Annotated in this window: 38 protein-coding genes; 28 read left to right on the top strand and 10 right to left on the bottom strand. The window is 55.0% G+C overall.

Annotated features, from left to right (window positions below; translation table 11 throughout):
* Nucleotides 1-373 precede the first annotated feature (373 nt).
* The 7 genes from HYD27_RS28840 (at nucleotide 374) to HYD27_RS28810 (ending at nucleotide 5,824) form a co-directional block, all read left to right on the top strand.
* Nucleotides 374-568 carry an EAL domain-containing protein gene (locus HYD27_RS28840; protein ID WP_219221072.1) on the top strand — a complete coding sequence of 65 codons (195 nt, stop codon included), beginning with the start codon at nucleotides 374-376 and terminating at the stop codon, nucleotides 566-568.
* A 211-nt stretch (nucleotides 569-779) separates the two neighbouring features.
* Nucleotides 780-1,454, top strand: coding sequence for a response regulator transcription factor (locus tag HYD27_RS28835; protein WP_219221070.1), 675 nt, complete (start codon nucleotides 780-782; stop codon nucleotides 1,452-1,454).
* On the top strand, nucleotides 1,451-2,884 hold the full coding sequence (locus tag HYD27_RS28830; protein ID WP_219221069.1) for a sensor histidine kinase: 1,434 nt from the start codon (nucleotides 1,451-1,453) through the stop codon (nucleotides 2,882-2,884). Before HYD27_RS28835 ends, HYD27_RS28830 begins: the two co-directional genes overlap by 4 nt.
* Nucleotides 2,885-2,943: 59 nt before the next feature.
* A complete protein-coding gene (locus HYD27_RS28825; protein WP_219221067.1) occupies nucleotides 2,944-3,858 on the top strand; it encodes an ABC transporter ATP-binding protein in 915 nt (304 codons plus the stop codon).
* Nucleotides 3,855-4,571, top strand: coding sequence for an ABC transporter permease (locus HYD27_RS28820; RefSeq protein ID WP_219221066.1), 717 nt, complete (start codon nucleotides 3,855-3,857; stop codon nucleotides 4,569-4,571). The genes HYD27_RS28825 and HYD27_RS28820 overlap by 4 nt, the downstream gene beginning before the upstream one ends.
* Before the next feature lie 2 nt (nucleotides 4,572-4,573).
* Complete coding sequence (locus HYD27_RS28815; protein ID WP_219221064.1) at nucleotides 4,574-5,314, top strand: ABC transporter permease; 741 nt, start codon at nucleotides 4,574-4,576, stop codon at nucleotides 5,312-5,314.
* Between the two features lie 144 nt (nucleotides 5,315-5,458).
* Entirely contained in the window at nucleotides 5,459-5,824 is a 366-nt protein-coding gene (locus HYD27_RS28810) for an ArsR/SmtB family transcription factor (protein WP_219221062.1), read from the top strand.
* A 571-nt stretch (nucleotides 5,825-6,395) separates the two neighbouring features.
* Here HYD27_RS28810 and HYD27_RS28805 read toward each other — a convergent pair.
* Nucleotides 6,396-7,385 (bottom strand): cation diffusion facilitator family transporter, encoded by a 990-nt coding sequence (locus tag HYD27_RS28805; protein WP_219221061.1) that lies wholly within the window; start codon nucleotides 7,383-7,385, stop codon nucleotides 6,396-6,398.
* A 376-nt stretch (nucleotides 7,386-7,761) separates the two neighbouring features.
* Here HYD27_RS28805 and HYD27_RS28800 point away from each other — a divergent pair, with 376 nt between their 5' ends.
* Both HYD27_RS28800 and HYD27_RS28795 read left to right on the top strand, forming a co-directional pair.
* Entirely contained in the window at nucleotides 7,762-10,212 is a 2,451-nt protein-coding gene (locus HYD27_RS28800) for a heavy metal translocating P-type ATPase (protein ID WP_219221060.1), read from the top strand.
* Between the two features lie 188 nt (nucleotides 10,213-10,400).
* Nucleotides 10,401-12,428: a methyl-accepting chemotaxis protein gene (locus HYD27_RS28795; RefSeq protein ID WP_219221059.1), complete on the top strand. Its 2,028-nt coding sequence runs from the start codon at nucleotides 10,401-10,403 to the stop codon at nucleotides 12,426-12,428.
* A gap of 98 nt (nucleotides 12,429-12,526) precedes the next feature.
* On the opposite strand, the gene HYD27_RS28790 is transcribed toward HYD27_RS28795, so the two are convergent.
* Entirely contained in the window at nucleotides 12,527-13,489 is a 963-nt protein-coding gene (locus HYD27_RS28790; protein WP_219221058.1) for an L-lactate dehydrogenase, read from the bottom strand.
* Nucleotides 13,490-13,742: 253 nt separating this feature from the next.
* On the opposite strand from HYD27_RS28790, the gene HYD27_RS28785 reads away from it, so the two are divergent.
* On the top strand, nucleotides 13,743-14,762 hold the full coding sequence (locus tag HYD27_RS28785) for an NADP-dependent oxidoreductase (RefSeq protein ID WP_219221057.1): 1,020 nt from the start codon (nucleotides 13,743-13,745) through the stop codon (nucleotides 14,760-14,762).
* Nucleotides 14,763-14,846: 84 nt separating this feature from the next.
* Here the strand turns inward: HYD27_RS28785 and HYD27_RS28780 are convergent, their stop codons facing one another.
* The gene (locus HYD27_RS28780) at nucleotides 14,847-15,353 is read right to left on the bottom strand and encodes a CcdC family protein (RefSeq protein ID WP_219221056.1); all 507 of its coding nucleotides are present in this window, start codon (nucleotides 15,351-15,353) and stop codon (nucleotides 14,847-14,849) included.
* A gap of 210 nt (nucleotides 15,354-15,563) precedes the next feature.
* Entirely contained in the window at nucleotides 15,564-15,824 is a 261-nt protein-coding gene (locus tag HYD27_RS28775) for a GlsB/YeaQ/YmgE family stress response membrane protein (RefSeq protein WP_074110004.1), read from the bottom strand.
* A gap of 269 nt (nucleotides 15,825-16,093) precedes the next feature.
* Here HYD27_RS28775 and HYD27_RS28770 point away from each other — a divergent pair, with 269 nt between their 5' ends.
* Nucleotides 16,094-17,143: a lactonase family protein gene (locus HYD27_RS28770; protein WP_219221055.1), complete on the top strand. Its 1,050-nt coding sequence runs from the start codon at nucleotides 16,094-16,096 to the stop codon at nucleotides 17,141-17,143.
* Between the two features lie 90 nt (nucleotides 17,144-17,233).
* On the opposite strand, the gene HYD27_RS28765 is transcribed toward HYD27_RS28770, so the two are convergent.
* A complete protein-coding gene (locus tag HYD27_RS28765; RefSeq protein WP_219221054.1) occupies nucleotides 17,234-19,555 on the bottom strand; it encodes an alpha/beta hydrolase in 2,322 nt (773 codons plus the stop codon).
* A gap of 448 nt (nucleotides 19,556-20,003) precedes the next feature.
* Between HYD27_RS28765 and HYD27_RS28760 the strand changes: the two genes are divergently transcribed.
* The 4 genes from HYD27_RS28760 (at nucleotide 20,004) to HYD27_RS28745 (ending at nucleotide 23,398) form a co-directional block, all read left to right on the top strand.
* A complete protein-coding gene (locus HYD27_RS28760) occupies nucleotides 20,004-21,116 on the top strand; it encodes a sulfate ABC transporter substrate-binding protein (protein WP_220101803.1) in 1,113 nt (370 codons plus the stop codon).
* A 106-nt stretch (nucleotides 21,117-21,222) separates the two neighbouring features.
* Nucleotides 21,223-22,074 carry a sulfate ABC transporter permease subunit CysT gene (gene cysT / locus HYD27_RS28755; RefSeq protein ID WP_228745410.1) on the top strand — a complete coding sequence of 284 codons (852 nt, stop codon included), beginning with the start codon at nucleotides 21,223-21,225 and terminating at the stop codon, nucleotides 22,072-22,074.
* Between the two features lie 139 nt (nucleotides 22,075-22,213).
* Nucleotides 22,214-23,077, top strand: coding sequence for a sulfate ABC transporter permease subunit CysW (cysW, locus tag HYD27_RS28750; protein ID WP_219221053.1), 864 nt, complete (start codon nucleotides 22,214-22,216; stop codon nucleotides 23,075-23,077).
* 99 nt (nucleotides 23,078-23,176) lie between these two features.
* Nucleotides 23,177-23,398: a YezD family protein gene (locus HYD27_RS28745; protein ID WP_219221051.1), complete on the top strand. Its 222-nt coding sequence runs from the start codon at nucleotides 23,177-23,179 to the stop codon at nucleotides 23,396-23,398.
* Between the two features lie 327 nt (nucleotides 23,399-23,725).
* Here the strand turns inward: HYD27_RS28745 and HYD27_RS28740 are convergent, their stop codons facing one another.
* The gene (locus tag HYD27_RS28740; RefSeq protein ID WP_219221050.1) at nucleotides 23,726-24,034 is read right to left on the bottom strand and encodes a hypothetical protein; all 309 of its coding nucleotides are present in this window, start codon (nucleotides 24,032-24,034) and stop codon (nucleotides 23,726-23,728) included.
* A 239-nt stretch (nucleotides 24,035-24,273) separates the two neighbouring features.
* Between HYD27_RS28740 and HYD27_RS28735 the strand changes: the two genes are divergently transcribed.
* From HYD27_RS28735 to HYD27_RS28715, 5 genes are all read left to right on the top strand, one after another.
* The gene (locus tag HYD27_RS28735) at nucleotides 24,274-24,687 is read left to right on the top strand and encodes a GNAT family N-acetyltransferase (RefSeq protein ID WP_375373956.1); all 414 of its coding nucleotides are present in this window, start codon (nucleotides 24,274-24,276) and stop codon (nucleotides 24,685-24,687) included.
* A 49-nt stretch (nucleotides 24,688-24,736) separates the two neighbouring features.
* On the top strand, nucleotides 24,737-25,369 hold the full coding sequence (locus HYD27_RS28730; RefSeq protein ID WP_219221048.1) for an NAD(P)-dependent oxidoreductase: 633 nt from the start codon (nucleotides 24,737-24,739) through the stop codon (nucleotides 25,367-25,369).
* Nucleotides 25,370-26,664: 1,295 nt separating this feature from the next.
* Nucleotides 26,665-27,114 carry a hypothetical protein gene (locus HYD27_RS28725; protein WP_219221047.1) on the top strand — a complete coding sequence of 150 codons (450 nt, stop codon included), beginning with the start codon at nucleotides 26,665-26,667 and terminating at the stop codon, nucleotides 27,112-27,114.
* A 65-nt stretch (nucleotides 27,115-27,179) separates the two neighbouring features.
* Nucleotides 27,180-28,937 (top strand): NAD(P)H-hydrate dehydratase, encoded by a 1,758-nt coding sequence (locus HYD27_RS28720; protein ID WP_219221045.1) that lies wholly within the window; start codon nucleotides 27,180-27,182, stop codon nucleotides 28,935-28,937.
* Nucleotides 28,938-29,060: 123 nt separating this feature from the next.
* Nucleotides 29,061-29,228 carry a hypothetical protein gene (locus HYD27_RS28715; protein WP_219221043.1) on the top strand — a complete coding sequence of 56 codons (168 nt, stop codon included), beginning with the start codon at nucleotides 29,061-29,063 and terminating at the stop codon, nucleotides 29,226-29,228.
* Nucleotides 29,229-29,245: 17 nt separating this feature from the next.
* On the opposite strand, the gene HYD27_RS28710 is transcribed toward HYD27_RS28715, so the two are convergent.
* Both HYD27_RS28710 and HYD27_RS28705 read right to left on the bottom strand, forming a co-directional pair.
* Nucleotides 29,246-29,701: a hypothetical protein gene (locus tag HYD27_RS28710; protein WP_219221042.1), complete on the bottom strand. Its 456-nt coding sequence runs from the start codon at nucleotides 29,699-29,701 to the stop codon at nucleotides 29,246-29,248.
* Between the two features lie 65 nt (nucleotides 29,702-29,766).
* On the bottom strand, nucleotides 29,767-30,666 hold the full coding sequence (locus HYD27_RS28705) for an SDR family oxidoreductase (protein ID WP_219221038.1): 900 nt from the start codon (nucleotides 30,664-30,666) through the stop codon (nucleotides 29,767-29,769).
* A 191-nt stretch (nucleotides 30,667-30,857) separates the two neighbouring features.
* On the opposite strand from HYD27_RS28705, the gene HYD27_RS28700 reads away from it, so the two are divergent.
* The 4 genes from HYD27_RS28700 (at nucleotide 30,858) to sdaAA (ending at nucleotide 33,568) form a co-directional block, all read left to right on the top strand.
* Complete coding sequence (locus HYD27_RS28700) at nucleotides 30,858-31,442, top strand: DUF4269 domain-containing protein (RefSeq protein ID WP_219221036.1); 585 nt, start codon at nucleotides 30,858-30,860, stop codon at nucleotides 31,440-31,442.
* 25 nt (nucleotides 31,443-31,467) lie between these two features.
* Nucleotides 31,468-31,887, top strand: coding sequence for a GNAT family N-acetyltransferase (locus HYD27_RS28695; protein ID WP_219221035.1), 420 nt, complete (start codon nucleotides 31,468-31,470; stop codon nucleotides 31,885-31,887).
* Nucleotides 31,888-31,982: 95 nt separating this feature from the next.
* A complete protein-coding gene (gene sdaAB, locus HYD27_RS28690; protein ID WP_219221033.1) occupies nucleotides 31,983-32,693 on the top strand; it encodes an L-serine ammonia-lyase, iron-sulfur-dependent subunit beta in 711 nt (236 codons plus the stop codon).
* Nucleotides 32,690-33,568, top strand: coding sequence for an L-serine ammonia-lyase, iron-sulfur-dependent, subunit alpha (gene sdaAA / locus HYD27_RS28685; protein ID WP_219221031.1), 879 nt, complete (start codon nucleotides 32,690-32,692; stop codon nucleotides 33,566-33,568). The genes sdaAB and sdaAA overlap by 4 nt, the downstream gene beginning before the upstream one ends.
* A gap of 34 nt (nucleotides 33,569-33,602) precedes the next feature.
* On the opposite strand, the gene HYD27_RS28680 is transcribed toward sdaAA, so the two are convergent.
* The gene (locus HYD27_RS28680) at nucleotides 33,603-33,917 is read right to left on the bottom strand and encodes a hypothetical protein (RefSeq protein WP_219221030.1); all 315 of its coding nucleotides are present in this window, start codon (nucleotides 33,915-33,917) and stop codon (nucleotides 33,603-33,605) included.
* A 155-nt stretch (nucleotides 33,918-34,072) separates the two neighbouring features.
* On the opposite strand from HYD27_RS28680, the gene HYD27_RS28675 reads away from it, so the two are divergent.
* Nucleotides 34,073-34,264 carry a YwbE family protein gene (locus HYD27_RS28675; RefSeq protein WP_219221028.1) on the top strand — a complete coding sequence of 64 codons (192 nt, stop codon included), beginning with the start codon at nucleotides 34,073-34,075 and terminating at the stop codon, nucleotides 34,262-34,264.
* Between the two features lie 87 nt (nucleotides 34,265-34,351).
* Here HYD27_RS28675 and HYD27_RS28670 read toward each other — a convergent pair whose 3' ends face one another.
* Nucleotides 34,352-35,167 (bottom strand): HNH endonuclease, encoded by an 816-nt coding sequence (locus HYD27_RS28670; protein WP_219221027.1) that lies wholly within the window; start codon nucleotides 35,165-35,167, stop codon nucleotides 34,352-34,354.
* 205 nt (nucleotides 35,168-35,372) lie between these two features.
* Here HYD27_RS28670 and HYD27_RS28665 point away from each other — a divergent pair, with 205 nt between their 5' ends.
* The 3 genes from HYD27_RS28665 to HYD27_RS28655 all read left to right on the top strand — a co-directional run bounded on the left by HYD27_RS28665 (nucleotide 35,373) and on the right by HYD27_RS28655 (nucleotide 41,235).
* Nucleotides 35,373-36,389 (top strand): LacI family DNA-binding transcriptional regulator, encoded by a 1,017-nt coding sequence (locus tag HYD27_RS28665; RefSeq protein ID WP_219221025.1) that lies wholly within the window; start codon nucleotides 35,373-35,375, stop codon nucleotides 36,387-36,389.
* Between the two features lie 87 nt (nucleotides 36,390-36,476).
* On the top strand, nucleotides 36,477-37,814 hold the full coding sequence (locus tag HYD27_RS28660; protein ID WP_219221023.1) for a glycoside hydrolase family 30 protein: 1,338 nt from the start codon (nucleotides 36,477-36,479) through the stop codon (nucleotides 37,812-37,814).
* A 193-nt stretch (nucleotides 37,815-38,007) separates the two neighbouring features.
* Nucleotides 38,008-41,235 (top strand): cellobiose phosphorylase, encoded by a 3,228-nt coding sequence (locus tag HYD27_RS28655; RefSeq protein WP_219221020.1) that lies wholly within the window; start codon nucleotides 38,008-38,010, stop codon nucleotides 41,233-41,235.
* The last annotated feature ends 1,209 nt before the right edge of the window (nucleotides 41,236-42,444 follow it).

The raw sequence follows: 42,444 nt of genomic DNA, 5'->3' as shown, positions 1-42,444 counted from the left end.
GTTTTGTTGTATACTGGTCATTGAGTAGGGCTCCTTTTCTTGGTGACTTTGCAATCCCAAGGATACCCTACTTTTTTGTCGTTTACTAGACTCCCCGATCCTTACACATACTATTTTACGCCATCCCCATATGCCTGATTTCATCCGAATTAGGTGTACTTTTTCCCACTAGGGATGATCCAAGATCCGAATACGGTGGATTAGTTATCCTTTTTCCCACTAAAATGGCTGCCTTTTGGATGATGAATGGTTCATGCAAACAGCTGCGTTGCCCGGTCAAGGACGGCGCAGCTGTTTCTTCTTACTGGCCCCTGGGAAATCATGCTATAATTGCTGCACAGGTTTTTTGACAACATGAGCTGGAGGGGATTGCATGAGCTGCGTTGACAGTTCTTCAATTGAACCGGTGGAAGACGAATTGAAATTCAGGCCATGCACATCTCTCCTTGATTATGTGAAGATCGACCGCGGGCTGATCAGCATCTGTGATGGAGATATTTCGAAGCAGCTTACGATCAGGGCTATCATGAACCGGGCTTCTGAATTCGGAGCCAAGGTGCTGGCCTAGGGCACCTGAGCGGCGGGAGGAGTTCCTCTTTTGCCGTGATATCGGCATCCTTTGGTCAAGGGTATCTGTTCAGAAAACCGGCAGAAAGCCTCCGGCCATTTTGGACATATTGCATAATAACCAGTTTAAGCATCCCCGAAGCGCAGCCGGTTTTTTCTGCCGCCTCGGGGTTTTCTTGTTCACTGATTGAAAGAGAAAGGATTTGAGCTGCATGGGTGTTACGCTGCTGTATATTGAAGATGAACGGGAGATCGGAGGCGCTGTCTCTGCCGATCTGCGCGAGAGGGAATATGCCGTTCGCTGGCTGGAGAGCGGGGAAGGGGCGGTAGAGGCGGCGGCAGGCTGCCAGCTGGCGATTCTCGATGTTATGCTGCCGGGACTGGACGGCTTCACCGTCGGCCGGCGTTTGAAGCGTGCATACCCGAGTCTGCCGATTCTGATGCTGTCCGCCCGCACTGCGATCGATGACAAGCTTCACGGCCTGGAATTCGCCGATGACTATCTGACGAAGCCCTTTCATCCGGACGAATTGGCCGCGAGGATCGAGGTGCTGCTAAGACGGACAGGCACTGCGAAGTCCATCCCCCTGAGGCTGAAGCATCTCATGGTATACGAAGGAGACAACCGGATTATTGAGGCGGACAGCGGAAATGAAATTTTGCTTACCGGCAAACAGTTTCAGATCTTTTCGTATTTGCTGCGCCATCTGGGACAGATTCTGACGAAGGAACAGATTTATGAGGCGGTCTGGGGAGAGAGCTATATGGAAGGCGACAAGACACTGATGGTGCATATCCGTTATCTGCGTGAGAAGCTGGAGCTTGATCCGGCTGCTCCGGAGATTATTGAGACGGTCCGGGGGATCGGCTACCGGGTGCGGGCATGAGAAAGACAGGCCGTCTGCGCGAGCTGCGCACCTCCCTGCTCTCCCGTTATCTGTTGATTATTATTGTAGCTATGCTGTTTATTCCAATTGTTATTCCGCTGACCATAGCGATGTATAACCTCTTTAATGGACTGAGCCGGGAAGAGCCGGAGGAAAGTGCAGCATATAAAAGCATTTCCGGACTGGAGACCACTTGGCATAAGGAAGCGGAAGGACTGCTGGGCAAACCGCCCGAGGCTATCAATGAGCGGCTGCGGGAACTGCGTGCCGCCTATAATTTTTCTTCCATATTCTGGGTTGATGGAGAGGGACGGACACGGCTGTCGCTGGAGCCGGCCGATCCGGAGCTTTGGCAGCAGAACGAAAAATATGCAATTCCCGCGCAGTGGACAGCCGCCGATGCGATTTTGTTCATGAAGAAAAGCTCAGCTCTTGATCCGCTGGCTATCGTTGCTTTTGTGGGCGACCGGCCAGATGCGGGTGAAGGGTTCATGGTGATGCAGATTCCCTCCGCCGTCAGGAAGCAGGATTCTTTCGAAGGGCTGAATTCATGGTATATGGCGGTTATGCTTGTGTTGTTTATTGGTTTCATTATGGTTTCATGGCTTTTCTTTATTCGAATCCGCAAAAGGCTGCTGCGGCTGCAGACGGCTATGATCTTCACTGAAGAAGCAGGTGTGCCGCCATTGATTGCTCCAGGCAAGCCCGATGAGATCGGCCGTCTGGAAACGGCCTTTAATACGATGGTGGCCGAGCTTGCTGCCAGCCGCCTGCGTGAGGCGGAGGAAGAAGGGCTGCGCAAGCGCCTTGTTTCCGGTTTGTCGCATGATCTGCGCACTCCTCTGACTGTAATCCGCAGCCATCTCCATATCCTCGGCAAGGAGGAGCTGTCCGGGCGCGGGCGGGAATCCCTGAGGCTGATGGATGAACGGATCGAAAGCCTCGGCGTGCTGATCGAAAATCTGCTCTCCTACAACCTGCTCAGCAGCGGACGGATGACACTGAAGCCGGAGCGCAGAGATGTCCTGCGGCTGCTGCGGGAGAGCGCTGCGGCATGGTACCCGCTGTGGGAGAAGGAGGGCTTCCGGATAGACATTGATCTGGAGGGGGAACCGCTGTATTGGAATGTGGATGAAAGCTGGTTTCGCCGCATTCTGGATAATCTGTTCCAGAATATCGTGCGCCATGCACGCAGCGGATTATACGTGGGCGTGGCAGTGGAGATGAGGGACGGTGAGCGTGTTATCCTTATCCGCGATCAGGGCAAGGGTCTGGGCAGCAGCTCCCGGGCAAAGGGTGCAGGTATGGGCTTGTCCATCGTCGATCTGCTGGTGAAGCGGATGGGGCTGGAATGGAAGGTGGACAGTACAAGTGAAGGAACCAGAATTGTGATTCGGAGCCTGCCGTCCGGGAATTTAAACAAAATTTAAACTTGCTGCCGCCGTGCGTTTAACCTTGGAGCGTTATGCTGGTTACCGAGGTGAAGAACATGACGCAAACAGTGATTGAGACCAGGGATTTATTGAAGGAATACCGCGGCCGGGCTGCGGTGGAGCATTTGAATCTGAATATAGCCAAAGGGGAAATCTACGGCTTCCTTGGACCCAACGGCGCGGGTAAAACCACGACTATCCGCATGCTGCTGGGTCTGATTAAGCCGACTTCGGGAAGCATAAAGGTGTTTGGACAGGAGCTTAAACGGAACAAGCTGCAAATTTTGCGCAAGGTCGGCTCGCTTGTAGAATCGCCGTCTTATTATGGACATTTGAGTGCCTGGGATAACCTGGAGGCTATCCGCCGTATTCTCGGCGTGCCGAAGACACGAATCACCGAAGTGCTGGATACTGTTTCCCTGACAGGGGAAGCCAAACGTCCGGTGAAGGGCTTCTCTCTGGGCATGAAGCAGCGGCTCGGCATCGCCGCCGCGCTGCTGGGCAGCCCTGAGCTGCTGATTCTGGACGAGCCTACCAACGGCCTTGATCCGTCAGGCATCCAGGAAATCCGCTCGCTGATCAAACGGCTTCCCCGGGAAGAGGGGATTACGGTCCTTGTATCCAGCCATCTGCTCAGTGAAATTGAGCAGATGGCTGGAACGGTGGGCATCATCCGCGCCGGCAGGATGGTCTATCAGGACACGATTGCCCATCTGCAGCAGCAGGCTGCCGGGGATCTGCGCCTTGCCGTGTCTGAGCCGGAGGAAGCGCTGATCCTGGCCGGCCGGAGGGGCTGCCCAGGCACGCTGCTGGAGGGGCGCATCACCCTGCCCAGGATGAGTGATGCCAGGGTTGCGCTGCTGATCAAGGAGCTGGTCGAGAACGGCCACGCGGTCTACCGGGTAGAAGAGCGCAGACAATCGCTGGAGGATTTTTTCCTGCAGGTAGTGGAAGGAGGCCAGTCTGTATGATGTGGCGGTCGTTCTCGGCGGATTGGCTGAAAATCCGCGGCAAGGGGCTATGGTTCCTGGTCTTTCTGGGGCCGGTTGGCCTGCTTGCGATGCAGGGGCTGAACTTCGGCATCCGCTACGATTATCTGACCAGGCAGTATCAAGCGGATTTATGGGGCGGACTCCTGAATAACCTGGCCGGCTTCGTGCCGGTGGCGATGTATCTGGGAGGCACACTGATCTGTTCGCTGCTGGCGAATGTGGAGCATCAGATGAGCTCATGGAAGCAGCTGCTGGCCCTGCCGGTCTCCCGGACCTCTGTATTCATGGCCAAGCTGCTGCTGTGTCTGCTGCTTCTCGCGGTCTCCTGCCTGATTCTGTCGGCAGGTACGGCAGGCTTGGGACTGCTGCTGGGCTTCGGCTCCCAGCCGGTGCCTTATTCCGTTGTGCTGCGGATTGGCTTCGCTTCCTACGCTGCGGCGCTGCCCGTGATCGCTCTGCAGCTGTGGCTTTCCCTGTCGAGCCGCAACCAGACGCTGCCCGTCTCGCTTGGTATTGCCTTATCGCTGTTGAGCCTCTTCTCAATGTACCTGTCCGAATGGATTCCCTTAACCTGGCCTGCTCTCGCCTGGAGCGCTTCGCGGCCCTGGCTGTTCAGCGGGGCAGGGCTGCTGCTGGGTCTGCTGGTGCTGCTGCCGGGAGCTGTGCATTTTGAACGGAAGGATGTGAACTGAAGATGAGGAGCTTCTGGAGAGTTCTATCCGCAGAAAGACTTAAGATGTCCAAATCCCATATTTGGCTGCTTGTTATAGGCAGTCCCGCGGTAGCTGTGCTCCTGGGGGCGCTTGCCAATATGCAGGAAGACGGGCAGCCGGTCACCTGGGAGGTGCTGCTCAGCGTGATGTCGCTGATTCATGCCATGCTGTTCCTTCCGGTGCTTTCGGGTGTTTTTGCGGCGCTGATCTGCCGGGCCGAGCATGCCGACGGCGGCTGGAAGCTGCTGCTGGCCTTGCCGGTAACGCGCACCTCGGTTTATCTTGCCAAGTACACCATGGTTATGGTGCTGCTGGCAGCTGTACAACTGCTTTTTTTTGCTGTGCTGCTGGGAGTGGGCTTATTGCGCGGCGTGGATGCGCCTGTCCCTTGGGCGCTGCTTCTTTCCAGCATCTTCGGCGGCTGGCTGGCCTGCTTGCCGCTGGCGGCGCTGCAGCTGGCTGTATCCCAGAGCTGGAACAGCTTTGGGGCGCCGCTCGCACTGAATGTGAGCTTGACGATTCCCAATATCCTGATCGCCAACTCTGTCACCTACGGTCCATATTATCCTTGGGTGCAGCCGATGCTGGCAATGTCGCCCTTTGGCGGGGACCGCTTTGGCGCCTTTAATCTGCCAATACAGAGCTTGATGATCGTTGTCTTTGGCAGTCTGGCTTTATTTTTGGCGGCCGGCCTGCTCTCCTTTTGGCGCAAGGCAGTTTGAAGCTGCCTGCGCCGCTGCGCCTGCAAGTCTTCCCGCCGCTAGCTACTCCATGGACATCAGGTGAAGTTTTGCTATAATTAATCGTAGAAGCTTCGATTAACAATCGGTAAAGCCGGATGAAAACAGATGGAGGAGGGCGAGAGCATGGAGCCAGCGGCACTGGAAGAATGCGATAATACATGCAACGGTTCGGAGCTGGAACCGGAATCTATAGCGTTGATCCTGCCTGACCGCGGGACAACGGATAAAATGGCGGAGATGTTCAAGGCGCTGGGCGACCCGACAAGGGTACGAATGATTTATGCTCTGTCGCAGAGGGAGCTGTGCGTGCATGATTTGTCAACCCTGCTGGATATGGGCCAGTCGGCGGTATCCCACCAGCTCCGCTATCTGCGCAATTTGCGGATCGTGAAACGCCGCAAGGAAGGCAAAACCGTGTATTATTCGCTGAACGATGCGCATGTGGAGCAGATTTTTCTGCAAACGCATGAGCATATCCGGCACGAATAGAGAGGGCAGGATGCTGCTCCGCCAGCCGGATTGGCTGTGGAGCAGCTGAATTAAACGTCAGCAATAAAAGGGCCGTCTCCTAAGAAGAATCTTCCGGGAGACGGCCCTTCGAATTTACAGGCCAACCAATAATTTTATGGTTGGCCTTTTTTTCTATATGGAGGGATACCTTGCTTAATAGGCAAAGGCAGCTTGATTGGAGCAAGCCCTTATGATCATCGCCAGCAAGCTGGTGTTTAAAATAGTGGTAAAAAGTAAAACTAAATTCCGCCTTTTTGAGCCATAATAGGTATATAATGGGATTTTATGCACTTAATTTTGCCGGAAAGGGTGAAATGAGGTGTCGTCGGCTGAATTAGTGGTACAAAATCCACTTAGCAGTGGGCTCTAGTAAGCTACAGCAGAATTAGTGCTACAAAATCCACTTAGCAGTTGGCTTATAGTGAGCTACAGCAAGAATTGGCGGTACATCATTCTACCTGGCAGCTGCGGACGGGGCGGGCCTATTGACAGGGCTGCGGTTGTTTTCCGTATACAATGTGAGTTATGTGTGGAGAAGGGCAGCCCGCCGCTACACCCGCAGTTCCCCATGCTTCAGGGAAGAATCCTCGATCTGCAGCGTGGCATGCTGAATTGCGAATTTGTCCTCCACAAGATTAATGGCCTGCTGGAGAATACTATGGGAGTCTTTGTGATCTCCGATTAACAGATGGCCGCTGAGCGCATCAAGTCCGGAGGTGATGGTCCACACATGCAGGTCATGGACAGCCTCAACCCCGTCGATGCTCATTAGGGCCTCTTTGATGTCATTGGTGTTGATTGCCAGCGGCGTTCCCTCCATCAGAATATGAAAGGCCTGCCTCAGCACCCCCCAGGCTCCTCTGAGGATAAGCAAAGCCACCAGCACACTGATGATCGGGTCAGCGGCATACCAGGAAAACAGGTTCATGACCAGCCCGGCAAGCAATGCGCCGACGGAGCCGAGGGCATCGCCCATTATATGAAGATAGGCGCTGCGAATATTGATGTTCTCTTTGGTGTCGCTTTTCCGCATGAGCGACCAGGCGCTGAGCAGATTGGCGAGCAGCCCCACAGCTGCGATGATCATCATTGTGCCGCTGGCAACTGCCGGCGGTTCGAAGAACCGCTGCCAGGCCTCCCGGATGATGAATCCGGCAATGACAAACAGCGTAACGCCGTTAAATAATGCGGCCATAATTTCAAATCGGTGGAAGCCGTAGGAATTCTTCGCGGAAGGCGGCTTGACGGCAAAGATCATCGCCACGAGACTTAAGGCCAGGGAGGCGGTGTCGCTCAGCATATGTCCGGAGTCGGAGAGCAGTGCCAGGCTGCCTGTTGCAAGTCCTCCAAAAAATTCTAGGAACATAACGCCTCCGGTAATGATCAAGGCGGTCAGCAGCCCTCTTTTGTTATGGGTCATGTGTGAATGGGAGTGGCCGGAATGGCTGTGTCCATGCCCGTCCTTATGCACATGTCCATGTTCCTGGTCATGCGCTGCCTGATGTTCGTGGGTATGCCCCTGATGATTGTGGTTATTCATATAAATGTCCCCTCTGTGTAAACATATGAATGGTTGCTCATATGTTAATATTATCCGGGATGAAAGCAAATTACAAGCAGGAATAATCGCCCCTTAAGTGTCATTAGGGGCGGGGGTGCACCCTTAAAACTTAATCTTTCCAAACAATAACTGTTTTTAGGACCCATGCTATAAACTATCCTCCACTTTCACGCTGAAGCGTATAACCTCTTCTTGATCTAAGTGAAACAGAAACTGAGTCAACCGACTTGTGAAAAAAAGCGGAAAACTATGCATTCTGTACATTGACACTTCAAGATTGAGGGGCATATAATATGTGTAAATAAACATATGAACAAATACTCATATATAGGTTTGACCAAGGGAGATGAGTCATTTGAATGCGGTTCAAGGAAATGTGAAGCGGCAGTGGTTACTCGAAGGGCTGGACTGTGCGAATTGCGCCATGAAAATTGAGAACAAGGTCAAGAAAATTGAAGGAGTGTCGTCCTGCTCGGTGAATTTCGCCATGAAGCTGATGACGCTGGAGACAGCGGCGGCTGAGGCCGAAGCCGTATCTGCTGAAGCCCGGCGGACGGTGAACATACTTGAGCCTCACGTGAAGATCAGAGAAGTGAAGGCTGCAGGCGTACGCAGAAGACCGCTGCCTGCAAGCGGGCAGGAGCAAGCAGGCAGTCATGGGCCTCTTGGTCGTGCCGTATCTCATTCACACAGTCACGGCGAGGCCCATGTTCGCGCCGAGTCTCATTCCGGCAGCCGTAAGGCTCATGACCACGGTGAAGCCCATGCGCACAGCGGCCACAGCCATGCACCGGGCGTCCATGCCGCATCTCAAGCCGGCAGTCCTGAGTCTCACAGTCACGGCGAAGCCCATGCGCACGGCCACAGCCATGCAGCGCACGGCCACAGCCATGCAGCGCACGGCCATGCGGAGTCTCATGCCGACAGCCATGCAGCCCATGAGCATGGCGGAGGCGACACGCGCCGCATCCTGCTGCGTCTGGGTGCCGGAGCTGTACTTGCAGCGGCCGGAATGTTCCTGCCGGTCCGCGGGGTCACGGAGCTGCTGATTTTCCTGGCCGCCTATCTGGTTGTCGGCGGCGAAGTCGTCTGGTCAGCTGTCCGGAATATCGTCCGGGGCCAGGTTTTCGACGAGAATTTCCTGATGGCGCTGGCAACGATTGGGGCATTCGCCATTGGAGAATACCCGGAAGGCGTAGCCGTTATGCTGTTCTATCAGGTTGGCGAGCTGTTCCAGGGCATGGCTGTCAACCGTTCGCGCCGCTCGATTACGGCGCTGATGGATATCCGCCCGGAGTTCGCTTATTTGAAGGAAGGCGAGAACCTGAGACGCGTCTCTCCGGAAGAGGTAGAGATCGGCGAGCATATCGTGGTCAAGCCGGGCGAGAAGGTGCCGCTCGACGGAACCATCCTTCAAGGCAGCGCGATGATGGACACCTCGGCACTTACCGGGGAATCTGTGCCGCGCTCTGCGGAACCGGGCAGCAAGGTGTTGAGCGGTTTTATTAACCGCAATGGTGTGGTTACGATTGAGGTTACCCGGACTTTTGGCGAATCGGCGGTTTCGAAAATTCTGGAGCTGGTGCAGAATGCCTCCAATAACAAAGCAAAAACAGAAAATTTCATTACCAAATTTGCCCGGGCCTACACACCGGTTGTAGTCATTACCGCACTGCTGCTGGCGGTTCTTCCGCCGCTGCTGCTTAGTGGAGCCAGCTTCTCGGATTGGATTTACCGGGCACTGGTGTTTCTCGTCATCTCTTGTCCCTGTGCACTTGTCGTCTCGATTCCGCTCGGCTTCTTCGGCGGCATTGGCGCAGCTTCCAAAAGCGGCATTCTTGTCAAGGGAAGCAACTTCCTGGAGGCACTGGGCGATGTAAAGGTTGTTGTGTTTGATAAGACGGGAACACTCACCAAAGGCCAGTTCAAAGTAACGGGCATTTATCCTGCGGAGGGCATTGGGGAAAAGGAGCTGCTGCGGACAGCGGCGTATGCCGAGAGCCACTCCAGCCATCCGATTGCCGAATCCGTCCGGGCTGCTTACGGTGAAGAGATTTCCGCTGACTCCATAGCGGACTATAACGAAATTTCCGGCCACGGCATTGCCGTTACGGTAGAAGGCAAAGCAGTACTGGCCGGGAATGCGCGGCTAATGGAGCGTGAAGGCATTGTCAGCCGGACGCCGGAGCACAGCGGAACCGTAGTCCATATCGCCGTGGATAAGCAGTATGCAGGTTATCTGTTGATTGCCGATGAAGTGAAGGAGGATTCGCTTGAGGCGGTTCAGGCACTCGGACGGCTCGGAATCCACAGAACAGTCATGCTGACCGGCGATGCATCATCGGTTGCGGAAGCGGTTGGGCGGCAGCTGGGCATTGAGGAAATCCACGCCGGGCTGCTGCCCCAGCACAAGGTCGAGGCCATTGAGAAGCTGGAGCGGGAGAAATCCAAGCGGGAGAAGATTATTTTTGTCGGGGACGGGATTAACGATACTCCGGTGCTGGCCAGAGCGGATGTCGGCATCGCCATGGGCGGACTGGGCTCAGATGCAGCCATTGAAGCGGCAGATATCGTCATTATGACTGACGAGCCGTCAAAAATTGCCACAGCCATAAGGATCGCGGGGCGCACACGGACCATCGTCTGGCAGAATATTATTTTTGCCCTTGCAGTGAAGGCTATTTTCCTGCTGCTTGGCGCATTTGGCATCGCTACAATGTGGGAAGCTGTTTTCTCGGATGTGGGCGTAACGGTACTTGCGGTATTGAACAGTGTTCGGGCACTGCAGGTTCCCAAATCCGTGTGAATCCTTTTTACGGTATGTTCAGCTAAACAAATAATGTGAAAAAAATAAGCATTTGAGATTCCATAATGTGGGTCTTGATGCTTATTTTTTATGTATTAACTAATAGGTTTTGTCTGTTATCGCCGATATATCACTATGGGTTTACAACATATGGAAGGTCATAATCAGTTTTGCTGGGGGGAACTAAGGTGGACAAAGCAGCTTTACCGGAAAAAATGAAAATAAAAGCAAAACGAAGAAAATCAGCATCCGTACAAACCAAATGGTCGCTTGTGATTCTTGCCATTTCCATTGTGCCTTTACTGGGGACGACCCTCTTTTTCATGCAGTATTTCGGGGCGGTGACCCGTTCGGACAGCGAGGAGCTGGCCACGAAAATATTAGAGCTGAACACCTCACGCATCGATGAATGGCTGAAGAGCAGAACCTCGGCCGTGCAGGAGCTTGCCGCGCAGCATCCGGAGTTCGACACTACCCAGCCGCAGACTATTTTTCCGGTGGTTAAGGTTTTGGAGGAGAGCGACACCCAATCTGAAGGCTATAGCGTTGTCAATAAAGAAGGCTTGTTGACCAATACGCTGAACCTGACCGCCGATATGGCAGAGTCTGCTTATTTTTTGGAAGCCAAAGAAAGCCATGCGCCGGCAGTCGGCGATATGTCGTATCTGGAGCCGCTGAAGAAATACATCATCCCGATTATCGTGCCTGTCCTGGATAAGGAGCAGCAATTCACCGGAGGCATCACTTTTTCGGTCACACCCGACATTCTGATGGATATGAGCGAGAGCATCCATGTGGCGGAGAGCGGCTACGGCTATGTAGTCTCCGGAAAAGGGGATTATTACGCGTATTCAGACATGGGCCGGATCGGGAAAAATATGGCCGATTATGCCAAGGAGCCGGAGATACAGAAGGCGGTCACAGCCATTCTCAGCCGTGAAAGCGGTTCGGAAGCCTATAAGGGCGAGGACGGTAAGACTGTCGTTACATATTTCAAAACTATTCCGGGTACGGACTGGAAACTGATGATCGATGTGCCGAGAAGCGAGATTTATGCCAAGGTGAACTCCGCCCAGCGCCTGGCAACTATATTAATCATCGGCATCATCCTGCTTGTGGCTCTGCTTTCGCTATACCTTACCCGTAAGGCGGTTAAGCCGCTTGTGGCCATCTCCGGTGTAATGAAAAGAGTGGCTGACGGCCATTTGAGCGAAAGAGTAGCTGTCCGTTCAGGGGATGAAATCGGGCAAATGAGCGAGAGTATTAATAATACGGTCGCTTCGCTGTCCGGCATTGTCGGAACCATCGATACCACCGTGCTGCAGGTAGCCTCTGCCGCAGAAGGGCTGCTGGAATATGCCAATCAATCCTCCAATACCTCGGCAGAAGTTGCTGCCGTAATCCAGGAGGTGGCCCATGGCATGGAGGAGCAATTCAAAGGCTCGGAGCAGTCGGCGCGGGCGACGGAAGAAATGGCTGTCGGGCTGCAGAGAATTGCGGAATCCTCCGCAAGTGTATCGGATCAGGCGGAAACCGTGAGCTCAGAGGTCGAAAGCGGCTATCTGGAGATTCAATCGACGCTCGCGCAGATGAAGGTCATTACCGCATCGGCAGGCCAAACCGCCGAGCTGATCCAGACACTGACGCAGCAGTCGGAGCAGATCGGTCAAATCGTTGATGTCATTTCCGAGATAGCGAGCCAGACCGGACTGCTGTCGCTCAATGCTTCGATTGAGGCTGCCAGGGCTGGCGAGCACGGGCGGGGCTTCGGAGTCGTGGCGAACGAGGTGAAGAAGCTGGCCGAACGTACCAATACCTCGGTCATCAATATCGTGGATCTGATCAAACAGATTCAAACCTCCACAATGGATGCTGCCCTGTCCATGGAGAAGAGCATTGCGGAGATTGGCGATGGAATGGGGAAAATGAAAAATGTCGGCGCATCCTTTGACCATATCCGTTCCTCCATCCGTGAGGTCTCCATGCAGATCCAGGACGTCTCCGCCATCAACGAAGAGATGTCTGCAGGGACGGAGGAGATTACCGCTTCGGTCTCCGATATGCTGACCATTGCCAAGGATTCGGCGGAGAACGCCCGGGCGGTATCCAATGCTTCTGCAGAACAAATGGAGATTATGAAGAAGGTCGTCACCTCGGCGCAATCCCTGAACGAGATGATGTCCAGGCTGCAAGCGGAAATTGAAAAATTCCGTTAAGCTCAAAAGCAGACCCAAACCCGAACACCCCTACATGCTCCACGCTTCGGCGTGTGAGATCGAGGGGTGTTCGGGCAGCTGCGTCCAAGCTCCGCGGATTATGCCATCTCTTCAAGATGCAGGCTGTCTATACCCCGGCGGATAATGTTGCAGGAGGCTTCCAGCTTCGCAAATTCCTCGGCATTCAGATTCAGCTCAAGCAGCTCCTGAATACCGCCGCTGCCGATAATAGCCGGGGCTCCGGCACATACGCCGCTTTGTCCGTATTCACCGTCAAATATCGCCGAGACCGCAATGATTTTGTGCTCATCATTGAGGATGGAGCGTGTAATATATGCCAGCGCACTTCCGATGCCAAAATGCGTCGAGCCCTTGCGGGTGAAAATCTCCCAGCCGGCATCCTTGGTTTTGCGGGCGATGTCTTCCAGATCCAGTGTGCTGAAGCGTTCCCGGTGCTGCTCTATGATCTGCAGAATCGGTTTGCCGCCGATGGTCACATGGGACCAGGCGACAAATTGGGATTCGCCGTGTTCGCCCAGCGCATAACCGTTGACGCTGCGGGGATCAATGGTGAATACCTCCGACAGCAGCGTCTTCAGGCGCGAAGAGTCGATAGAGGTTCCGGTGCCGATGACTCTGTGGCGCGGCAGGCCGGATATTTTCCAGACCATATAGGTGACAATATCAACAGGATTGGCGGCTACCACGAAGATGCCATCGAAGCCTCCGGCCATAATTTCCGTAATAATATCCCTGGTGATAACCGCCGCAGCATCCAGGACATCCAGTCTGCTCTGACCCTGCTTGGGATTGGCGCCCGCTGTCAGAATGACAACGTCCATTCCGGCGCAATCGCTGGAGGTGCCGGCATATACCTTGGTGCGTGTTCCGGTGAAATCCATGCAGTGCGAGAGATCAAGCGCTTGTGCCATGGCGCGGTCATAGGTGCGGTCTACCATCATGATCTCGTCGCAAATAGCCTGATTGACCATGGAATAGGCACAGCTGGAACCAACCATTCCCGAGCCGACGATCGCCACTTTTCTAGATTTACTCTTCAATTGCCTTGTCCCCACTCTCTAAAAGTAATACCCGGCCTATACTCCCAAGTGACCGTTATCTCAGGAAACTTGCATGGAAGCCTGTGGTTAAGTATGCTTATATTCTAACTGATCTTATTGTAAGTTACCTGACATGAGGAACAAAAAAGACTGGCCGCTCCTTTCATATTCTTCCACAAATGACATGGATGGTTAGAAAAGTCTGGGCGGGTTACTAATATCATATGCATATCAGCGGAAAGGGGAATATTACATGTCAGTGAACCGTAAAATTGTTTTGGGCGCAAGACCGCAGGGACTCCCGGGGAAAGAGCAGTTTTCCTTTGTTGAGGAGGCGCTTCCGGTTCCAAAGCCCGGCCAGGCACTGGTGAAGACATTGTATGTGTCGGTAGATCCTTACATGCGCGGACGGATGAATGCAGCCAAATCCTATGCCAAGCCCTATGAAGTGGGCGGATTGATGGGCGGCGGTGCGATAGGCCAGGTTGTTGATCCGGGAGATACCGCACTGCGCAAAGGAGATATGGTCAGCGGCGGTTGGGGCTGGCAGACCTATGCGGCCGTGGATGCCGCCTCACTCCAAGCGATTGATCCCGGCTTGGTTCCGGTAACCGCTGCGCTGGGCATTCTTGGAATGACGGGACTCACCGCGTACTTTGGCCTGCTGCATATTGGCAAGCCGCAGCCTGGAGAAACTGTGGTGGTATCCGGCGCGGGCGGGGCGGTTGGGATGGTCGTGGCTCAGATCGCCAAGATCAAAGGCGCGCATGTCGTGGCCATTTCCGGTTCGGAAGAGAAGAATGAATATCTGAAAAATGAACTCGGTGTCGATGAGGTCATCAATTACAAAACGGATGATCTGGAAGAGGCGCTGGATAAAGCCTGTCCAAACGGCGTCGATGTCTATTTCGAGAATGTCGGCGGTGAAATTTCAGACAGGGTACTGGCAAGAATCAATAAAAACGCAAGAATTCCGATTTGCGGCCAGATTGCTCTGTATAATTTGAAGGAGCAGGACCAGGGGCCGCGGGTGCAGAATATTCTGCTGAAGAATACGTCGCTCATGCAGGGGTTTCTGGTCGGTGACTATGCGGAGCATTTTGCGGAAGGCACCAGAGAGCTTGCAGGCTGGCTTCGTGAAGGCCGGCTGAAGAATGCCGAGAACATTACAGAAGGCTTTGAACGGATTCCGGAGAGCTTCCTTGGACTGTTCAGCGGAGATAATCTCGGCAAACAGCTGGTGAAGGTGGCCGAAGCAGAATCGCTGGAGTGACGGGCGAGGTGCTGATATAGGAGCAATCTGGAGGCCGCAGAGGTCCGGAATGCTCCTTTTTCCATATATGGACAAGAGGTTAGGTTAACTTCGAGGCTGCGGGATAGGAATCTCCGGCGGCGCCATCCGGATGTACCGTTTATACATGAACACTCTCCAGTGCAGGATCATTCCGAAGGCCAGGATGAAGAAAAGTCCGCCTGACTGCGGAATGGATACATACCGATTGATGAATTCATGCAGCACGGTGCGGATCAGCAGCAGGCCGAGCAGGATGAAGGCGAAGCTTTTGGAGCGCTGTGCGTAAATCCGGCCATCCCGTTCTTCGAATTTGGTACTGTGCATCAGCGGATAGGCAAAAATAAACCAGCCGATCAGGAAAGCCGCAGCCGCCCACCACCAGGAAAATCTGACCTCAGGTACAACGAACATGGCAAAGCCTGTGGACATGCCGAGCGGGGGAATCCAGATTTTGCGGATCGTCACCGGGCGTCCACTTGCCTTCAGACGGATGAAAATAACCATCAGCGCCATGAATACAGCCCCGAGAGTGGAGCCGACATGCAGAAGTGAAGGGTTGATATTGCCCATGATTCACTTTCCTCTCTGTGATTTGTGTCACTTATTTTCCCATTATAGCAGAAAAAAGAAGGCAAAACATTGAAGCTTCCTGGCGGAAATTCCGCATTTGCATCACCTGCAGCAACAGCATAAGCTATAAGAAGCCCGCCAAGGAAAGCCTTGGCGGGCTTGGATGCCAGTCCTGCTAAGCAGGGTCCGGCTGCAATATAAGGTTATGTCTTAAGAACGGCTGCGTCCGCCGACCGAACGGAGGATCAGGCTGACGATAAAGATCAGGACAATCGCACCGATGAGGGACGGGAAGACGTAGAAGTCGCTGACCTTAGGTCCCCAGCTTCCCAGCAGCATGCCGCCGAGCCATGAACCGAGAATACCGGCGATTATATTGCCTATAACACCGCCGGGAATATCTCTGCCCATAATCAGACCGGCCAACCAACCAATGACGCCACCAACAATCAACATCCATAATAAACTCATTATCTTCAGCTCCTTAGTGTTTGTTATCTTCGATGGTTACTATTAACCTCATGCCGGATGTTTAAACCAGGTGTTAAATATTGTCGGCAGTCTTATAATTAGTATTTCAGTGTGTCCAAAAATATGCTGTTTAAACCAGGTAAGGTACTGGGTACATAAACATGTTACAGTGAAAAAAGTACGGAATCGGGGGTCTACTCCATATGATAAAGGGTATATAAGAAGTATGTGGAGCTACCCGCCAATATACGATAGAAGGAGCCGCTGCCATGCAACAGCCTAATGAGGTACTATTCTATGCAGGAACCTACAATAGCGCAGATCAAGCTGCGATTATTCTGGGGGCTTTGAACAAGGATACAGGAGAAATGCGGGTGCTGAACAGCACCAAGGGCATTGAGAATCCGTCATACCTGGCTGTGAACAGCTCGGGGACAGTCCTGTACGCTGTAAGTGAAAAGGATGAAGGCGAGGTCTTTGCATATGCCATTGAGTCCGGCAGCAAAGCGCTGCGCCTCCTGGGCAGCAGACCGACGGATGGGGGCGCGCCATGTTATGTGTCAATTTCTCCGCAAGAGGATTACATATTTGTCTCCAACTATTCAGGAGGCAACGTCAACGTCTTTTCTCTGAATGCCGATGGCTCGCTTCAGGAGATGTCCTCCCAGGTGAGGCATGAAGGGTCGGGAACGCGCGAAGACCGGCAGGAAGCGCCGCATCCCCATTCGGTCATTCCGGACAGGACCGGTGCACATGTGCTGGTCTGTGATCTTGGACTGGATCAGATTGTGTTCTACCGTGTGGAGGACGGGAAGCTGATTACCCGCCGTGAAGTTGCATTGCCGCCGGGCTCGGGTCCCCGTCATTTGGCCGGACATCCCTCGGGGCAATGGTTGTATCTGATCAATGAACTGAACAGCACAATCACCGTCTTTGCAAACAATGAATCTTCCGCTGACCTGAAGATTCTGCAGTGCGTCAGCTCCCTTCCGGAGCATTATAACGCCGGCAGCGACGATACTGCCGCCGACATTCATGTATCCCCGTGCGGGCGTTTCCTGTACGCGTCGAACCGCGGGCATGACAGCATCGCGATGTTCCATATCGATGCCTCCACCGGCTTGCTTGAGCCGCAGGACTGGGTCATATCAGGCGGGAGGACGCCGCGCAATTTTGCCATCATCGGCGGGATGCTGCTCTCAGCCAACCAGAACAGCGGCAATATTGTCTCCTTTAGAATTGACAGGGAGACCGGAAGGCTGATCCCTACCGGCAATGAGCTGGAGATCCCGTCACCGGTCTGCCTGAAGCTGCTGTAACATAGAAGTGCCTCGCCCCGGCTGGCAATCAGCGGAGGCGAGGCACCTTCTTTCAACTGGATAAGTATATATATTATATGCTGTCGGCTGTTATTTTTCTGCCTGCAGTATAATGGCGGTTTGCTTCGAGCCGTCAATTCCGCTGCCTTTATCGTAGAACCCGATATCGTCCAGCATGATTTTGTCGCCGTCCTCCTGCAGATAAAAGGTGATTTCACTCAGATTATCCGGTTCAAGCTCAGGTTCTTCTTCAAGAAAAAGTTCAAAAGGCAGCTCGTAGGTCTGGAATACCGCCTCCGAAGGATTGCTGTATTTGCCGTCGCTTATCCGCTCCTCAAGCCAGGGGATGATGGTGAACCGGGTCTGCGGCAGCGGGAGAATGTCCATCACTTCATCCAGAGGCAGCCGGGCTGCAACATCATTGCTGTCTGTCAGTTCGACCTCCACATTGGGGGAGGCCGCCGGAGCTGCCTCAGCTTCTTCCTCTGTGCCGCCGGCGTCGGCATTGCGGTTAGCCATGGAGAACGTCAGGCCTGCAGCTCCCGACTCGGCAAGCTCACTGGCTACGCTGTCGGTCAGCTTGATGCTGTATGAGGCTTCTTCGCCGTCTTCTGCATTGCGCTCCAGCAGGAGGCCATAGGTGGCTTTGCTCTTGGATTCCCGGTCCTTGGCGACCTCCTCACTCCAGGTGAGCCCCTCTGCTTGCGCAGTCCCGCCGGTGACGGTATTCTTGTTGCGGTCTTCGTCAAAGGTAGCCACAGGGATGTAATCACCGCTCTGGAAACGGTTATAGTATGCGGTATCCGGAAGCCATTGCAGGCCGCTGCGGTAATCGCGGAACAGGGCCTGATAGGTCTCCGCTCCATGCAGAGTAGTTTCCAGAAAGGCGGTGACATAGACCTTGGCGATTTGCCGCTGCGCCTCCCCATCCATAATATCCGTGCGGTCCAGAAGCAATCCCGCCGGCAGTGACTGGTCGTACAATCCCCAGCTAGTATTGAACTGGCTGTGATTGGCATCGGCGATGTACAGTGAACTTTTGAAAGATGACCCGGCTCCTGTAAAAGAAGAACGGATATACTGCCGGTCCCCGTAGAAATCATGTACATCACCGTCGCGTGCGCCCTGCAGGGTCAGGTAATTAACGTCCACCAGGCGGGCCTGCTGATCATCAACGGCCTTGTCTGTGGGCGCGAGAGCAATTACTGAAGCAATGTGAAACTGCTTGGTTGCGGCAAGGACCGGGTCGTTCTTGAACCAGCGTCCGGCATCGGCGGCCATGGCAGCGGCCTGCCCGCCCCGGCTGTGCCCGAGCAGGGCGGTCCGGGTGTAATCCACCTTATGATAGAAAGGAGTGCCGGGCTGCTCCGCAAAATCACCTATTTGCTGAAGGTGCTTCAGGATCATCCAGGTGCGCACCTTGAAATCATTGTCGGGAATGCCCGACCAGGCGGAATAGTTCAGGAAGTTCTCATCCAGAGAAACCGCGATAAATCCCCGGCTGGCCAGCTGCTCGCCCAGGTAGGCGTAGCCTCCATCCGAATAGTCCTCCATCATGTGGTTTCCATGCACTATCAGCACGAGCGGATAAGGTCCTTCTCCATCAGGCACCCAGACCCGGGCGTTAACGGGAAGCGCGCTGTAATCGAAGCCCCAGAATAAGGTGCGCAGCTTGGGCCAGCTTGTAATATAGGCAGAGGCATCTGCTGCAGGAGTGATAAGTTCTGCACCACCGCCATATTCTGTACGGTGCAAATCCTGGCCGCTGCCATAGGTGAAGCTGTGATAGGTATAGGGCCCCGGCTCTCCCGGATTCTCGGCTGCTATGGCAGCCGGGCTATCTGCCGATGCCGCCGCTTCCGGTGCTGCATCGCCGTTGCCCTGGGTGGAAAGGGCCAGCGGGGAGACCAGCACGACGACTGCCAGCAGCAGTCCCATGGTGAACCGCCGGCTGCGCAGGAGTCCCATTGCCAGGCCGCCCAGCCCTCCGAGCAGAGCGGAGAGCACAGCCACGGCGGCTGCGGCTTCAAGCTCCAAATCGGCAAAATAAAAGATTAGCAGGACAGCGCCGAAGGTGCTTAATAAAGAGCCCGCAAAGAGGCGCGGGATGCGCAGCCCGGTCAGGGCCAGCAATACCGCCAGAATATTCCCGGCCAATGCCAGGACAAGAGTTGAAGCACTGGTTGCCAGCATTATATCGGCAGCGGTTCCGAGTCCGGTAGGTATGCCCAGAACAGCTGCGGCAAAAACCAAAAAGCATATCGCCCAGGGGCCGGCAAGGGCCGTCCTCCATAGGTGTGTATCGTAGCGGTACGTACCCAGGATGCGTCTTGACAGCTCTCCCAGGATGCGCCTGTGCAGCGGTGGCCGCTGCGGCGCGGGTGCGGGCGCATACTCCAGATTCATTCCCATGATCGTCTCCCCCGGTAGCTGCGGTAATTTCGCTTTTATTTCGACCTGTTATCTGACCTATGAATTTGACCTATTAAGATGTAGCAATAATATTACTTTAACGCTCCAATAACAAGTGGGTCTTGCAGGAACAGCCGCCACTTGCTGCCGTCTGCAGGGATGAAAATAACTTTTCGCTATTTTGAAAAAAAGGTTTGACAGGGTGCGGAGGTTTCAGTATTATATCCCTATAACCTACTAAATGGGTAGGAATAATTGAATAAGGTTCTTACCGTACAGTCGGAGGAACGCCTGCAAGAGGTTCGCAGACACGTGTCACTGGACCGGTTTGACCTGCCATCAGTGGGCCTTCCTCTGTCTATTTTTGCTGAAATGCAAGTTATCAGAACTTCATGGGGTGTCAGAAATAAGGAAAGACCAACAGAAAATTACGGGGGAGTGGTTTGTGATGAAAAAAGGGCTTAAGAAGGGGCTTATCGCAGGGTTCACATTAGTATTGACGGCAGGTCTCACCGCTTGCGGAAACAACAATTCGGGCAATGGAGCGGCTGCACCAACAGATGCGCCGGCAGCAAGCAATGCGTCAGGGGCAGCGGAGGCCACGAAGGCTCCGGTGAAAGATCCGGTAGAGCTGCTGAATGTCTCCTATGACCCTACACGTGAGCTGTACGAGAATTATAACAAGGCGTTTTCTGCCTACTGGGAGAAGGAAACCGGCCAGAAGGTCACGGTTAAGCAGTCGCATGGCGGGTCCGGCGCACAAAGCCGGGCAGTGCTTGAAGGTCTTGAAGCAGATGTGGTTACCCTTGCCCTTGGCTACGACATTGATGCGCTGAAGGATAAAGGACTGATCAATGAAGGCTGGGAAAGCAAATTCGAGCATAACAGCTCGCCGTACACCTCAACGATTGTGTTCCTTGTACGCAAAGGCAACCCTAAAGGCATTAAGGACTGGCCGGATCTGCTGAAAGAAGGCGTAGAGGTCATCACCCCGAATCCGAAGACATCGGGCGGTGCCCGCTGGAACTACCTGGCAGCCTGGGGCTATGCGCTTGACCAGAATAATAATGATGAGGCCAAGGCACAAGAGTTCGTTCAGGAGCTGTTCAAGCATGTGCCTGTACTGGATACCGGGGCGCGCGGGTCTACAACCACCTTTGTAGAACGCGGAATCGGTGATGTGCTGATTGCCTGGGAGAATGAAGCGTATCTGTCGATCAAGGAGCTTGGCCCGGACAAATTTGAAATCGTCAACCCTTCCGAGAGCATTCTGGCCGAACCTCCGGTTGCCATAGTTGACAAGGTTGTGGATAAAAGGGGCACCCGCGAGGTTGCTGAAGCTTACCTGGAATATCTCTACACCGAAGAGGGGCAAAAAATCGCTGCGGAGAACTACTACCGCCCGACTCTGGAGAGCGTGAAAGAGGAATACAAGGAGAAATTCCCTGAGATCAAGCTGTTCACGCTGGCGGATAAATTCGGAACCTGGAAAGAAACTCAGGAGAAGCATTTCAACGACGGCGGAATCTTCGATAAGATTTATGTGCCTGGAGCCAAATAAGAGCCGGAAAGCGGCTGAAAATACAGAGAAAATAGCAGGAGTAAAGTTATGGCAAGCAGATTGTGCAGGGTAGCTGATCGGCCCATAAGCCGAAGGCAGGAAAGGGATGAATAGGTCAATGAATGTCACCACTACGGCTGCGGCGCGGCGCAAGGTGCTGCCGGGCTTCGGGCTTACGATGGGCTACAGTGTGCTGTACCTGAGTCTTGTCGTGCTGCTGCCGCTATCTGCGCTGCTGTTCAATTCGACAGGGCTCAGCTGGGCCAAATTCTGGGATGTCGCTACAGACGCGCGTGTATTGGCCTCCTATCGCATCAGTCTGGGCACTGCGGCCGCAGCGGCCCTGACAGATGCTTTTCTCGGGCTGCTTCTGGCCTGGGTGCTGGTGCGTTACGAGTTTCCGGGCAAACGGATTTTCGACGCCCTGATTGATCTGCCGTTTGCGCTCCCGACAGCTGTAGCGGGTGTCTCCCTGACTGCGCTGTATTCGCAGAACGGATGGATCGGTTCCATGCTTGAGCCGCTGGGACTTAAGGTCGCCTTCACTCCGCTGGGCATTACGCTTGCGCTGATGTTCATCGGTATTCCCTTTGTCGTACGTACCGTACAGCCGGTGCTCGAGGACCTGGACCGGGATATGGAGGAAGCCTCGGCAACGCTGGGAGCCGGACGCTGGCGGACGTTCCGCAGCATCGTGCTTCCAGAGCTGATTCCGCCGCTGCTTACCGGCTTCGCGCTGGCGTTTGCCCGGGGAATCGGGGAATACGGCTCGGTGGTATTCATCTCCGGCAATATGCCGATGCGCACGGAAATCGCCCCGCTGCTCATCATGTCCAAGCTGGAGCAGTTCGATTATGCCGGAGCAACCGCAGTTGCGCTGCTGCTTCTGCTCATTTCCTTCCTGATGCTGCTCGTAATCAACACGCTGCAGCGCTGGGTCCGCAAGACTTCGCGGTGAGAAGGCTTACGAAGCGAGTTTTGCCGAAGCAACGCTATGAAGTCTATGCTTACAAAACTTAAGCGTAAGCTTACGAAGTGATTTTTGTACGAAGCTGAATCATCGAAGCAGTCCTAACAAAAATTCAGGAGGTAAAATCATGGCCGGTACTGTCCCTATGGCTGCCCCCGGACCGCAACGGAGCGCCGCTTCACCCGCAACGACTGAAACCTCGGCCGTGAAATGGGTGTTGATTGCTGCGGCCGGGCTGGTGCTGTTCTGGCTTATTGCCCTGCCGCTGATCGTGGTGCTGACAGAAGCGCTGAAGCGGGGGTGGGATGTATTTCTGGCGGCGCTGACTGATCCGGATGCCGCTTCTGCCCTGCGTCTGACACTGCTGGTCGCTGTGATCACCGTCCCGCTGAATACGCTGTTCGGGGTAATGGCCGCTTGGGCGGTGACCAAGTTCCGTTTTCGCGGCAAAGGATTTCTGATTACACTGATTGACCTTCCCTTTGCCGTATCGCCGGTAATCGGGGGGTTGATCTTTGTGCTGGTGTTCGGCTCGAACGGCTGGTTTGGCTCCTGGCTCAGCGCCCATGACATTAAGATTGTGTTTGCTCTTCCGGGCATTGTGCTCGCCACTCTGTTTGTAACCTTTCCCTTTGTGGCCCGTGAGCTGATTCCGCTGATGGAGGACCAGGGCACACAGGAGGAGGAAGCGGCCATTACGCTTGGTGCGCATGGCTGGCAAATTTTCTGGCGTGTGACGCTGCCGAATATCAAATGGGGCCTGTTGTACGGGATTATCCTCTGTAATGCACGGGCAATGGGAGAGTTCGGCGCGGTGTCCGTTGTATCCGGGCACATTCGCGGCGAGACGAACACGCTGCCGCTGCATGTCGAAATTTTGTATAATGAATATCAATTTTCGGCTTCCTTCGCCGTTGCCTCACTGCTGCTGCTGTTGGCCTTGGTGACGATGATCGTAAAAAGCTGGCTTACACGCAAAAATGCTCATTGACAGCTCTTTTGATTCCGTGCTAAGTTAAATCATAGTATACAGCTTGGTAATTACGGGATTGGTGGAGGACACCCCTGTCCGGGAAAGGGAGGCTGGAGAATGGCTAAGCCGCTGAAAGTGGATGAGGTATGGCTTACGCGGATTGCGGAGCTTCTGGACGATATGGAATTCGGTTCTCTGCACATCGTAGTGCATGAAGGACAGATTGTGCAGATGGAGCGGACAGAGCGCAAGCGTTTTGAGAACAGCAATGCAAATGCACGTTATAGTGGAGAGGCCGGAAGCCGGCGGACCGATTCCCGTTCTGCGGGACGAGGATAGCCACACAAGGAAAGACCTTCATTAATCTGAAGGTCTTTCTTTTTTTCTGAAAATATAAGAATTGATATGTTTCACGCTATCCATTATCCTTTTATTTCTCGCTGAAACACCCCATCCCCTATAAGGACGGCGTAACCGTTTCTACTTGACAGAATAGGTTTCTTAATATCTGCAAAGCGCAGGTGCTCCGGACTGCTGTCATCCGGTTTTTGGAGCAGACAGGGGCAATGCAGCCTTATCCTCATCGCGCCGGGCAATTTTCGATCCAGGCTTCTTGTGAAATTAGGATGGGGGCTTCTGAATTACTGAGAGTAGTGCAATTCCGCATTAGTAGCGTGGTGTGCGCCGTGAAGCGGATAGCCCCTCGATGAGCAGGATGACCGCAGTAACAGCGTGCATAATCCAGCCGACAAAAGGAATTAAAGCGACAACCGAGGTGATAACCCCCACCACGTTGCCGATAACAGGTCCGCGCTCTCTCATCAGAAGTACTACGGCTACCGCATGCAGCAGAAAGGCTATACCAAGCGGAATCCAGGCATTGGCTACAACAAAAGCGCCTCCTATGAGCGGCAGTGTCAGAAAAGCCTCATATAAAAAAGTTCCCCATTTGAACAGCTTCCCTATTGGAGTCATGATTACTTCACCTAACCCTTCGGCATAATATTATGATCCTATTCCACAGTTTACCCAAGAATACGGGCGTAGAATATTTTGCAGCTTAAAGAACATTGGTTTATGGTGGTAGTACGTTCTGTAAAGCATAATGTTTCATCTCCCGGCTCATCGGATGGCCCTTCCTTGCCTGGCAGCGGTGCCGTCATATATATTGGTATCAGCAAAGCAGGCAGCATGGGGAGAGAGGAGAGACAAGCATGATGATTCCGGAAAAGCTGGATATCCGTTATGAACGGCCTTCCGTAGAAAAATATTTGGCACTGCGTATGGAAGCCGGTTTGAGTCCGATGAGCGCCGAGGGAGCAGAGATTGGATTGCCCGGATCGATTTTTGCCGTGACCCTGTACGAGGGGGACTCGCTTGTAGGAATGGGACGTGTGGTCGGGGACGGGGGCTGCTTTTTTCAGGTCACGGATATTGCCGTTAAGCCTTCCAGGCAAGGGCGCGGGCTGGGAAAGATTATTATGCGTGAGATCAGAAGCTTTCTCGATTCGGTGCCGGAGAGGGCTTACATCAGTCTTATTGCCGACGGGGAAGCCTCCAGACTATATGCGCAGTATGGCTTCGAGCCGGTAATGCCTGATTCACAGGGAATGTACCTGAGGCGCTGATGAGTTAAGCCACCTGGTTATGCAGCAGGAGAAAGTGAGGGTTTGGGATATGGATGTTGTAGTTTTTGGAGCAACGGGAACGATAGGCAGAGCCATTGTACAGGAGGCGTTAAAAAGAAAGCACGAGGTCACCGCAGTGGTCCGCAATCTCGCTGCACTGGAGCTTGAACATGAGCATCTGCATGTTGCTGCCGCAGATATTATGGACCCGGCGAGGGTTGCGGAGGCTGTACGCGGACATGAAGAGGTTATCAGCGCGTTTGGTCCCGCTGCCGGGCGGGAGAATGACCTGCTCCGTGCGGCGGAGAGTCTGCTCAATGGCATGCAGGCTGCCGGTCTGGAGCGCCTGCTGGTTATTGGCGGAGCGGGCAGCCTGAAGACGGAGTCGGGTGAGTGGCTGATGGACACGCCTGATTTCCCGGAGAAATTCCGGCCGCTTGCGCAAGCGCATGGACATGCCTATGAGATCTACAGCGGCTTCGCACTCGACTATACTTACATCAGTCCGCCTGCGGTCATCCGTCCAGGCCGCCGGACCGGACAGTTCCGCATCGGCCTGGACCGGCTGGTGGTGGATGAGTACGGAAACAGCAGCATCAGCGTGGAGGATTTTGCCGTAGCCGTCATTGACGAACTGGAAGAAGGCAACTTCAGCCGGACCCGGTTTACAGTTGGGTACTGAGATGCTGGCGGGGCAGCAAGCCTGCTGCGCCTGCGCAGCAGCTCCGCTGATCAGCACCAAAATGCTGATATGGATGTTGAGAAGAATGCTGATATGGATGTTGAGAAGAATGCGGAGATGGAATGATGATATGGATGCTGAGATGGAATGCCGGTTTGGATGCAGAAACGTATGAATTGTAGAAACGAATGCAGATATGAATTCGGAAACGATACGGAAATGATTGCGGATATGGATGAAATGCAGGTACGAGTGCAGATATGGATGAGATGCAAAAGCGAATACGGATATGGATAAAATGCAGGCACGAGTGCAGATATGGATGAGATGCAAAAGCGAATACGGATATGGATGAAATGCAGGTACGAGTGCAGATATGGATGAGATGCAAAAGCGAATGCGGATATGAATGAAATGCAGGTACGAGTGCCGATATGGATGAAATGCAAAAGCGAATGCGGATATGAATGAAATGCAGGTACGAGTGCCGATATGGATGAGATGCAGGTATGAGTGCAGATATGGATGAGATGCAAAAGCGAATACGGATATGAATGAAATGCAGGTACGAGTGCAGATATGGATGAGATGCAAAAGCGAATACGGATATGAATGAAATGCAGGCACGAGTGCAGATATGGATGAGATGCAAAAGCGAATACGGATATGAATGAAATGCAGGCACGAGTGCAGATAAGGATGAAATGCAAAAGCGAATACGGATATGAATGAAATGCAGGTACGAGTGCAGATATGGATGAGATGCAAAAGCGAATGCGGATATGGATGAAATGCAGGCACGAATACAAATCTGCTTATGATACAATTTAAACTGCAACTATATAGATTGAACTTAAAAACATCATAGAAAAAGGAAGAGTGGCGGAAGGGGATTTTGGAACTGCAGGAGCGGAAGCGTCCGCCTTTGTCTGCGGATTTCCACCGCGAACAACGGTATTGAATCAAGAAATCTGCAGACGGTCAGCGGCCGGAAGTCCAAACATTCTCTGGAGTCACGACCGAACCTAAACTATAACAATCACAAGTTCAATCTATATAGTAAATACGAAAGTAAGACCTTCCGTTGCCGGAGGGTCTTTTTATATATTAGAAAGCGGTGTTGGTGAATCTCTTTTAGCTTTTCATAAGAGCCGGCTGATCTCAGTACATAGTTAGCTAGAGGAGGAAAGCCGGCATGCAGCCCACGACTTTTTCGAAGAACTTGTCTATAGAGGGTCTGCTAATATCAGACAGCAGAGGGAAAGGGCATTCAGATAGAATTAAGAAGGTTACAAATGCCTTTGTGGAAGCTGGGGCGGGTGAGGGCGGCTGAGGGGAAATCAAAGGTAAAAATACCTTTGTTGAGGCGGGTGAGGGCGGCTGAGGGGAAATCAAAGGTAAAAATACCTTTGTTGAGACGGGTGAGGGCGGCTGAGGGGAAATCAAAGGTAAAAATACCTTTGTTGAGGCGGGTGAGGGAGTCTGAGAAGAAATCAAAGGTAAAAATACCTTTGTTGAGGCGGGTGAGGGCGGCTGAGGGGAAATCAAAGGTAAAAATACCTTTGTTGAGACGGGTGAGGGCGGCTGAGGGGAAATTAAAGGTAAAAATACCTTTGTTGAGACGGGTGAGGGCGGCTGAGGGGAAATCAAAGGTAAAAATACCTTTGTTGAGGCGGGTGAGGGAGTCTGAGAAGAAATCAAAGGTAAAAATACCTTTGTTGAGACGGGTGAGGCGCAGGTTCTGAGGTCTAATTTGCCTGAGCCTCCTGTACCAAGTACAATCGAAGCAAATACGAAGGAGGCTGGGCTTATGTATGCGGTAACTGCGGAGGAAATGCGGGAGCTGGACCGCCAGACCATAGAACGGCTGGGCATTCCAGCCATCGCGCTGATGGAAAATGCGGGCAGGGCCATTGCCGAGGAGATCATCAAGCTGTGCCGGAGCGGTTCTGGCGGAGGCGTGTACCCTGCTGCATGGAGACAGGCAGGCGAGGCAAGCGAAGGTGAAGGTGCGCGACAGCCGGGGTGGGCGGAGGCCGGCAATGCGGGCAGGAGGCGGAACGAAGGAGCGTACGGTCCAGGCGGACTGCGGGACGCCGAAGCACCGGGAAGCGGCGGCCCGGGGATCCGGCCGCCGGGCTTCACGGTCAGCGGCGATGACGCGCTGACCCTTGAGCATGCCGACGCCGAGCACTGGCTCGTCCTCGTCGGCAAAGGCAATAACGGCGGCGACGGCATCGCCGCCGCCAGGCACCTGCGTGAGGCGGGCGTCGCCGTCACGCTGGTGTATGCGGCCGCGCCGGAGTCGCTGGCCGGCGAAGCCGCCCTGCAGCAGGGTGCCGCTGCAGCTATGGGCCTGCCCGCCGTAGTCTACGGCCGGGACCGGGTGGACATGGCCGCATGCAGCGGCATCCTGGATGCGCTGCTCGGCACCGGCAGCGCGGGGGCCCCGCGCGGTGCCTATGCGGAGCTGATTGCCGCCGCGAACGCCAGCGGCAAGCCCATTGTGTCCGCAGACATCCCGAGCGGGCTGGATGCGGACACGGGCCAGGCGCATGAGCCTTGCATTCATGCGGCGGTGACGGTCTGCCTCGCGTTCCTCAAACGCGGGCTGCTGCAGTTCCCCGGCGCCGGCCGCGCCGGGCAGGTGGTGGTCCGCTCCATCGGCATCCCCGCTGCCTTGGCCGGGGAGGGCGGCGTGCCGGCCAGCCTGCTGACGCCGGAGGTGCTGCGGGCACGTCTGCAGGTTGACGTGCTGCGCCGCCGCTCGCCCGAGGGCCACAAAGGCACCTACGGGCATGTCCTGCTGGCGGCGGGAAGCCTGAGCATGAGCGGCGCAGGCTTGCTCGCGGCCCGCGCCGCACTGCGGACAGGCTGCGGCCTGGTGACCTGGGCGCTGCCGACGCTGCTGCTGCCTTCTGTCATAGGAGCAGCCCCGGAGCTGATGCTGGCAGCGGCCGGTGGAGCAAGCGGAAGCTGGAGCGCCGGGACTGCCGCAGAAGTGCTGCGGCTTGGCTCTGGCAGGGATGTCACCGCCGTGGGGCCGGGGCTCGGGCGGTTTGAGGGCGATCAGGACTGGCTGCGTATACTCTGGGAAGGCATTGAAGCTCCGCTTGTCATCGATGCCGATGCGCTCAACATCCTGGCGGACAGCGATTACAGCTCCTGGGCAAGCCGCCGCCATCCGGTGATCCTGACGCCCCATCCCGGGGAAATGGCCCGGCTGGCCAGGATGTCTACGGCTGAGGTGCAGCGGGACCGGATCGGTCTGGCGCTGGCTTATGCCCGGGAGCACGCGGTTACCCTTGTGCTGAAGGGGGCCCATACGGTGGTTGCAACGCCTGAAGGAGAGGCTTATGTGAATATCACAGGCCATCCGGGCATGGGGACCGGCGGTGCGGGCGATGTGCTGACCGGCATCATTGCCGGATTGCTCGCGCAGGGACTGAATGCCGCTCAGGCAGCGGCCTTTGGCGTCTATCTGCACGGACTGGCGGGGGAAAGGGCAGCCCGCCTGCGCTATGACCCGTCGGCATTGACCGCCGGGGATATTATCGAGGCGCTATGACCGGGAAGGACAGGACGCTGATATACGTAAAAAGCGCAAAGAATGCTATGGTACGTTTTGCACTTCATGTGCCCCGCCACATTTCAGCTTCGGAATGCGCAACTGGGAGCTGTGAATGAGAGAATGAGTGAGACCTGCTTCGCACTTGGAATCCGCATGCGCAATGCGATGGCGGAGCCTATAAATAGGGCCAGGCGGGATGTGCAGCCTGCCGCACTCTGCATGCTGCGCAAGAAGCCTTGCTCTGTAGCCGTTACCCTGCGCATGCCTGCACCACAGTCACGCTGCTGACTGCACCTGCGCGCACGTCAGAACAGCACCAGGCAGAGCAGCGGAACGAACAGGGCGAATACAGGAAGCAGCAGCGGCTGCTTCTCTCCGGCCAGCTGCGCAAGCCGGAACAGCAGCAGGGCCATAATTCCGGCGATGCCGCAAATCACCGCGTCGCCGCCCTGCTCCGAGGCCAGCCATAAGCCTGCTCCAAAGCCAGTGGCGGCGTACAGCACAAGAGCCGGGCCGAAGGAAGCAGAACGGAACATGCGCAGCAGCGCATCCGCTGCCAGAGCCGCCGGCAGTCCGTAAGCGTAGATGGCATACGGCACGGAGATTGGCCAACCCTCCGGCACACCATCGGCCTGCGGAAATCCAAGCATAACCAGGGAGACCAGCATGAACGTCAAACCGGCCGCGGACAGCTTCGTGAGCGCGTACATGCCTGCACTCAGCCTGACAGACGGAAGATCGTAATCCTTTATCTTGTTCATAATTCAACAACCTTTCAGGGAAAGTGAACGCGGCTGCCGGGATCAACAATCCCTCCGGCGGCTGTTTAGCTTGTAACCATGTCTCCTCCGTTAACATGGATGCAGGTTCCGGTGACATAGGAAGAATCCGGACCCGCTAAGTAGACATAGGCTCCGGCGAGCTCATAGGGCTGGGCTGCCCGCTTAAAGGGGGTATCGGTTCCGAATATGCTGACTTCTTCGGCGGTATAGCTGGAAGGAATCAGCGGGGTCCACACCGGTCCGGGAGCCACACTGTTGACGCGGATTCCGCTGTCGGCCAGCGACAGCGCAAGAGAGCGGGTGAAGGAGACAACAGCGCCTTTGGTGGAAGAGTAGTCAATAAGCTCTTTGTTGCCTCGATAAGCTGTAATTGAGGCAGTATTGATGATGGAAGCTCCACGCTGCAGATGCGGCAATGCGGCCTGGGTCAGAAAAAAGAACGGAAAAATATTTGTGCGGTACGTCTGGTACAGCTGTTCCTCCGAGATATCCAGAAGGCTCTGCTGCGGATACTGCACAGCGTGATTGTTGACCAGGATGTCCAGTTTGCCGAAGGTCTGCACCGTATGCTCCACCGCTTGGGTGCAGTTTGCTTTGTGCCGCAAATCGGTCTGAATCCGCAGACAACGGCGTCCGAGCTCTTCAATGCGCCGCTGCGTGGCTTCGGCGTCCGAAGCTTCGTACAAGTAGGCAATGGCCACATCGGCACCTTCCTTGGCAAAAGCAATCGCGGCGGCCTTGCCGATCCCGCTGTCCCCGCCCGTGATGAGCGCAGCCTTGCCTTGCAGCTTTCCACTGCCGCGGCTCTCCGGGTTCTCGCTGATGGGACGGGGCTGCATCAGACTCTCCAGTCCCGGCTGGCGGTCCTGATGCTGCGGGGGAAAGGCTACAGGCTGCACGCGGCAGACCGTACGTTCACCGTAATAGGGGTAAACAGGGTTCATTAGGCGACACTCCTCAGGTGCATTCTGTCTTACTGTATATTTTTATGCATGCGCCCAGAAAAGCGTGCGGCTCCTTCCCTCCCGGCCCCGCAGACTATGGCGTGCCCGCTTGCCGCTCAAAACTTGCTGCGCACGGGAAAAAACAGTGATAGATTTAGGGGATGACGTAAGGATGAACAGGAGGCAGAAGCATGTCTGAGAGGAATGAGGGGCTTGGCTTTGAAGCGGGGGCGCAAGGGAACGAAGTGCACAGGGAGGCCCGGCTTATTTTGCGGGAGCTGCGCCTCATGGAACTGCTCACTGAATACCATCCGCGGCTGGCGGGAACGGTTCCCTTGGGCATCCAGGTGGAAGGCAGTGATCTGGATATTATTTGCGAGGTGTATAATCCGGGTCGTTTTACGGCTGAGGCCCGCCGCCATTTCGGCCGGCTGGAAGGGTTCCGTGCTGTGACCCGTACGGCAGGGGGCAGGGTCCGTACCAAAATTAATTTCCGTGCAGGCGGCTGGCCGATCGAGCTGTTCGGCCAGCCCTTGGCAACGGAGAAGCAGAACGCCTGGCTGCATATGCTGGTAGAGGAGCAGATACTGAACCTGCTGGGGCCCGGCTTCAGAGAGGCGGTGATTTCGATGAAGGCCGAAGGCATGAAGACAGAGCCCGCATTCGCCAGGCTGCTGAGGCTGGAGGGGGACCCCTATGAAGCCATGCTGTCTCTGGGCAGGCTTACTAAGGAGCAGCTCGATGCTGTGTGCACAAGGGCTTATCCGTACATATGAATAATAATAGAGAGGGGGAGAAACCATGAACTACAGATCAATGCTTGCCGATGATTACGAGTACGTTTACCATTTATGGGAGAATACGGAAGGTATGAATCTCAGCGAAGCGGACTCCCGGGAAGAAATTCTCCGCTATCTGGAGCGCAACCCCGGAATGAGCCAGGTGTGCGTGAATGAGGATGGAACGCTTGCGGGTACAGCAATGTGCGGACATGACGGACGCAGGGGATATATGTATCATGTCGCTGTCAGCGGGGCCAGCCGGGGAAAAGGAGTCGGCCGTGAGCTGGTTTCCCTCTGCCTGAACAGACTGCTTCAGGAGGGGATTGCCAAATGCCATCTGATGGTGATTGAGGGCAACAGCCTCGGCCGCAGCTTCTGGGGCGGCCTCGGCTGGCAGGAGCGGGATGGCATTGTCCTGTTTTCCCGGAATACCTTTTAGGTAACAATGAATGTCATGGTGTAGCTTTTGCGCGGCTGAAGTATAATATAAAAGTGAAGTATATTGTCGAATTTTGATAGGTGGAGGTCTGAACAATGCGGTTCAAAGATGTATTCTCTATTATTGGTCCGGCGATGGTCGGGCCTTCCAGTTCGCATACAGCAGGTGCGGCGAGAATCGGCAGGGCCGCCCGGCAGGTGCTGGGTGAACCGGCGCGTGAGGCCGAGGTAACCTTCTTCGGCTCTTTTGCCGCCACATACCAGGGGCATGGCACGGACCGGGCGATTGCCGGAGGGCTGCTGAATTTCACCACGGATGATTCCCGTCTGCCTGATTCCATAGAGCTTGCCGCCGAGGCTGGCATGGATATTTCCTTCGGGCAGGGAACCGGCCTGTTCCCCCACCCCAATACGGTCCGCCTGCGCCTGGTTGGTGCAAGGACGGGTACGGAGCTGTCGCTCACAGGAACATCTATCGGCGGAGGGAATATTGAAATTGTGGATATTGACGGCTTTGGAGTGAAGCTTACAGGCATGTATCCCACGGTGCTGATTAATCATATGGACTATCTTGGTGTACTCGCCAGTGTTACGGATGTCATGCGCAGAGGCCAGTTCAATATCGGGCATATGTCCCTGGACCGTAAAAACCGCAGCGGTGCGGCTCTGACCGTGCTGGAGCTGGATGAGGCGGCAACGCCGGAGCTGCTGCGTGACCTGACGGCCCTGCCTGCCGTCAAATCAGTCCAAGTGGTCGATCTGAATGAAGCCGCGCAAGAAGAGAAGGGGAAGGACAACACACCATGAATTTTCAAACCTTAAGCCAGCTGGCTGTATTGTGCGAAGAACGGGGTCTAACGATCGGCGCCCTGATGCTGGAGGAGCAGAGCGAGGAATCGGGACGGTCCAAGGAGCAGGAATTTGCCACCATGAGCCAGTATTATGGCGTGATGAAAGAAGCCGTGCACCGCGGCATGACAGAGAATACCACCTCCCGCAGCGGCTTGACCGGCCTGGATGCCCAGCGGGTTGCCGCCTACAATGCTGCGGATGAGCCTTGTCTCGGCGGACCTGCCGGCCAGGCCATGGCCTATGCGCTGGCCGTATCGGAGGTCAATGCCTCCATGGGCCGCATTATCGCCACACCGACAGCAGGCTCCTGCGGAATTATACCCGGGGTGTTTCTGAGCTGCCAGGAGCGATTCGGCTGGGATGATGATTACATGGTCTCCGGCTTGTTCGCTGCGGGAGCCATAGGTTATGTCATTGCCAACAATTCGTTTGTGTCCGGTGCGGAGGGGGGCTGCCAGGCCGAGGTTGGCTCGGCCATCGGGATGGCGGCGGGAGCGCTGACCGAGCTGCGCGGCGGGACGCCGGCGCAGGCAGTGCATGCCGTTGGCTTGGCACTGAAAAATACACTTGGACTGATCTGTGATCCTGTAGGCGGACTTGTGGAAATTCCCTGTATCGTGCGCAACGGCTTCGGGGCCGTTACGGCGCTGGCCGCCGCCGATATGGCGCTGGCCGGGGTGCGCAGCGTGATTCCATCCGACGAGGTTATCAAGGTTATGCTGGAGGTTGGCTCGGCCATGCCCGAGAAGCACCGGGAGACGGCCGGGGGCGGATTGGCCCAGACGCCAACCGGGCGGAAGATTATGAAGGATCTGCGGAACAAAAAATAGTCCGCAGACTGCATCCTTGCCGGCCTCCGTTTATTCAGAGCATATGAAATCTTTCCAGCTGTTCCCATTGCCCTTCCTGCCGGAGAATTTCCGGCTGCTTCGGCCCCATAAGATCGAAGTGCGGGAAGGGCCTGCGGTTATGAATATACTGGGCCGGCAGCCCGTGCTGCTCGCACCAGCTTCTCAGGCGGGACAGATTGCTGCAGCCGACTTTGGTTACTGTAGTCAGCCCGGGGAAGCGGGGGTCCAGCCAATAATGGGTCAGGAATGCAATCTCTCCTGCGGAGACCGCCTGTTTCCAACGGGTTAATTCTTCTCTGTTAATGCCCGAAGGCCATCGTTGTCTCATCCTTATCTCTAATCCGTAATCGTAATTCCATTATAACTTAAGAAGAAACGGCTTCGCCGTCCTTGTAAAGGACGGAGTGTTTCAGCGAGAAATAGAAGGTTCATTTAGTGTGCCGAGCATATACATCCTTATATTTTAAGAAAGGGGAGTGCAGCATGAACGGGCAGCTTAGAGCGGATATCCGCGCCGGGCTTGAGGTGGATATTGTGCTGAAGCAGGATCAGGCTACAGGCAAGCTCACACACGGCGTGGTCAAAGACATTCTGACCAACTCGCCCCGCCATCCGCATGGCATCAAAGTGCGGCTGGCTGACGGTCAAGTCGGACGGGTCAAAAATATTACGTAAGCGCGAAAAAGCGCTCCAGGCTCAGGGCGCTGTTCTCATGAACAGCATATTCCCGGATCTGGAGCGTTTTTTGCCTGGAGGGACCGGTTACCGGCCCATAAATTCCTCCACATACTGATCGGCCTTGGTTTGGTTGCACAGGTTGCAGGCGCAGACGCAGTTATCCGGCGTGGTGTGGCCGCCTTTGGCGCGAGGCAGCAGGTGGTCGATGGTGTCTCCGTATAAGCCGCAAAAGTGGCAGGTATAGTTGTCCCTGGCCAAAATAAATGCCCGGAAATCCTTGTTGCTGTATATGCGGCGGATTGTGCGGCGGTTAACCACCACTGCGGCATGCTCTCTGACAAGCGTCACGGCCAGCGCAAGGTCTATTTCCTGATGCCATCGCCGGCCCTTGTCACTGTGGCCGCGCATCAGGATCATGCCCTTGGACGAAGGAATCAGGGCTGAGGCATCCTGCGGGTCAGGCTTCGGACCTCTTGGCGGCAGCGATTTCCGCCGTGTGTCGGCTCCGCGTGGCCGTGTTTTGCCCTTGACTCCGTGTGCCGGAAGAGCTGCCTTGCCTTCCTTGGAGCGCTCCGGCAAGGAAGTCTGATGGGCTCGGGGCACTGCGGTCCTGGAAGCGGCGGCAGCTGCGTTGGAGTGGAGGGCCGGGAGGCGCGTAAGCACGAGCGAATCGGTCAATCCGGCATCGGAAATCACAGTGGCTGAAACAGCTGCGGTTCCTTTTACCCGCACTGCGGTTCTGGCTTTTACGGCGGCAAGCTCTTTGCGGCATTCCCGGCAGGCGCCCCGGCGTGACTGTCCTTTGGAGCGTTTGCCTGTGCGTCTGCGGAATTCAGAGAGCGGTTTATACTGATGACAGTAAGAGCATTGTTTGGATAATGGCAGATGGGTATCGGTCATAGGTATGTTTGGAAGGCTGTCTTCGCGCCTGTCCAGTCCCTTCTTTTTTGATAGTAGCTTTAGTATAGCGCAAAGTGCGGTGAATCACACAGCGGGCGTTGGAAGGGAGTTCACCTAATTTATGCTGGACGGCGGCGTTCAAAGGCGTTAGAATGGCAATGAACATAAAAGGGCTTTCATTTTGGGCCGGCGGGAGTGAACCCGATTGACAACGATTTATGATATTGCCAAAAAAACCGGATACTCGCCAACCACGGTTTCCAAGGCGTTCAATAATTATTCCGATGTGCGGGAGAAGACGCGCCAGGAAATTCTGCGGACGGCTCAGGAAATGGGGTATTTGCCCAACGCGCATGCGCGGACCTTGACGACCAAGAAGTCATGGACCATTGGCGTCCTGTTTGTTGAGGGGACAGGGATGGGAATCCGCCATCCATTTTTCAGCGCGGTTATCGAGAGCTTCAAGCAGGTGGCGGTAGCCAAAGGCTATGCGCTGATGTTCATTTCCAAGGATGTCGGAGGCAAGCAAAGCGGTTATTTGGAGAATTGCCGGATCCGCGGGGTGGACGGAGTAGTGGTATTTCTGTCTGATTATGACGACCCTTATTTCCTGGAGCTGCTGGAGAGTGATATTCCCACGGTTATTCTTGATTATGATACGGCGCAGTCGCATACGGTCTGCTCGGATAACCAGGCGGGAGCGCTGCAGGCGGTAAATTACCTGGCATCTCTGGGGCACCGGAGAATCGCCCATATTTCCGGCGGCAGGAACTCTTTTCCGGGAAGCCAGCGTGAGCTGGGTTATATAACGGCCATGGAGCAGCAGGGACTGGAGGTAAGGAACGGTTATATCGTTGACGGAGCTTTTTTCTCAAGGGAAAGCGGTTATGAGGCCATGCTGAAGCTGCTAGGGCTGCCGGAGCGTCCGACGGCGGTATTCGCTTCGGGTGACCTGCTGGCACTGGGCGCCGTGATGGCCGCCAAGGACAACGGACTGTCCGTACCCTCGGATATTTCGGTGATCGGCTATGATGATATCGAGCTTGCGGGGTATGTATCGCCCGCCCTTACGACAATCCGTCAGGATACGGCGCTGCTTGGGACACGTGCGGCCGAAATTCTGCTCGCTTCAATCGACGGCAAAGGGCAAGGGCAGGAGGCGCTGCTGCTTCCTGTGGAAGTGGTCGTACGGGATTCCTGTGCTCCGCCGGGCGGGGATTGAATGGTTTCCGCCGGGAGAGCATTTTTTTTCGGAATAATCGAAACCGGTTTCGATTATCGTATAATGACAATAAAGGAGCTGGAAAAAATGAAAAAAGTACGCTCAGCAGTAACCGCAAAGGATACGGGAGAGCGCTTAAGCCCGAGAGAGGGGATTGTATTCAGAGCCCGCGCAGGCGGAGAGCAGCCCGATGTGCAATTGCGGCCGGAACAGGAGTTTCAGCAAATGCTTGGTTTTGGCGGCGCTTTCACTGAGGCGGCGGCCTATACCTTGTCGCGGATGAGCCCGGGGAAGCGGGCGGAGGTCATCCGGCGTTATTTTCACCCTGAGGAAGGATTGAACTACAGCATGGGCCGCGTGCATATCCACAGCTGTGATTTCGCGCTCGGCAACTATACTTATGTGCAGGACGGGGATGCAGAGCTTGCAACCTTTAATATTGACCATGACCACAAGTGGGTGCTTCCGCTGATCAAAGACGCGATGGAGGTAAAAGGCGGCCCGTTCACGATGCTGGCCTCCCCGTGGAGTCCCCCGGCCTGGATGAAGACCAATGGAGAGATGAATAACGGCGGTTCGCTGAAGCCGGAATACGCGAAAGTATGGGCGCGGTACTATACGAAATTCATAGAAGCCTACCGCAAGGAGGGCATTCCGATCTGGGCAGTCTCGGTGCAGAATGAGCCGGCTGCCGTTCAGACCTGGGATTCCTGTGTATACAGCGCGGAGGAGGAGCGGGATTTTGTCAAAAATCATCTGGGCCCAATAATGCAGGAGGCCGGAATGGAGGATGTGAACATTGTCATCTGGGACCATAACCGCGATATCATGGTCGAACGCGCTTCCACTGTGTTGTCCGATCCGGAAGCAGCCCGGTATGTATGGGGTACAGGCATTCACTGGTATGGAGGCGAGGAATTCGACAAGGTAGCCAGGGTGCATGAGCTTTTCCCGGATAAGCATCTGCTGTTCACTGAGGGGTGCCAGGAGGGCGGTGTGCGTCTGGGCGAATGGTTCACCGGTGAACGTTACGGGCGGAATATGATCGGCGATCTGAATGCCTGGACGGAAGGCTATCTCGACTGGAACCTGGTGCTCGACGAGACCGGAGGACCAAATCACGTGGGCAATTTCTGCGATGCTCCGATTATTGCCGATACGACTGCAGATGAGGTGCATTACAACAGCTCCTATTATTACATCGGGCATTTCAGCAAGTTCATTGCTCCGGGCGCTGTGCGTATTGGACTGGAATCTGCCGATGCAGGCGTTCTGTCCACCGCTTTCCGCAATCCGGACGGCAGCATCGCCGTGGTGCTGATGAACGGGGGGGAGGACACGCGCAGTGTAACCCTGGGTCTGGATGAGGAACTGGCCGAATGTGTGCTGCCGCCGCACTCCATTGCGACACATCTCATTTCGTAAGAGCCGTCAGCACTTCCGGGCTTATCCGGCCAGACTGGCTGCCCTGTTCTTAGATTCAGGGCTGGGAATTAGTTGACTCTGCTTGGAGCGGGAGTTTTGGCTTGGCCGGGTATCGCTGAATCGGATGACGTCCTTTTAAAATCGGCGGATTCGTGTCCGCTTGTGTACAGCATAATTTTAAGGAGGCCAGTTCATGAGCAATTATTATTTTGATTCCGGTACATTTGTGATGGAGCAGTTTCATGAGGGGAAGCCGTTTGCCAGTTTTCTGCCCGGGCTTGCGGGACTGAAGGGCATTCCGATGTGGACCTTCTATGTTAACCGGGGCCAGGGGATCTGCAGCTTTGGGGTGCGCGACAAAAACTCGCCGATCATGGAATTTTCACCGGCGAATATTTCCTACAAGAATGTAGCCACGTCCGGCTTCCGCACATTCATTAAGATAAAGGGTGCAACGGACCTGTATGAACCGTTCCAGTCGGCGCGGCCAGATCCCAAGGCAAAACGCAAGATGACGATTCTGCCGAACGGGCTGGCCATTGAGGAAGCCCATGCCGGCCACGGATTGAAAACAACCGTCCATTACTTCAATCTGCCGGGTGACGACTATGCGGCATTGGTCCGGCGGGTAGACTTGGAGAATATCAGCGGATCGGAGCTGGAGCTTGAGCTGCTGGACGGCCTGCCGGAGATCCTGCCTTACGGTGTAGAAAACAGCGGGTATAAAGAGATAGGCAACCTGCTGCGCAGCTGGATGGAAGTATATAATCTGGAGAACGGAATTCCGTTCTACAAGCTGCGCTCCAGCACGAATGATGACGCGCAGATGAGCGAAATAATGAGCGGCCATTTCTATCTGTCGTTCACGGCAGAGGGAGAACGGCTGGCGCCGATTGTGGATTTTGAGACGGTGTTCGGAGGCAATACGTCGCTTATCTATCCAGAGCGGTTTGCGGATCTGCCGCTTGCGGAGCTGCTGGAGCTGCCCCAGTATCCCGTCAACAAAGTGCCTTGCGGGTTCAGCGGCGCGGCGCGGACGCTCTCCCCGGGCGGCAAGCTGACACTGAACACCATTATTGGGCATGTGAACGACATCGGCAAAATCAACCGCAAAGCATCAGCGCTCTGCCGCGATGAATACATTACGGCCAAGGCCCTGGAAGCGGCCAGTCTGACCGAGGAGCTGACGGCGGATATTGCTACCCGCACCTCCTCGCCGATGTTCGATGCATACTGCCGGCAGTCCTATCTGGACAATCTTTTGCGGGGCGGTTACCCGTTTATCTTCGACAACGGGGGAGACGGCTTTGTCGTACACCTGTTTTCGCGCAAGCATGGCGACATGGAACGCGATTACAACTTCTTCTCGCTGGCCCCGGAATATTATTCCCAGGGCAATGGTAATTTCCGCGACATGAATCAGAACCGGCGGAATGATGTATTCTTCAATCCCCGGGTCGGCAGCTTCAATATCAAGATGTTCTACAGCCTGATTCAGGCGGATGGCTACAATCCGCTCAGTGTGCAGGGAACGACCTTTGAAATCCTGCCGGGCAAGGCTGCGCAGCTTGCGGAATGGATTTATGAGGCGGCAGCGGATCATCGGGAGGAACTGGTGAAGCTCTGCGCGGGCCGCTTCACCCCTGGCCGTCTGATCAATTATATTGCCGACCATGGCGTCACGCTGAAGACAGGAGAGGAGAAATTCCTCAGCGGTGTGCTGGCCCTGTCGCAGCAGAACATTGAAGCCGCCTTCGGAGAAGGGTTCTGGTCGGACCACTGGACCTACAACCTCGATCTGGTGGAGGGCTATCTGGATATTTTCCCTGAACGCAGGCAGGAGCTGCTCTTCGGCGATGAAACCTATGCCTTCTATGACAGCCCGGCCTATGTGCTGCCGCGCAGCGAGAAATATGTGCTGAGTGACGGCAAGGTCCGCCAATACGGTTCCCTGCTGGAGGATGAGGAGAAGCTGCACCGGCTGAAGCGCAAGGCTTCGGAGACACACTGGCTGCGTACGGAAGGCGGTCACGGAGACATCTACCGCACCAGCCTGTTCGTGAAAATGCTGTCTCTGGCTCTGAACAAATTTGCCACCCTGGACCCTTATGGCATGGGGGTGGAGATGGAAGGCAACAAGCCGGGCTGGAACGACGCCATGAACGGCCTGCCGGGTCTGTTCGGCTCAGGAATGAGCGAGACCTTTGAGCTGAAGCGGATGATTGTCTTTTTGCTGGAAGTGCTGGAGAGCAGCGGTAATGCTGCCGGTACCGCAGCGCTTCCGTCAGAAATGCTCCTGCTGCTTGAGCAGGTGCACAGCGCCACAATTGCCGTACTGGCAGGGGAGCTCACGCAGTTTGATTACTGGGATACCGTAGCGTCTGCACGTGAGTCCTACCGGGAGCGCATCCGCTTCGGTATTGCCGGAGATGAGCGCACGGTACCGCTTGCGTTCATCCGTGAGGCGTGCGGGCAATTCCTGCTCAAGCTTGACAAAGGCATCGGCCTTGCGGTGGAGATGGGCGGCGGTCTGGCTCCGACCTATTTCCGCTTTGAGGCCACGCGGTTTCAGGCGGTGACGGGCGATTCCGGCCAGCCGGTAATCAGCGGCTACGGTTTGCCGAAGGCGGTGGTGGAAGAGTTCGAAGCGGTTGCCCTGCCGCATTTTCTGGAGGGCCCGGCCCGCTGGCTGAAGACGCTGGGCAGCCCGGACGAGGCCCGGGACATCTATAACCGGATCAAGCAAACCGGACTGTATGATCCGGTCACGTCCATGTACCGCACTTCGGTCTCTCTGGACGGGGAGTCCAATGAAATCGGACGGATGCGCGCGTTCACGCCGGGCTGGCTGGAGCGGGAGTCGAATTTCCTGCATATGTCCTACAAATATTTGCTGGAGCTGCTGAAGGCGGGACTCTATGAGGAATTCTACGGGGAACTGAAAACCTCGCTTATCCCGTTTCTGGACCCGGCTGTATACGGACGCAGCACCCTGGAGAACTCCTCCTTCATCGCTACGGGCGGCAATCCGGACCCGGGTACGCATGGAAGGGGCTTCGTCGCCAGGCTCAGCGGCTCCACCGCAGAGTTCCTGAGCATGTGGCGTACGATGATGGCCGGAAGCAGTGTCTTCTCGGTGGTAGACGGAGAGCTGGCATTGTCCTTTGACCCGGCGCTGCCGGGCTGGCTGTTCGATGAGCAGGGAAATCTGTCCTTCACCTTCCTGGGCAGCACCAAGGTCAGCTATCACAACCCCCGGCATCTGAACACCTTCGGCGGGGATGGGGCTGCGATTCAAAGTCTGACCCTTGCCTACCGCGACGGCAGCGTAAGCCGGATTTCGGGATCACAGCTGCGCGGTGCCGAGGCCGAAGCTCTGCGGCGGGGAGAGATCAGCGAAATCCGTGCTGTGCTGGAGTAGAAATAATGGCATATGACAAGTACAGCATCTAGTCCAAACGTTAAACGTCAGGCGCTAAGCGCCGGCTGTCGAAAGCTATGCGCTAAACGTCAAGCGCTAAGCGCCGAATGTCGAAAGCTAGGCGCTAAACGTCAAGCGCTAAGCGCCGACTGTTGAAAGCTAGGCGCTAAACGTCAAGCGCTAAGCGCCGACTGTCGAAAGCTAGGCGCTAAACGTCAAGCGCTAAGCGCCGACTGTTGAAAGCTAGGCGCTAAACGTCAAGCACTAAGCGCCGACTGTCGAAAGCTAGGCGCTAAACGTCAAGCACTAAGCGCCGACTGTCGAAAGCTAGGCGTTAAACGTCAAGCGCTAAGCGCCGAATGTCGAAAGCTATGCGCTAAACGTCAAGCGCTAAGCGCCGACTGTTGAAAACTAGGCGCTAAACGTCAAGCGTTAAGCGCCGACTGTCGAAAGCTATGCGCTAAACGTCAAGCGCTAAGCGCCGACTGTTGAAAGCTAGGCGTTAAACGTCAAGCGCTAAGCGCCGACTGTTGAAAGCTAGGCGCTAAACGTCAAGCGCTAAGCGCCGACTGTCGAAAGCTAGGCGCTAAACGTCAAGCGCTAAGCGCCGACTGTCGAAAGCTAGGCGCTAAACGTCAAGCGCTAAGCGCCGACTGTCGAAAGCTAGGCGCTAAACGTCAAGCGCTAAGCGCCGACTGTTGAAAGCTAGGCGCTAAACGTCAAGCGCTAAGTGCTGACTGTTGAAAACTAGGCGTTAAACGTCAAGCGCTAAGCGCCGACTGTTGAAAACTAGGCGCTAAACGTCAAGCGCTAAGTGCTGACTGTTGAAAACTAGGCGCTAAACGTCAAGCGCTAAGTGCCGAATGTCGAAAGCTATGCGCTAAACGTCAAGCGCTAAGTGCCGACTGTTGAAAGCTAGGCGCTAAACGTCAAGCACTAAGCGCCGAATGTCGAAAGCTATGCGCTAAACGTCAAGCGCTAAGCGCCGACTGTTGAAAACTAGGCGCTAAACGTCAAGCGTTAACCGCCAAGCATCAAATGCCGAATGTTATGAGCTAAACGTCAAACGCTAATCCGCCGATGCTAAGTTATGATGAACGAAAGGCAGCCCCTGTTCGCACACCGTAGGTTAAAATGGAAGTGGAAACCATTTCAGAGCTACATGCGAAAGGAGCTGTTACTATGAAGAATACCATAAAATACGTCGGT

Origin of the sequence: Paenibacillus sp. S150 (assembly GCF_019352175.1) — a bacterium.
Taxonomy (GTDB): domain Bacteria; phylum Bacillota; class Bacilli; order Paenibacillales; family Paenibacillaceae; genus Paenibacillus_AQ.
This window is presented reverse-complemented; position numbering and strand designations above follow the sequence as displayed.

What these genes read in the sequence shown, in the direction of transcription:
- HYD27_RS28840 (WP_219221072.1), top strand. Translation starts at nt 374, where the DNA reads ATGAGCTGCGTTGACAGTTCTTCAATTGAACCGGTGGAAGACGAATTG.
- HYD27_RS28835 (WP_219221070.1), top strand. Translation starts at nt 780, where the DNA reads ATGGGTGTTACGCTGCTGTATATTGAAGATGAACGGGAGATCGGAGGC.
- HYD27_RS28830 (WP_219221069.1), top strand. Translation starts at nt 1,451, where the DNA reads ATGAGAAAGACAGGCCGTCTGCGCGAGCTGCGCACCTCCCTGCTCTCC.
- HYD27_RS28825 (WP_219221067.1), top strand. Translation starts at nt 2,944, where the DNA reads ATGACGCAAACAGTGATTGAGACCAGGGATTTATTGAAGGAATACCGC.
- HYD27_RS28820 (WP_219221066.1), top strand. Translation starts at nt 3,855, where the DNA reads ATGATGTGGCGGTCGTTCTCGGCGGATTGGCTGAAAATCCGCGGCAAG.
- HYD27_RS28815 (WP_219221064.1), top strand. Translation starts at nt 4,574, where the DNA reads ATGAGGAGCTTCTGGAGAGTTCTATCCGCAGAAAGACTTAAGATGTCC.
- HYD27_RS28810 (WP_219221062.1), top strand. Translation starts at nt 5,459, where the DNA reads ATGGAGCCAGCGGCACTGGAAGAATGCGATAATACATGCAACGGTTCG.
- HYD27_RS28805 (WP_219221061.1), bottom strand. Translation starts at nt 7,385, where the DNA reads ATGAATAACCACAATCATCAGGGGCATACCCACGAACATCAGGCAGCG.
- HYD27_RS28785 (WP_219221057.1), top strand. Translation starts at nt 13,743, where the DNA reads ATGTCAGTGAACCGTAAAATTGTTTTGGGCGCAAGACCGCAGGGACTC.
- HYD27_RS28780 (WP_219221056.1), bottom strand. Translation starts at nt 15,353, where the DNA reads ATGGGCAATATCAACCCTTCACTTCTGCATGTCGGCTCCACTCTCGGG.
- HYD27_RS28775 (WP_074110004.1), bottom strand. Translation starts at nt 15,824, where the DNA reads ATGAGTTTATTATGGATGTTGATTGTTGGTGGCGTCATTGGTTGGTTG.
- HYD27_RS28770 (WP_219221055.1), top strand. Translation starts at nt 16,094, where the DNA reads ATGCAACAGCCTAATGAGGTACTATTCTATGCAGGAACCTACAATAGC.
- HYD27_RS28765 (WP_219221054.1), bottom strand. Translation starts at nt 19,555, where the DNA reads ATGGGAATGAATCTGGAGTATGCGCCCGCACCCGCGCCGCAGCGGCCA.
- HYD27_RS28760 (WP_220101803.1), top strand. Translation starts at nt 20,004, where the DNA reads ATGAAAAAAGGGCTTAAGAAGGGGCTTATCGCAGGGTTCACATTAGTA.
- cysT (WP_228745410.1), top strand. Translation starts at nt 21,223, where the DNA reads ATGAATAGGTCAATGAATGTCACCACTACGGCTGCGGCGCGGCGCAAG.
- cysW (WP_219221053.1), top strand. Translation starts at nt 22,214, where the DNA reads ATGGCCGGTACTGTCCCTATGGCTGCCCCCGGACCGCAACGGAGCGCC.
- HYD27_RS28745 (WP_219221051.1), top strand. Translation starts at nt 23,177, where the DNA reads ATGGCTAAGCCGCTGAAAGTGGATGAGGTATGGCTTACGCGGATTGCG.
- HYD27_RS28740 (WP_219221050.1), bottom strand. Translation starts at nt 24,034, where the DNA reads ATGACTCCAATAGGGAAGCTGTTCAAATGGGGAACTTTTTTATATGAG.
- HYD27_RS28735 (WP_375373956.1), top strand. Translation starts at nt 24,274, where the DNA reads ATGATGATTCCGGAAAAGCTGGATATCCGTTATGAACGGCCTTCCGTA.
- HYD27_RS28730 (WP_219221048.1), top strand. Translation starts at nt 24,737, where the DNA reads ATGGATGTTGTAGTTTTTGGAGCAACGGGAACGATAGGCAGAGCCATT.
- HYD27_RS28725 (WP_219221047.1), top strand. Translation starts at nt 26,665, where the DNA reads ATGCCTTTGTGGAAGCTGGGGCGGGTGAGGGCGGCTGAGGGGAAATCA.
- HYD27_RS28720 (WP_219221045.1), top strand. Translation starts at nt 27,180, where the DNA reads ATGTATGCGGTAACTGCGGAGGAAATGCGGGAGCTGGACCGCCAGACC.
- HYD27_RS28715 (WP_219221043.1), top strand. Translation starts at nt 29,061, where the DNA reads ATGAGTGAGACCTGCTTCGCACTTGGAATCCGCATGCGCAATGCGATG.
- HYD27_RS28710 (WP_219221042.1), bottom strand. Translation starts at nt 29,701, where the DNA reads ATGAACAAGATAAAGGATTACGATCTTCCGTCTGTCAGGCTGAGTGCA.
- HYD27_RS28705 (WP_219221038.1), bottom strand. Translation starts at nt 30,666, where the DNA reads ATGAACCCTGTTTACCCCTATTACGGTGAACGTACGGTCTGCCGCGTG.
- HYD27_RS28700 (WP_219221036.1), top strand. Translation starts at nt 30,858, where the DNA reads ATGTCTGAGAGGAATGAGGGGCTTGGCTTTGAAGCGGGGGCGCAAGGG.
- HYD27_RS28695 (WP_219221035.1), top strand. Translation starts at nt 31,468, where the DNA reads ATGAACTACAGATCAATGCTTGCCGATGATTACGAGTACGTTTACCAT.
- sdaAB (WP_219221033.1), top strand. Translation starts at nt 31,983, where the DNA reads ATGCGGTTCAAAGATGTATTCTCTATTATTGGTCCGGCGATGGTCGGG.
- sdaAA (WP_219221031.1), top strand. Translation starts at nt 32,690, where the DNA reads ATGAATTTTCAAACCTTAAGCCAGCTGGCTGTATTGTGCGAAGAACGG.
- HYD27_RS28680 (WP_219221030.1), bottom strand. Translation starts at nt 33,917, where the DNA reads ATGAGACAACGATGGCCTTCGGGCATTAACAGAGAAGAATTAACCCGT.
- HYD27_RS28675 (WP_219221028.1), top strand. Translation starts at nt 34,073, where the DNA reads ATGAACGGGCAGCTTAGAGCGGATATCCGCGCCGGGCTTGAGGTGGAT.
- HYD27_RS28670 (WP_219221027.1), bottom strand. Translation starts at nt 35,167, where the DNA reads ATGACCGATACCCATCTGCCATTATCCAAACAATGCTCTTACTGTCAT.
- HYD27_RS28660 (WP_219221023.1), top strand. Translation starts at nt 36,477, where the DNA reads ATGAAAAAAGTACGCTCAGCAGTAACCGCAAAGGATACGGGAGAGCGC.
- HYD27_RS28655 (WP_219221020.1), top strand. Translation starts at nt 38,008, where the DNA reads ATGAGCAATTATTATTTTGATTCCGGTACATTTGTGATGGAGCAGTTT.